Genomic DNA, 54,586 nt, shown 5'->3' with positions numbered 1-54,586 from the left:
CGAGCACCCTCAAATCGGAGATGTCCTACCTGCGCCGCGCGACCGGCGGCGAGATCAGCAGCCGCGTCTACCGCTTCACCACTCCGCTGTCGTGCGACGCCGTCGACGTCCTGCGCGCCCTGGCGGCAGGCGACCTCGACACCGCCGTGCGCCTCTATCACGGTCCGCTGCTCCCCGATTCGGAGACACCCGGGATCAGCGAGTGGCGCGACCACCTCGAGGTGGCGATGCGCGACGCCGTCCTGTCCAGCCCCGACCCGCACCACGCCCTCACCTACGGCGATGCCGCGCCCGACGACATCGCCGTCCACGAACACGCCCTCACCCTGCTCCCCACCCGCGACCCCCGCCGCGCCGTCGCCACCGCCCGCCTGCACACCGCCCACCGAACCTGATCGCCGCCACATCAGTCGGGTTCAACGTTTCATCAACCCTCGCGGCGCATAGTGACAGGCATCACGATTCACCGGAATCAGCGAGGAGACCGTACTCATGATCTACGCCAAGCCGGGCACCGAGGGCAGCATCGTCAGCTACGCGCCGCGGTACGACAACTTCATCGACGGCAAGTGGGTTCCGCCGGTGGAGGGCCGGTACTTCGAGAACACCTCGCCGGTCGACGGTCAGCCGTTCTGCGAGATCGCCCGCTCGACGGCCGCCGATGTGGAGCTCGCTCTCGATGCCGCGCATCGCGCCGCGCCGGCCTGGGGTGAGACCTCCCCGGCCGATCGCGCCAACATCATCAACAAGATCGCCGACCGGATCGAGGCCAATCTCGAGGCCCTCGCCGTCGCCGAGACCTGGGACAACGGCAAACCGGTCCGCGAGACCCTGGCCGCCGACCTGCCGCTGGCGGTGGATCACTTCCGCTACTTCGCCGGCGTGCTGCGCGCGCAGGAGGGTGGGATCAGCGAGGTCGACAAGGACACCATCGCCTACCACTTCCACGAGCCGCTCGGCGTTGTCGCCCAGATCATTCCGTGGAACTTCCCGATCCTGATGGCCACCTGGAAGCTGGCGCCCGCGCTGGCCGCGGGCAACGCGGTGGTGCTCAAGCCCGCCGAGCAGACCCCGGCCTCGATCATGAAGGTCGTCGAGCTCATCGCCGATCTGCTGCCGCCGGGTGTGCTCAACGTGGTCAACGGTTTCGGTGTGGAGGCGGGCAAGCCGCTGGCGTCGAGCCCGCGCGTGGCGAAGGTCGCCTTCACCGGTGAGACCACCACCGGCAGGCTGATCATGCAGTACGCCAGCGAGAACATCATCCCGGTGACCCTGGAGCTGGGTGGCAAGAGCCCCAACATCTTCCTGCCCGATGTCATGGCCGCCGACGACGACTTCCTCGACAAGGCGATCGAGGGTTTCGTGATGTTCGCGCTCAACCAGGGCGAGGTCTGCACCTGTCCCTCGCGCGCGCTGATCGCCTCCTCGATCTACGACGAGTTCATGGCCCGCTGCATCGAGCGCACCAAGGCGATCGTCAGCGGCAACCCGCTCGACGAGGCCACCATGATCGGCGCGCAGGCCAGCAACGACCAGTTCGAGAAGATCCTGTCCTACATCGACATCGGCAAGAAGGAAGGCGCCGAGGTGCTCACCGGCGGCGCGGTGCGCAGCGTCGACGGGCTGGCCGACGGCTTCTACATCGAGCCGACGATCTTCAAGGGCCGCAACGACATGCGCGTGTTCCAGGAGGAGATCTTCGGCCCGGTCGTCGCGGTGACCACCTTCGATTCCACCGACGAAGCGCTGAAGATCGCCAACGACACCCTCTACGGCCTCGGCGCCGGCGTGTGGACGCGCGATATGAACACCGCCTACCGCCTGGGCCGCGGTATCAAGGCGGGCCGGGTGTGGACGAACTGCTACCACGCCTACCCCGCGCACGCGGCGTTCGGTGGTTACAAGAAGTCCGGCATCGGCCGCGAGAACCACAAGATGATGCTCGAGCACTACCAGCAGACCAAGAACCTGCTGGTCAGCTACTCACCGCAGAAGCTCGGCTTCTTCTGATGGGGCGGCGCTGATGGTTCGGCGGGTCGACCTCACCGACCAGGCGGCGACGCTGCTGCGGGAACTGACCGGGCAGCACGGCCCGGTCATGTTCCATCAGTCCGGCGGCTGCTGCGACGGCAGCTCCCCGATGTGCTACCCACGCGGTGAATTCCGCGTGGGGGCCTCGGATGTGCTGCTCGGCTACCTGCCCGGGGAGACGCCGTTCTGGATGAGTGCCGACCAGTACGCGTATTGGAAGCACACGCATCTCACTGTCGACGTGGTGAAGGGCCGCGGCAGCGGGTTCTCGCTCGAGGCACCCGAGGGCGTGCGGTTCCTGATCCGCTCGCGACTGCTCACCGACGAGGAGGTGACCGTACTGGAATCCCAGCCGCCGCCGGCCACCGGCGATACGGTTCCCCAGTGAGGTGAGAACACCGGGAAAGGAGGCGGCACCCGATGACCGTGTACCGCAGTCCCGTCGGCGTCACGACCTACACCTTCGACGGTCTGATCGATCTGCTGGCCAAAGCGACACCCGAACGCAGCGGTGACCAGCTGGCCGGTTGCGCCGCCGCGACCGACGCCGAACGGGCGGCCGCGCAGTGGGCGCTGGCCGAGGTGCCCCTGACCACCTTCCTCACCGAAGTCCTGGTGCCCTACGAGACCGACGAGGTCACCCGGCTGATCATCGACAGTCACGACCGCGCCGCCTTCGCGCCGATCGCGCACCTCACGGTCGGTGGGTTGCGGGACTGGCTGTTGGCGGTCGCGGTGACCGAGGAGGCCGCGACGACACTGGCCGCGGTGTCGCCGGGGCTGACGCCGGAGATGGTGGCGGCAGTCAGCAAGATCATGCGCAACCAGGACCTGATCGCCGTCGCCAAGGCAGCGGTGGTGACCGCCGGTTTCCGCACCACCATCGGCCTGCCCGGCCGTTTGAGCACCCGGCTGCAACCCAATCACCCCACCGACGACCCGCGCGGCATCGCCGCGGCCACCCTCGACGGCCTGCTGCTCGGCTGCGGTGACGCGGTGATCGGGGTCAACCCGGCCACCGATTCCCCGCAGTCCACCGCCGAGCTGCTGCGCCTGCTCGACGAGATGCGCCAGCGCTTCGACATCCCCACCCAGTCGTGCGTGCTCACCCACGTCACCACCACCATCGGACTGATCGAGGCGGGCGCACCGGTGGACCTGGTTTTCCAGTCGGTGGCGGGCACCGAACGCGCCAATACCGGTTTCGGCGTGAACATCTCGCTGCTGCGCGAGGGCAACGAGGCCGGGCGTTCACTCGGGCGCGGCACCGTCGGCGACAATGTGATGTATCTGGAGACCGGGCAGGGTTCGGCATTGAGCGCGAATGCCCATCTGGGCGTGGGTGATCGGCCGGTCGACCAGCAGACCCTGGAAGCCCGCGCCTACGCCGTCGCCCGGGATCTGCGCCCGCTGCTGGTGAACACGGTGGTCGGGTTCATCGGGCCCGAATACCTCTACGACGGCAAGCAGATCATCCGCGCCGGGCTGGAGGACCACTTCTGCGGCAAGCTGCTCGGCCTGCCCATGGGCGTGGACGTCTGCTACACCAACCACGCCGAGGCCGACTCCGACGACATGGACACCCTGCTCACCCTGCTCGGCGCAGCCGGCTGCGCCTTCGTCATCACGGTGCCCGGCGCCGACGACGTCATGCTCGGCTACCAGAGCCTGAGCTTCCACGACGCCCTCTACGCACGCCAGGTGCTCGACCTGCGCCCCGCACCGGAATTCGAGTCATGGCTGTCCGGCCTCGGCATGCTCGACACGAAAGGCCGTGTACGCCACGTGGAACCGCTGTCCTCACCCCTGCGCGCACTGGCGGGCCCCCGATGAACACTCCCCCTCCGCGGCAACCCCGAATGCCTCCGTCCGCCGCCCTCGCCGGACCAGCACCGAATCCCCCCGCGAACGACCGAACCCCAGCATCCGCGCCCTCAACTACCAACACGCCACCGAACGAAGCGACGGCGCGCCCGTCCACCCCATCGCAGGCAAGGCCGGTGCTCGCCGCTACAAGCGATGCCACACCCGAACACGGTGCGGCACAAAAATTCTGGGCCGAACTGCAGCACAGCACCCAGGCCAGGATCGGACTCGGGCGCACCGGCGACGCCCTGCCGACCACCGACGTCTTGACGCTGCGGGCCGCGCACGCCGCCGCCAGGGACGCGGTGCACGTGCCCCTGGAGCTCGACACGTTCACCGCGCGGATCGCGGGTATCGGCCTGGGCACGCCGGTCCCGGTGACCAGCCGCGCCGCCGACCGCCCGGAATACCTGCGCCGCCCCGACCTCGGCCGCCTGCCCGCCGACCTGTCCGGCATCGAGCACAGCGGCGCCGATATCGGTGTCGTCCTCGCCGACGGCCTGTCCCCCCGCGCGCTCACCGATCACGGCGCAGGCCTGCTCGCCGCCCTCGCCGCCGAACTCACCGACCGCTACACCCTCGCCGCACCGGTGATCGCCACCCAGGCCCGCGTCGCCCTGGGCGACCACATCGGCGCGGCCCTCGGCGTCCGCACCGTCCTGGTCCTCATCGGCGAACGCCCCGGCCTCTCGGTCGCCGACAGCCTGGGCATCTACCTCACCCATCTCCCCCGCCCCGGCCGCACCGACGCCGAACGCAACTGCGTCTCCAACATCCACCCACCCGACGGCCTCACCTACTCCGATGCCGCCCGCGTGGTAGCCGGCCTGGTCGCCGGCGCCCACACCCTCGGCCGCTCCGGCGTCGACCTGAAGGACACCTCCCGCACCCTGCCCGGATCCGAAACACGCTCCATCACACCGTCATCGTGAGCTGACCCAGACACTCCGGTGGTGCGATGCCCGTTCGATATGAACCGGGGGCGGTCTGGCAATAGTGTGATCTCATGATCCGCACCGCCGCCCTCGCCCATGTCCGCGACCGCAGGCTGATCCAGACGCGCCCGGAAGGCAAAGACGTCTTCTACATGGCGGGCGGCAAGATCGATCCGGGCGAAACACCGTTAGAGGCGTTACATCGCGAGATCGAGGAAGAACTCGGCGTCGGGCTGTTCGGGGTAGCCGAACTCGGCATCTTCGAGGCGGAGGCGTTCGGCCACGGCCGCAACACCGGCCTGCACATGACCTGTTTCCGGGCCGAACTCACCGGCGAACCCTACGCGACCGGCGAGATCGCCGAGTTCCGCTACTTCACCGTCAGCGAATACGCCGCCATGGAACACGTCGCGCCGGGGTCGATGCTGGTCTTCAAGCACCTGCACGAACTCGACCTGATCGACTGGTAGTTCGCCGGGGCAACGATTCCGCATCGCCCGAAACACTTGATGCGACAACCACGATGGCACTGTCATGGAGATGACCTCGTCGGAGCGGCGGGCTGCGCTACGTCAGCTCGTCGTCCTGTTCGGCTTGATGAACACCATGGTCGAACTGAGCGCGCGGGGTGCGCCGCGCGGGCTCAGCGAGCACGCAACCACCGCGCGCGACCTCGTCGGTGAACTGGTGACCGACTTCGCCCAGGCGGGCTAAGGCGATTTCGGCGGGTCGGAGTTCTCGTTGTCCGCGGGAATCGCGCCGGGTTCGGTGCCGTCGTCGGCCTTCTGGTCCGGTTCCGGATGTTCGGGCTCGAACGTCTCGGGCAAGCCCTTGAGATGCTTGTTCATCGACCGGACCAGCAGCACCGTGCCCGCCAGCAGGACCAGCACGATCAGCAGACCCAGCGGCGAGGCCTTGCCGAACTCGGGGCCGGTGGGGGTGTTCTGCGCGAGAAGAGCCAACATCACCGGTCGGCGTCCTCGATGCCGGCGAACAGGTCGGTCTCCGGGATAGCGGTGGACACTCTGGTCTTGGCCAATTCGAACTCCTCGGTCGGCCAGAGCCGCTGCTGCAATTCCAGCGGGATCGCGAAGAACGCCCCGTTGGGATCGATCTGGGTCGCGTGCGCGCGCAGGGCGTCGTCACGCTGGGGGAAGTATTTCGAGCACTCGATCTGGGTGGTGACCCGCGCCCACGCGTCGTCGCGTTTGTACTGGCGCATCCGGTCCAGCCACTCCTGGAGCGGGAAGGGTTCACCGGTGCGCTCGTACTCGCCGGCGAAGGCTTCCAGCCGCTTCATCGAGAAGCCGTGGTCGTAGTACAGCTTGAGCGGCGCCCACGGCTCGCCCGCGCCGGGAAACCGCGACGCGTCACCGGCCGCCTCGTAGGCCGCCATCGACACCTCGTGGCAGCGGATGTGGTCAGGGTGCGGGTAGCCACCGTTCTCGTCGTAGGTGGTGATCACGTGCGGGCGGAACTCCCGCACGACCTTGACCAGCGCCTCGGTGGACTCCTCGAGCGGCACCAGCGCGAAGCAGCCCTCGGGTAGCGGCGGCAGCGGGTCGCCCTCGGGCAACCCGGAGTCGACGAAGCCGAGCCACTGCTGACGCACACCCAGCGCGTGCGCGGCCGCGGCCATTTCCTCGCGGCGCACCTCTTCGATCCGGTCCAGCACACCGGGGGTGTCCATGGCCGGGTTGAGGATGCTGCCGCGCTCACCACCGGTCAACGTCACGACCAGCACGTCGACGCCCTCGGCGGCGTAGCGTGCCGTGGTCGCGGCGCCCTTGCTCGATTCGTCGTCGGGGTGGGCGTGCACAGCCATGAGGCGAAGGCCACTCACGTCTCGTTCACCATCGCTCTCGCTCGCGGGTGTCAGAACTACGTTCCCTATAGTTCCATCCGACCCCCCGTTTGTTCCGACCACCCCCGGGAGCGAGAAACCGATGAGCGAACCCGCACCGGACTCCGCGGCGAGCTCGGCCGCCGCAGCCGCACGACACGCCGACCGTTACGGCAAGAAGCCACCGGCGCGTCGGCTGTGGCTGATGGTTCTGCTCGGCGTGGGCGTCGTCGTCGCCGGGTTCGCCGTGGCCTATCTGGGCTTCCAGAAGTACGGGCCGAAGGCGATCGAGACCGAGCAGCTCGGCTACGTGGTCGTCGACGACTCGACTCTCGAGGTGCGGATGAAGGTCACCCGCGACGAGCCGCAGCGCGCGGTCGTCTGCTTCGTGCGGGCGATGGATCGCGACGGCGCCGAGGTGGGCAGGCGCGAGGTCCTGGTGCCCGGATCCGGCTCCCCCGCCGTGCAGGTGACCACCACGGTCAAGTCCTCGGCACGGGCCTCGGCGGGCGACATCTACGGCTGCACCGAGGACGTTCCGGCCTATCTGCGACTGCCATAGGACCGCGTCCGCCTAGCCTGACCTGCATATTTATGAGACATGCTAAAATGGCTTGATACACGGTTCCGGGGCTCGGAGCCGTGTTTGCTGCATTGGCGGCCAGCGGTGCTGTTTCCGGGTAACGGGTTCACCCCCCAGGATCGCTCCAGCCGTCGGGCTGGCGCATGTCCTCGCACCGCGAGGCGATCGCGCCGGTTTCAGGGAATCCCGGTCCGCCGGGAACAACTACTAGGGAGTGATCGAGATGACCGAGAATGTGACCTGGCTTACCCAGGAGTCGCACGACAGGCTCAAGGGCGAGCTGGACTCGCTCATTGCCAATCGTCCGGTCATTGCCGCCGAGATCAACGAGCGTCGCGAAGAAGGCGACCTCAAGGAGAACGGCGGCTACCACGCCGCGCGTGAGGAGCAGGGCCAGCAGGAGGCGCGTATCCGCCAGCTGCAGGAGCTGCTGAACAACGCCAAGGTCGGCGTCGCCCCCACCAAATCCGGTGTCGCGCTCCCGGGCTCGGTCGTCACCGTCTACTACGACGGTGACGAAGGCGACACCGAGACCTTCCTCATCGCTACCCGCGAAGAGGGCCTCGGTGCCACCGATCTCGAGACCTACTCGCCCAACTCGCCGCTGGGCGGCGCGCTGATCGACGCCAAGGTCGGCGAGACCCGCGAGTACACGCTGCCCAACGGCAACACCATGAAGGTGACCTTGGTCAGCGCGGAGCCGTACCACAGCTGAGCCCGGACCCACCGAGCCCGCACGGAAAGAACCCGAACGCGAGCGGCCGCATCCGAACATCGGATGCGGCCGCTTCGTCATTGCAGGGAGTCCGTCTCAGCTCAATGCCTGTTCGACATCGGCGAGCAGGTCGCTGATGTCCTCGATGCCGACCGAGAGCCGGACCAGATCCGCAGGCACCTCCAGCGCGGAACCCTCGGTGCTGGCGTGGGTCATCGCGCCCGGGTGCTCGATCAGCGATTCCACGCCGCCGAGGGATTCGGCGAGGGTGAAGATCTCGGTGCGCGAGCAGAACTTCAGCGCCGCTTCCCGGCCGCCGGCCAGGCGCACCGAGATCATGCCGCCGCTGCGGCGCATCTGCTTCTGCGCGATCTCGTAGCCGGGATGGGTGGGCAGGCCCGGGTAGATGACCTGCGAGATGGCCGGGTGGTTGGCCAGGAACTGCGCGATCACCTCGGCGTTGTCGCAGTGCTTCTCCATCCGCACCGCGAGGGTCTTGATGCCGCGCATGGTCAGGAAGGCGTCGAACGGGCCGGGGACCGCGCCCGCGCCGTTCTGCAGGAACGCGAAGGCCTTGTCGAGCTCGGCGTCGCTGGTGATCAGCGCGCCACCGACGACATCGGAGTGACCACCCAGGTACTTGGTGGTGGAGTGCACCACGATGTCGGCGCCCAGCAGCAGCGGCTGCTGCAGGTAGGGGGTGGCGAAGGTGTTGTCGACGACGAGCTTGGCCCCGGCGCCGTGCGCGATGTCGGCCAGCGCGGGGATGTCACCGATGCTCAGCAGCGGGTTGGTCGGGGTCTCGACCCACACCAGCTTGGTGTTGGGGCGGATCGCCGCGCGCACCGCGTCGAGGTCGGCGATGTGGGCGGGCGAGTGCTCGATCCCCCACTGGCTGAAGACCTTGTCGATGAGCCGGAAGGTGCCGCCGTAGGCGTCGTCGGGGATGACGATGTGGTCGCCGGGGCGCAGGGTGGCGCGCAGCGCGCAGTCGGTAGCAGCCATGCCGGAGGCGAAGGCGCGACCGAAGCTGCCCGATTCGAGGGCGGCGAGATTGGCTTCGAGTGCCGTGCGCGTGGGATTGCCGGTGCGCGCGTACTCGTAGCCGCCGCGCATGCCGCCCACGCCGTCCTGGGCGAAGGTCGAGCTCGCGTAGATCGGCACATTGACCGCGCCGGTCTGAGGATCGGGTTCATATCCGGCGTGCACGGCCCTGGTCGAGAATCCCAGCTCACTCATGGCCTCAGACTAGTTGGCCGGTTTCGCCGCGCTGTGCGGGGGTACAGGCGTGCACGAAGTGTCGGATTCGCCCGGCACGCTGCCATTAGGCTGGCCCCATGGTGACTGTCGAGGAACTCTTCGCAATCGATCCGTTGCTCTCGCCGGAGGAGCGCGAAATCCGCGACACGGTCGCGCGATTCGGCGAGCGCAGGCTGCGCCCGCAGATCGCCGACTGGTTCGAGCTCGGCACCTTCCCCGCCCGCGAGATCGCGCCGGAGCTGGGCAAGCTGGGCCTGCTCGGCATGCATCTCGACGGCTACGGCTGCGCGGGCGCCTCGGCCACCGCCTACGGCCTGGCCTGCCAGGAACTCGAGGCCGTCGACTCCGGCGTGCGCAGCATGGTGTCGGTGCAGGGCTCGCTGGCCATGACCGCCATCCACTTCTACGGATCCGAGGAACAGAAGCAGCAGTACCTGCCCTCGATGGCGGCCGGTGAGCTGATCGGCTGCTTCGGGCTGACCGAACCCGACTACGGCTCCAACCCCGGCGGTATGCGGACCAGGGCGCGCCGCGACGGCGACGACTGGGTGCTCAACGGGTCCAAGATGTGGATCACCAACGGCTCGGTCGCCGATGTCGCCGTGGTCTGGGCCTATGCCGAGGAGCCGGGGCAGGACAAGCCGCGAGTGCGCGGTTTCCTGGTGCCCGCAGGCACTCCCGGTTTCACCACCCGGGAACTGCACCGCAAGCTGTCGCTGCGCGCATCACTCACCGCCGCACTGGATTTCGACGATGTGCGGCTGCCCGCCGACGCGGTGCTGCCCGCATCGGGTGGCCTGAGTTCACCACTGGCCTGCCTGAGCGAGGCGCGTTTCGGCATCGTCTTCGGCGCGCTGGGCGCGGCCCGCGACTGCCTGGCCGCGACCATCGACTACGCCCGCACCCGCGAGGTGTTCGACAAGCCGCTGGCCGGCTACCAGCTCACCCAGGCCAAGCTCGCCGACATGGCCCTCGAACTGGGCAAGGGACAGCTGCTCGCGCTGCACCTGGGCCGGTTGAAGGACCGGCACGAGATCACCGGCGAGCAGATCAGCGCGGGCAAACTCAACAGCACCCGCGAGGCCATCGCCATCGCCCGCGAATGCCGGACCATCCTGGGCGCCAACGGGATCACCCTCGACTACCCGGTGCTGCGGCACGCGAACAACCTCGAGTCGGTGCTCACCTACGAGGGCACCGCCGAGGTGCATCAGCTGGTCATCGGCAAGGCGCTCACCGACGCCAACGCCTTCCGGTAGGCCGGCACCTCACCCGCCGACGAGCAGACTCCGGCTCGGCACCGCCACCGGCGCGGGCCGGATCAGGCCGCCGGCGAAGGCGATCGCCAGGACCAGGACCACGACCGTCAGCACGGTCGCGGCGATGGGCACGGTGATCGCTACCGGGATGCCGAGCACTGTCAGCGACGCCAATCCCCCGCAACCCCACACGATGACGGCGACGAACCGGCCCAGCAGCGGGGCATACGGCCAGCCACGCAACGACCGTCCGACCCCCTCGCGCGCCAAATATCCTGCGGCGGCGGGAATCACCGGAGTGAAGCCGAGCAGTTGGATCGCCGGTTCGGTGACGTGCACTGTGGGCCCCTTACACTCGCCGAACATGTTTGCCGAAAGTTGTCTCGAATCGGTTATACCCGCTCAGAATCCATCGCTCAGCCCGTTCGCGCAACTCCGCGACCCACCCCGGGGGCGCCCGCGTGCGCACGCCCTCGCCCGCACCGGGTTCGAGCACAGTTCCCGCCGGGTCGGCGGCAGTCATCATCGCCGGGCCGGCAGCGTCCACATCACGCGACAGTCACCGGCGCCGATGGCCGCGACCTGCGCGATTGATACCATCTGGTGATGTTTGCGCCCGGTCACGCGTTGCTCGAATTCTCGGCACGACGCCATCTGCACCAATTGAACACCGAATTCGGAGCACCCGCCGCCGCGGCTGCCGCGATGCTGCCCGCGCTGGGCGCCGAACTGGACCAGCACGCCGCCGCGATCCGCGACATTCTCGAATTCGGCGTCGAGGATTCCGCGCGGATTCCGGTCAACATCCTGCTCGCCGGCTACGCCCGCGGTCTGCTCGACCACGGCGACGAACCGGTGACACCCCCGCCGACCTGGCACGATGCCGACTGGCTGCCGCTGCGGCTGGCCGCGGTCTGCCGCCACGCCGGGCTCTGAACCAGCGAGCGGCGCCCCGCCACCGAGACGATGACGGTGCGCCGGCGCCGGTTGGTCAGACGGTCTTCTCGGTGTCCACCCATTCCTGTGTGGTGCTCACCCGCTCGCCGGCCCGCGCGGCGTCCTCACGTCCGCGCTGGTAGGCCTCGGCCTGCCCCTTCATCGCGGGCATCTCGGCCTCCAGGCCGCCCAGCCAGCGGTTCCAGCGCTGCTCCATCGGGCGCACCAGGCCACCGCCGACCCCGACGACCAGGATGCCGCCGAGCGTGGCCAGCACCGCAATCAGGATGGGCGTGGTCACCGCGGTCGCGACGCCGATCTGGTTCAGCGCGGCGATGATGCCGATACCCCAGATGAACACCGCGGCGATCCGGCCGAGCATCGGCCCGTAGGACAGCCCGCCGAGCACATTGGAGACCATCTCGCTGACCGCGTGCGCGATCGCCGCCGCGATCACCACGATCACGATCGCCACCGCCGCCCTGGGCAGCCAGGCCACAATGCTGTTCAGCAGATCGCTGACCGGATTCGGCCCGAAGACCGCGAAGCCGATCTGCAGCGCGATCAGCAGAATCGCGTAATAGGCGATCTTGGCGAGAATTCCGGACGCGTCGTATTTACTGCGCGCCATCATCTTCCGCAGGTCACCGCGCTCCACCAGCCGGTCGAAACCGACCCGCTCGAGCACCGCGTGCACGATTTTCGCCACCACCTTCGCGATGATCCAGCCGATGAGCAGAATCGCGACGAAGGCGGCCGCCTTGGGGACGAACTGCGCGACCGAACTCCACGCGTCGGTCAAACCCTGCTGGAAGTCCAGCGCAACGACGGAGGTATCCACGGCCCTTCCTTTCGCTTGTTCCCGACCGCTGCGGCGAAATTGCCGAAGCACTGTCTCACCTGGGAATACCCTGGTTGTTTCGGCCGAATCACCAGGTAGCGAATTATTTGCTCACCGCCAGGTCGGTGTGTGGATCGCCACTGGATCTTGCGCACGGCCCGTTCTCCGGAGGACAGTCTGTAAGTAGTTACTTACTGCGACGGAGGTGATGGTGACGCCCACGACACGCGAGCGGATCATGACCGAGGCACTGCGCCTGTTCGGGGAACAGGGCTTCGCCAAGACCTCGGTCGCCCAGATCGAACAGGCGGCCGGACTCTCCGGCGGGTCGGGTGCGCTGTATCGGCACTTCAAGTCCAAGGACGAACTGCTGGTGCGGGCGGTGGACACGCGCCTGACCGACCGGAGCGGATGGGACCAATTCCTGGCCCCGGAATTCTCCGTCGCCACGGCACTGACCGCGATCACCCCGTCCGGCAGCACCGTCGACAAACTCCTCGCACTGTGCCGGATCGGCCTGGCCCGCCTGGACCACGACCGCGATGTCACCCGAATCCTGCTCCGGGACAACTCGATTCCCGCCTCGCTGCTCGAGGTCTTCCGGCAGCAGGAATACGCGGTGGTGATGACAGCGGTGACCCGCGGCCTGATCGAACTGGCGGGATCTCGTGGGGCCGAACAGGATTGGGACGCGACCGCCGCCGTGCTGGTCGGCGCGCTGGCCCATTTCTGGATCATGGGCGACATCTTCGACGGCGGTCATCCGGCGAACGTCGACACCGAACGCTATCTGCGGGCCACCGCGGAACTGATCGCCGCCCGGATCGACTGGGCGGACACCGAGGGAGAGGACAGCTGATGCGCACACCCATCACCGTCATCGGGGGCGGACTGGCCGGGCTCACGGCGGCGATCGCCGTCGCCGAAACCGGCACGCCGGTCAAGCTTTTCGAGGCACATCAGACACTGGGCGGACGCGGTCGCGCCACCCCACCACCGCATGTCGCGCACGAGGGCGCGCACGTGTTCTATGCCGACGGGCCGCACTACACCTGGCTGAAGGAACGCGGTTTCGTCGCCGGGCTCGGCTGGCCCGCGCTCTCCGGCGGTTTCAAACTCGCCTTCCGTACCGACGGGCGGCTGCGCCGGATCCCACCGGTGGGGATGCTGCGCGCGCAGTCACGCCGGTGGCTCACCGCCCCGGTCGACGTAGACTTCCACAGCTGGGCGGCCGATCGCTGGGGTGAACGCACCGCCACTCAGCTGGCCAACGCGATCAGTGTCGTCACCTACGACGCGAACACCGGGCGCCTGTCCGCCGCGTTCGTCTGGGATCTGTTCCAGCGCGCGCTCGGCCCGCGAGTACCGGGCGTGCGGTGGGTGCGTGGTGGCTGGCAGCGGACCATCGACCGGATGGCCGAGCGCGCGAACGAACTCGGCGTGCTCGTCGAGACCGGCGCGCGCGTCACCGAGCTGCCCACCGACGGTCCCGTCATCATCGCCACCGATCTCGATTCCGCCCGCACCCTGCTCGGCGACGAATCCTTGCGCGGCACCGGTGGTTTCGCCGCTCTGCTCGACCTCGCCGTCACCGCGGATCGCCGCGACCGCCACATCGTCTTCGATCTGGACGAGGCCGGTTTCCACGAGTGCTACACGATGCAGGACGACACCATCGCCCCCGCCGGCGAATCCCTGTATCAACTCCAGATGCCGGTGCGCGACAACGAATCCCGCGACAGCGCCCACCAGCGCCTGGAACGCCTCGCCGACGCCGCCATCCCGGACTGGCGCTCCCGCACCACCTTCCACCGCACCGCCACCGCCAAGAACCGCACCGGCGCCCTCGACCTCCCCGGCACCACCTGGCGCGACCGCCCCGCCATCGACCGCGGCGACAACATCTACCTGGTCGGCGACATGGTGGCGGCCCCCGGCATGCGCGGCGAGATCTCGATCAACAGCGCCCTCACCGCCGCCACGTCCGCAGTCGCGGTCACAGCTCGAACACGTTCCGAACGAACCTGACGAACCTCCCCAGTCGACCACGGTGACAACGTCCTACCAGGCGATATACCATCAGATGCATGGCCCTGTTCGAGATCCGCGCGGAGATCGAGGTAGTCGATTGGTTGCGCACGCTGTCCCCTTCGCAGCTGGCTCGGGTCGACGAGGTGGTCGGGCTACTCGCGGCGGAAGGCACCGGCTTGGGTATGCCGCTGTCCAGGACACTCGGCGATCGAGTCTGGGAACTGCGCATCCATCTGCACCCGGTCGATATGCGGCTCACGTACTGGTTCGCAGCATCTGGCCAGATCGTCATGCTGACTGTCTTCCGCAAAACCCGCGACAACGAACGCCTTCAGGTGATGCGAGCAAAGGAAGCGCAGAAGCTGTGCGCCGCAGGTCACGACTTCGACAAGGTTGTAGGCACGATAGACACCTCATGGGAGGACCGATGAAAAAGGCACACAGCAGCATCGCTGACGACCCCGTACTGGCAGCCAAACGGGACACGGAGGAATACCGCTCTGCAAGGGAGATCGCTCGTGTCGAGATCGCACTCGGGCGAGCGGTCTTCAAGCGGCGCACGGCGCTCGGGATGTCGCAGACCGAGCTGGCCAGGCGCGCGCAGACGACTCAGCCAGCGGTGTCCCGACTCGAGGCCGGCGGCGGGGGCATACCGACGCTGGCCGTTCTCGATCGGCTCGGTCGAGCGCTGGGTGTTCGGTTCGCGCTGAGCGTCGGCGCGGATTCGGACACTGCCGACGAAATCCTCGGACTCACCGCGTGAATTCCCGCGCCCTCGGTGGCACCGGTCGCGGCCGGTTCTTGCTCACACCGAACGCCGCTGGGCCATACGACGCCGCGCATGCTCGGCGTCGACAGCCTCGACTTCGGCCAGCGCCAACGCGCTCCAGTTCAGCGCCTCCCGGGTCATACCTGCTGGACGACCACCCGCGAATCGACCAGTCTGGCGAGGTCGTCGACATCGGAGGTGTACACGGTGACCGCACCCGGCTGAGCATTCGCCACCACCGCGAGCGCCGCGTCGATCGCGTGCTTGTGCCCGTGCAGGCCCGCCGACGCCAGCAATCGCCGGGCGGCTCGCGCCTGTTCCTTACCGAGATCGGGAACCACCAGCCGGGACAGGACCCAATCCCAGCGATGCTCCGAAGTCCGGCCGTCGTGCGCTTCGACCACTGTCATCGGCGAGGTCATCACCACCGCGTCGAGTTCGGCCGCCACGGCGATCCGGGCGATCATCGCGCGATCTCCGCGCACCGCTTTCGACAGGGCCTCCGAGTCGAGTACCTGGAACCGCGGCACTGCGGCTCGCGGCCGCTTCTTGCTCACGCGGAATGTCGCTGCGTGGTCCGGAGCCGCGCGTGCTCGGCGTCCACGGCCGCGAGCTCGGCCAGCGCGGCCGCCCGCTCGGCGTCGGTGACCGGCCCGTGTTCGTCCTGAAGCCACTGGGCCAGCTCGAGCAATCGGTCCCGCTCCAGCTTGGCGCGCAGCGCCTCCGCGATATAGGCGGACAGCCCGCGATCACTCGCCTCCGCCCGGATCTCGTCGAGAAGATCCTCGGGGACCGTAACGGTGATCTTCCTGGTGGCCATATAACCCACCATACTCACCGTATTGCGGGATGGGCCGAAATCTCGCTCAGTGGCCGGTGCTAAGGAAACCCAGGAGGTCGTGGCGGGTGATGACGCCGACCGGCTTGCCGTCTTCGACGACCATGAGGGCGTCGGTGTCGGAGAGGGCCTTGGTGGCGGTGGAGATGGGTTCGCCGGAGCCGATGAGGGGGAACGACGGGCTCATGTGCTGGGCGACGGAGTCGGTGAGGTGGGCGCGGCCTTCGAAGACGGCCGAGAGCAGGTCGCGTTCGGTGACGCTGCCCGCCACCTCACCGGCCATCACCGGGGGTTCGGCGCCGACGACGGGCATCTGGGAGACGCCGTATTCGCGCAGGATCTCGATGGCGTCGCGCAGGGTTTCCGACGGGTGGGTGTGCACCAGGTCGGGCAGTTCGCCGGACTTGCCGCGCAGGACGTCGCCGACGAGCGGTTCCGGGGCGACCTCGAGCGGGGTGCGCAGGAAACCGTAGGAGCTCATCCACTTGTCGTTGAAGATCTTCGACAGGTAGCCGCGGCCACCGTCGGGCAGCAGGACGACGACCACGGCGTCGGGATCGCGGCGAGCGACCTCGATCGCGGCGACCACGGCCATGCCGCAGGAACCGCCGACCAGCAGGCCCTCCTCGCGGGCCAGGCGGCGGGTCATGTCGAAGGAGTCGGCGTCGGAGACGGCGATGATCTCGTCGGGGACCGACGGGTCGTAGGCCGAGGGCCAGAAGTCCTCGCCGACACCCTCGACCAGGTACGGGCGACCGGTGCCGCCGGAGTAGACCGAGCCCTCCGGGTCGGCGCCGACGATCTTGACCTTCCCGCCCGAGATCTCCTTGAGATAGCGGCCGGTGCCGGTGATGGTGCCGCCGGTGCCGACGCCCGCGACGAAGTGGGTGATCTTGCCTTCGGTGTCGGCCCAGATCTCGGGTCCGGTGGTCTCGTAGTGGCTGTCGGGGCCGCCGGGGTTGGCGTACTGGTTGGGCTTCCAGGCGCCCTCGATCTCGCGGACCAGGCGATCGGAGACGTTGTAGTAGCTGTCGGGGTGCTCCGGCGGCACGGCGGTCGGGCAGACCACGACCTCGGCGCCGTAGGCACGCAGGACATTGCGCTTGTCCTCGCTGACCTTGTCCGGGCAGACGAACACGCACTTGTAGCCGCGCTGCTGGGCGACCAGGGCCAGGCCGACACCGGTATTGCCCGAGGTCGGCTCGACGATGGTGCCGCCGGGCTTGAGCAGCCCTTCTTCTTCGGCGGCATCGATCATCTTGACCGCGATGCGGTCCTTGGAGCTGCCGCCGGGATTGAGGTATTCGATCTTGGCCGCCACCAGGCCCGCGTTCGGGCCGACCACCGAGTTCAGCCGCACCAGGGGCGTGTTTCCGATGAGATCGACGACATGATCCGCGATACGCATAGCTGATCCGCCTCTCCGCGATTCTTGCCGTTCCGAGATCGATAATTCCGTCCCGAGCGTAGCCGAGCGCCGGCGACGCCTACCGAGCGGAGTAGCGCCAACCAGGCTGTCTGTGGTCAGCGTCTCCGTCCCGGCCGATTCGCGTCGTAGAATTTCCGGATGTGAGCGCACCTCGAATCGGTTGGCGTGCCGCTGTGGTCACCGGGGCGACGACACTGCTCGCCGGGTCCAGCGCGGGCACGGTCTCCTGGGCCACCTATCGGTTGCTGATGACCCAGGCCGGAGCAGCGCGGGCGGTCATCGGGCGCGACACCTCCAAACCGCCGGAGGCCGACGGCGTCTACGCGCCGGACGCGCAGCGGCCCGAACCGTGGCGCAAGGGCGTACCCAGCGACCTGCACCTGATGATCTTCGGCGACTCCACCGCCGCCGGGCTGGGCTGCCTGAGCGCGGCCGACGTACCGGGCGTGCGGCTCGCGCGTGGCCTGGCCGCGGCGACGGGGCTGCGGATCCGGCTCAGCACCAAAGCCATCTCGGGCGCCACCTCGAAGGGGCTGGCCGGGCAGGTGGACGCGATGTTCGTCGCGGGCCCGCCACCGGACGCGGCGGTGGTGCTGGTCGGCGCCAACGACATCACCAAGAAGCACTCGATCCGGGCCTCGGCGCGCAGGCTGGCCAGCGCGGTGTCGCGGCTGCGCGCCGCCGACGCGCTCGTCGTCGTCGGCACCTGCCCGGATCTGGGCACCGTCACCGCCATCCAGCAACCGCTGCGCACGGTCGTCGCGAACTGGAGTGTGCGGCTGGCCAAGGCCCAGACCGTCGCGACCACGCTGGCCGGGGGAATCGCGGTGCCGATGGGGTCACCGCTGGTCGCCTCCGAGTTCCGCGCCGCCCCGGAGATCCTGTTCGCGACCGACGGATTCCACCCGTCCGCGGCGGGTTACGAACTGGCCGCCGCGCAGCTGCTCCCGGTGCTGATCGAGGCCGTGCGCGAGCGACCTGCTCTTCCCGTGGCGCACAGCGAGACGTAGATTCACGAAGGACCGGTTGGTACACAGCCGTTTCACGCAAGCCATCTGAAAAGGAGTCCTCATGCCCGAGGCCGTCATCGTCTCTACCGCCCGTTCCCCGATCGGCCGTGCCGTCAAGGGTTCTCTGGCGAGTATGCGTCCGGACGACCTGACCGTGCAGATGGTCCAGGCCGCGCTGGCGAAGGTCCCCTCGCTCGACCCGACCCAGATCGACGACATCATCCTGGGCACCGGCTCCCCCGCCGGTGAGGGCGGCTTCGGCATGGGCCGCATGATCGCCATCGAACTGGGACTCGACGTCGTCCCCGGCACCACCGTGCAGCGCTACTGCGCGTCCTCGCTGCAGACCACCCGGATGGCCTTCCACGCCATCAAGGCCGGCGAGGGCGATGTGTTCATCTCCGCCGGTGTGGAGACCGTCTCGCGCTACGCGCGCGGCTCGGCCGACAGCTCGCCCGACACCAGGAACACCCTGTTCGACGACGCCGTGGCCCGCACCGCCAAGACCGCCGAGGGCGGCCAGGGCCCGTGGCACGACCCGCGCCAGGACGGCCTGCTGCCCGACGCCTACATCGCGATGGGCCAGACCGCCGAGAACGTCGCCTCGCTGACCGGCATCACCCGCGAGGACCAGGACCACTGGGGCGTGCGCTCGCAGAACCGCGCCGAAGCGGCCATCAAGGCCGGCTTCTTCGAGCGGGAGATCTCGCCGGTCACCCTGCCCGACGGCACCGTGATCAGCAAGGACGACGGCCCGCGCGCCGGCGTCACCTACGAGGGCGTGAGCGGGCTCAAGCCGGTCTTCCGTCCCGACGGCACCGTCACCGCGGGCAACTGCTGCGCGCTCAACGACGGCGCCGCCGCGCTGGTCATCATGAGCGACACCAAGGCCAAGGAGCTGGGCCTGACCCCGCTCGCGCGCATCGTCTCCACCGGCGTGTCGGGCCTGTCGCCGGAGATCATGGGCCTTGGCCCGGTCGAGGCGGTCAAGAAGGCGCTGGCCTTCGCGGGCAAGTCGGTCTCCGATATCGACCTGTTCGAGATCAACGAGGCCTTCGCGGTGCAGGTGCTCGGCTCGGCCCGCGAGCTGAAGATCGACGAGGACAAGCTCAATGTCTCCGGTGGCGCGATCGCGCTGGGTCACCCGTTCGGTATGACCGGTGCCCGCATCACCGCGACCCTGCTGAACAACCTGCAGACCTACGACAAGCAGTTCGGCGTGGAGACCATGTGCGTCGGCGGCGGGCAAGGAATGGCCCTGGTGATCGAGCGCTTGAGCTAGGACCTCCGACAACACGAAAGCGGCCCCGAGCAGATTCGCTCGGGGCCGCTTCGCTGATCTCGTGAGCACATGGGTAACTCACCGGGTACCGGCTAACCCAACTCCCGCTCCGCCGCCGGCCGCCCAGGCTGCTGAGACGCGCCTAGGTCTGGCCAGAATCGCGGGGAGGCGGGTCAGTCCCGCTGGAAGTAGCTCAGCAGGCGGAGGATCTCGATGTAGAGCCAGACCAGGGTGACGGTCAGGCCGAGGGCGACGCCCCAGGCGGCCTTCTCGGGGGCCTGGGCGCGGATCAGCTGGTCGGCGGCGTCGAAGTCCAGCAGGAAGCTGAACGCGGCGATGGCGATGCAGACCAGGCTGAACACGATCGCCAGGGCGCCACCGTCGCGCAGGCCGAAGCCGCCGTCGGTGAAGAAGCTCGCGATCAGGTTGCCGACCATCAGGACCAGCACACCGACCATCGCGCCCAGCAGCATGCGGGTGAAGCGCGGGGTGACCCGGATGGCGCCGGTCTTGTAGACCACCAGCATGCCGAAGAACACGCCGAAGGTGCCGAGCACCGCCTGGCCGATCAGGGCGCTACCGCCCACGCCGCCGAAGGTGACATCGGTGAACATCAGCGAGATCGCGCCGAGGAACAGGCCCTCGAACGCGGCGTAGGACAAGACGATGGCGGGGTTGTCCATCTTGCGGCCGAAGGTCGCCACCATGACCAGCACGAAGCCGATCAGGCCACCGCCGATGGCGAACAGCGGAGCCAGCGACGGGTTGGCCGTGGACAGGGCGAAGGAGATGATCGCCGTGACCGTGAGCACCGCGAGGGTGATGCCGGTCTTGGTGACCACGTCGTCGATGGTCATGGCACGGGTGGCGGGGGCCTGCTGGAACTGCTGGCCGTACTGCTGCCCGTATTCGCCGTACTGCTGCTGTCCGTACTGCTGATTGCCGAACTGGCCTGCGCCGGCTACGCCCGAACCGAAGTTCGCGTAACCGCCGACACCCTCCTGGCGGGGTAAGTTCTTGAACACCGGATTCGATGAGGTACGCACCGTGCGCCTTTCTTGGAGTTACGAGTTCGCTGTACAGCTCCAACTGCCCTGTTCAACGTGCCACGATCGGACAAAGTTCCCGTCGCCGCGGTCACCGTCTGTTCGGGACAAATCGGACTCTACCGCGTTCGGGGCGCCCTATCGTTGTACGTCACGCAGACCACGGACAGACCGCGTCACCGTGAATTTCTGGTTCCGCCCGATCACATCGGTGCGCCCGACCATCCGCTCGACCACGCCGCGATAGTTCAGGTGCGAGTTGTACACCGTCCACAGCTCCCCGCCGGGCCGCAGCACCCGGCCGGTCTCGGCGAACATCTTGATGGCCGACCCGGTGTGCACCGCGGCGCCGACATGGAACGGCGGATTGCACAGCACCAGGTCGGCGCTGTTGTCGGCGGCCGAGGACATCGCGTCGTCGCGCACCACGGTCACCCGGTCGGCGACGCCGTTGGCGGCCGCGGTGGCCCTGGCCGAGGCGACGGCGGCGGCGGACTGGTCGGTGCCGACGACCCGGATGCGCGGGCGCGACTTGGCCAGCGCGACCGCGAGAATGCCGGTACCGCAGCCGAGGTCGATGGCCTCGCGCGCGTCGGGCTTCATCCGGTCCAGGTGTTCGAGCAGGAAACGGGTGCCGATGTCGAGGCGCGGACCGGAGAAGGCGGCGCCGTGCGCGACGACGTCGCCGTCGATCTCGATGATGTGCTCACGCACCGGGAACCGGCTCGCGCCGACCGGCCGTGGCTCCCCGGCCACCAGCACCCGCGACTTCTGCCGCCCGCGTCCGGCACGCACCTGCGCGAAGGATTCGGCGAGCACGCCGTTCATCGCCGGGGTCAGGTACTTGTCGCGACCGCCGGCGAAGACCTGCACGTCCTCGGCGGCGTAGCGGGCGATGGCCTCGGCGATCTCGGCCAGCCCCGGCAGCATCCGCGGCAGCCGCATCAGGATCACGCGTGCGCCGGTGAGCAGGTCGGCGTCGAGCCCGTGCGCGGTGTAGCGGTCGGTGAGGCCGAGGTTCTTGGCATTGCCCGCCAGTGCGAGTTCGCCGGTCAGCAGGTCCTGGTGCACCCGCAGACCGGTGAGATCGTGGCGGGTGGCCGCGCCGAGGGTGAGCGCGCCGTAGGCGTCACCGATCACCGCAACCTCGCCGCTACCCACCGCCGTCAACGCCTGGTCGGCGGTATCGAGGAGCAACCGGTCCGCGGCGTCGACGGCATAGAGGTTGGGCGCCTCCACGTCGGGAAACCGGCGCAAACGGGCGAATACGTCCTCGACACTGTCCACCCGACAAGTGTGCTAGATCGTTGCCCCACCGTCACATCCGACCCTGATATCAGCCAGTGGGCTTGCTCACAGCGCGCGATGGGACGGGCTGATCCGATGGCCCCGAACGGCTTTCATCGATTTGCGACACCCTTGCAGATCACCGCGAATTGCCGGATTTCACGAATTTCGTTGTTCCCCAATGATTCGCCGTACCAGGATAGACCCCGCACCGCACGACATGTCATCGAACGCAGGACCTGCCGCAACACCCGGGCCGCACCGCCCCGAACCGGCCCGCACGCGGGCGTCCAGCACCCGGATCGGCGACCCGGCCGCACGCTCAGCAAACTCACCGTAGACCGGACACACCCGGCGCCGGTGCGCCCGTCGGCGGGCCGGTCGTGCGTACCATCGGCCCATGCGCAATGTCGGAGTGTTCGTGCTGGCCGCCGCGATCGCGGTGACACTGTCCGGCTGCGGCACCGAGGACACCCCCGCGGCCACCACCGCGTCGCCGACGAGCACCACCAGCACCTTCGTCGACCGCACCGGCGAGGTCCCCACCGACGCGGGCCCCAAATCCGGTGCGGCCTCCCCCGGCGCGGCGCTGACCGTCACCGATATCCGGATCGTCCGTGAACAGGGCTTCGACCGGGTGGTCTACACCCTCGGCGGCAGCGGCACCCCCGGCTGGCAGGTCGGCTACACCGACCGCGCGGTCCAGGACGGCAGCGGCCGGTCCGTCGAGGTGGCGGGTGAGTCGATTCTCGAGGTCCGCATCCTCGGCTCGGCCTACCCGTTCGACTCGGTGGTTCCGCCGTACGCGGGACCCGACCCGGTCACCGATCCGGCCGCGCCCGGTATCACCGGCGTCTACAAATCACTGGTCTACGAGGGCGTGACGCAGTCGTTCATCGGCGTCGGTGCCGCGCGGCCGCCGTTCGCGGTCACCGCGCTGGCCGACCCGCCGCGGGTGGTCGTCGATATCGCCGTCCAGTAGGTCTACCCCTACCGAGTCGGGGTATTTCGGGGACGCCGACGCCGCTGGTTAGACTGGCTACCGTGAACGATCGGCCGCCGCACGCGCGGGCCCCGGGCATCGCCAGGGCCCTCGTTCTGCTGGCCCTGCTGGCCGGGATCGTCGCCATGCATTCGGCCGTGTTCACCACCGCGCACACCGAACACACCGGCGCGCACGTCACCCACACCCAGGATGCCGCCACCGCCCCGCCGGTCGACACCGACTGCGGCGCGGGCGGCTGCGCCGAACACGCGGGCATCCACGGCTGCGTCTTCGTGCTCGCCGCGCTGCTGGCGGCCCTCACCCTGGTGCTGCTCTATCGCCTCGGCGACAGCGCCGTACTGGTCCGCGCGGCACTGCTGGTCTGGCGCAGCACCCGTGAACGTTCCCCGCCGTGGACCGTTCTCACCCTCTCCCAACTGGCGATTCTGCGGATCTGACAGGTCGGCCGCGCACGCGGCCCCGACCTGTTCACCCACACCCGAATCCCCAGGAGGATCACCCATGTCCAACACCCGTACCCGCGGCACCGTGCTCGCCGCCGCCGTCGCCGCCGCCCTGTTCGCCGCGGGCTGTGGCGACGACACCGCCACCACCACCGCCGAGCATCCCGCGAGCACCAGCGCGGCGACCAGCACGACCGGCGTCCGCACCGATTTCAACGACGCCGACGTCACCTTCCTGCAGATGATGTACCCGCACCACGCGCAGGCCGTCGAGATGGCGCAGCTGGTGCCCGACCGCACCCAGAACCCGCAGCTGCGGGCACTGGCCACGCAGGTGGAGCAGGCGCAGGCGCCGGAGATGGCGCAGATCACCACCCTGCTCACCAGCTTCGGCGAGTCGGCGCCGAGCGCGGGCGGACACGGCGGCCACGATATGCCGGGCATGATGACCGAGGCGCAGATGAGCGCGCTCGAGGCCGCCCGCGACGCCGAGTTCGACCGGCAGTGGCTCGAGCTGATGATCGAGCACCATCTCGGCGCGGTCGACATGGCGAAGACCGAGCTCGCCGGTGGCGTCAATGCCGAATCCCGGCAGCTGGCGACGACGATCGTGGCCGATCAGGAGGCTGAGATCGCCACCATGCGCGGCATGCTCGGCCAGTAGTCGAACGAGGCGGCGCCGGGGGCGGACACCCGGCGCCGTGTCTCGGTTGGTCATCGATATCGGCACCGCGAGCTGACGCCGTCCGGGTACAGCCAGTACGGTCGATATGTTCGGCCTTGAGGGAGGAGAAGGACATGCGCGTACTGGAACGAGCAGGCCTGGGCATCGCGCTCGCGGCGACCGTGACCGGAGTGATCTTCATCAGCGCCTGCTCGAAGCAGGTGCAGGGCACGGCGGAGGCCAATGTCACCGAGCTCGCCCAGTACACCTCCGAGGTGGCGGCGTCCTCGGCGGCGGCGTCCTCGTCCAAGGCGGCGCGGATCGAGGCGGCCAACGACACCGCCTGCGATGGTCTGCGCGCGGCCAACAAGAGTTCGGTCACCTCCTTCAACGCCTACATCGACGCCAGCAACAACCGCGCGGCCGATACCGACACCAAGGCCACCGAGGCCGTCACCACGCTGCGCAACAACGCCACAGATCTCGACCGCAAGCTCACCAGCGATGTGATCTCGGATCTGTCGGTGCCGCTGGCCGACTATCGCGACAAGACCAACACCTTGGCCGACACCCTCGATCGCCGCGCCCCCACCGACGAACTGAACGACGTGATCGATACGTTCAACGCGTCCAAGGACACCGCGATCGAGGTCTGCAAGCTCTACGGCAGCTGAGGTCCGTAACAAGAACGTGATCGTTCACGATTCCCACCCGAGACATCACCGGGAGGGTGGACGTGAACGCGTATCTGAAACATGCTGTGGCAGCGGCGATTACCGCCCTGACCCTCGCCTCTGGCGCGGTACTGCCCGGCGCCGCCGGCGCCGAGCCCGCCGCCACCGAGCAGTGCGAGGTCAGCTCGGGGCGCACCCCACAGGCCGCGACACCGGCCCAGGTCGGCCTGGATCCCGGCGGCGTCGCCACCGCGATGGAGCTGGCCGTGGACCCCACGCGCTTCAATATCCAGCTCTACCGCAACGACTGCCTGATCGCCACCGGGCCACGCAACGCCGAATCCGGTGGGGTGCCGTGGAATCTGTGGAGCGGGACCAAGAGCGTGGTCGCGCTGGTCGCCGGCGCCGCCGTCGACGCCGGCCTGCTGCGGATCGACGACCCGATCGACCGCTACCTGCCCGCCGGTCTCGGCGACGCCGAGCATCGCGCGATCACCGTGCGCAACCTGCTCACCGAGTCCTCCGGCATGGAGGTGGCGGTGGCCGCCGAGGGCGCGACGGGGCTGGCCCAGCTGGACCCCAATGTGGTCGCCCAAGCGCTGGCCATGCCGATCGAACGTCCGCAGGGCACCATGTTCCGCTACAGCCAGCGCGCGGTCGACCTGCTGGTATTCGTGATCCAGCAGGCCGTCGGCGAGGATTTCCAGACCTTCGCCCAGCGAAAGCTGTTCGACCCGTTGGGTATAGCCCGGTCGGACTACTACTGGGCCCGTGATCGCGCGGGCAACACCTATGGGCACGCGCACCTGATGTTGCCGCCGGACGATTTCGCCAAACTCGGACTGCTGGTGGGCAACCGGGGCAGCTGGAACGAGGTGCAGGTGATCTCGGCCGAGTACATGCACCAGGCGCTCTCCCCGTCGGCGAGCATGCCCTGCTACGGCTTCCTGTTCGTCATCAACGGCGAACCATGCCGGCTCGAGTTCCCCGGCCTGCCGTTGGACGCGGTGAAGATGTCGGGCATGCTGCGCAACGACAGCTACATCGTGCCCAGCCTCGACCTGGTGCTCAACTGGACCGGCCTGGCGACGTTCGGCGCGTCCTCGACCTACACCCACGATGTGATGCGGGCGCTGGTGCTGTCGTTCCGCGATCCGGTGCTTCCCGATCCCGGCGAGTACCAGCAACGCCCGGATGTCAGCGTGACCGATCCGATGATCGCGCGCCCAGACCCGTTCTTCGGCACCCTCGGCATCGGCCCCTACGCCTACCCTGGCTGCAACATGATCGAATGTCTGGGCGAGACGCCCAAGGCACCCTTCGCCGACGCGCCGCCCGGCTGTCTCGTGCTGGGCTGCGTCGGCACCGATCCGCGCACGCCAGGTATCCGCTGACGGTCACCGCGTATTCGCCCTGGGCGCGCGGACGCGGGTCGCGTATTCTGAACCGACCGGACATGACCAGTTAGGACCGGTTCGCCGATCGGGGAAGGAGCCGCCCCCATGCCCGCACCGCTGCGCGACAGCGCAGTGCCCAAGCACGAACAACTGCGCGCGATCCTGCTGCAGAAGTGCACGCGCGAGCTGCAGCCGGGCGATCTGATGACCAGCGAGCGCAACCTGATGCAGGACTACGGCGTCAGCCGGATCACGGTGCGCGAGGCGATCGGTCAGCTCGTCAACGAGGGGTATCTGGTCCGGGTGCGCGGCAAGGGCACCTTCGTGGCGCACCGGCCGGTGCAGTCGCGGTTGCATCTGGCCTCGTTCACCGAGGAGATGCGCGCGCTCGGTCATCACCCGACGACGCTGGTGCTGCTCGCCGAGGAGGCCGTCGCACCCGAGGCCACCGCCCGCGCGCTGCGCCTGCCCCAGGGCGCGCGCGCCTATCACGTGCGGCGGTTGCGCCTGGCCGACGAGGAACCGGTGAGCGTGGACGACGCCTGGTTCAATCCCGAACTCGTGCCCGGCCTGATCTCGCACGACCTGACCGGCTCGATCTACCGGACCACCGCCGAGGGCTACGGCAGGCCGATCGAGCGGGCGGTGCAGACGGTGGATGCCCAGGGCGCCGATTCCGGGGTCTCCGCGCTGCTCGGCGTCAAGAAGGGTTCCCCCGTGCTGCATTTCGACCGGGTGTCGTTCAGCGCGGAGGTACCGATCGAGCACACGCACAGCTGGTACCGGTCGGATCGCTATCAGGTACAGATGGAAGTGGGGCAGCGCGCACAGGTCACGGCCTGAACCTACCGGTCCGAACTGGTGTGAAATTCAGTTATTTCAGTTACCGTCTGGGTGCTATCACAGCGAAGTGCTCGGAGGTATCACCCGTGTCCGTATCCACATCCATCACCCGCGCCGGTCTGCTGACCACGCTCGCAGCGGCCGCGCTGGTCGCCACGGGCGGCACCGCCAACGCCATCGGCGGCGCCGACTGGGACCTGTTCCCCTCCGGCTCGGTCGAACTCGGCCCGCCGACCGGCAGCGCGGGCTCGGTCGACGCCGACCTGGGCAGCGGCACCGGATCCTTCGACGCCGACCCCGGCTCGAGCGCGCCCGGCACCGGCTCGGGCCTGCTCCCCTGGTTCGTCCCGCCGATTCCCGGCTCGGCGGGCTGATTCGCTGGCGCGCGCACCGGATTCCGGCTGCGCGCGCCAACGATCACACCCGCCACAGTCCAGTCGGTCAGATCACCGTGCCCACGTCGGTGCGGACCAGGTTGTCCAGCGCGCGCTCGGCGAGGGCGGCGATCGTCATCGACGGATTGCAGGCCGCGGTGTTGCCCGGCATGAGCGCACCGTCGATCACGTAGAGACCGCGCTGCCCGAGGACCCGTCCGTCCACATCGCACACCGTGCCCATGTTCGCGCCGCCGAGCGGATGCCAGGTCGACGGGAACGCCAGATTGGTGTCGAGCAGCATGCTGCCCGGGCCCGCGATCCGCTCGACCGTGGGGGCGATGGAGCCCTCCTGGATGACCCGGTCGCCGTCGCCCGGCCAGCGCAGCGTCGCCTGGTCCGCCCCGGCGTCGTAGACGAATTCGCCGCGACCCTGGCTCACGCCGTAGCCGACGAGCATGGTCGAACCGGGATCGACGGCCAGTGGCGGCAGCGACGCCTGGATGACGGTGTGCGCGCGCTGCGGGTCGTCCCAGTTCAGGCTGCCGTAGACGACCGGGCCGCCCTGCTCGGCCCCGAACCCGGCAGTCGGGTTGTTCCACACGTAGATCCGGTCGGCGTTGCTGCCCCAGCCGCGCCCGAGCTCGTCGGGCAGGTCGGCGATCTGCCCCTTCGCCGCGGCCCGCACCAGCAGCTTGGTGGTGTTGAGGCTGCCGGCGGCCATGACCAGCGTCGGGGTGGTGATGATCTTGGTTTCCTGGACGGTGCCGGTGGTGTCGACCCGGTCGACGTGCACCACCCAGCGGCCGTCGGCGGCGCGCTCGATCTCCATGACCTCGTGCAGGGTCTGCACGTCGACCAAGCCGGTCGCCTCGGCGGCGGCCACGTAGGTGACATCGACGGTGTGCTTGCCGCCGTTGTTGACACCCATCGCGCCGTCACCGTTGGTGTAGGACGGCGCCATCTCCCCGCGCAGTTCGGCCAGCGCGTAGTTCCAGTCGATGGGCATCGGGATCTTCGACAGCGGCAGGCCAGCGGCCCGCACCCGGTCGGCGAAAACCCGGGCCGCGGCGTAGTTCTCGTGCGCGATGAGTTCGTCGGGGGCGGTGGCCAGCCCGAGCATGCGCGCCACCCGCGGGTAGTGCACGCGGTCCAGCCGCGTCCAGTCGAGCTCGGCCGGGAAGTGCGCTTCGAACACCTCGCGGGTGGGCTGCAGCGACATGCCCTGGTAGATCAGCGATCCGCCGCCGAGCCCCGCCGCGCACAGCGCGGTCATGCCGGTGCCCGGCACCGCTTCCACCAGGCCGGTGTAGGGCTCGAAGATCATCGGCCTGCCGAACAGCGCCTTCTCCGAGCGGTGCCAGAGGATGCGCTTGTCGGGGTTGTTGGCGTGCGGGAAGGTCTGCGCGTTCGGGCCGGTTTCCCAGCGCTTGCCGCGTTCGAGCAGCAGCACCGGCACGCCCGCCTGGGCCAGCCGCAGCGCGGTCACGCCACCGCCGAAGCCGGAACCGATCACCACCACCCGGCGGTCCTCGCGGGTGAGCGGCACTCCCCCGGTGCGCGCGGCGATACCGGGATGGGCACCGGCAGTGCGGGTCGCGGCGAGGGTCAGGCCCATCGCGGCGGCGCCGGTCAGCAGTGACCGGCGGGAGATCTTCGACATTCCACAACCTTCAGCTAGCTGGGACGCGCTGGCGCCCAGGGATTTTCGATCTTCAGCTCGCGCGTTGCGCGAGCAACATGCCGAGCAGCCCGACCTCGCGGCCCTGGCCGGTGATCATGTCGCGGGCGGCCCGCTTCACCTCACCGCTCGACAGGATTTCCTCGGCCGCGGCGGCCATCTGGATGCCGCCGTAGTGGTGCCGCTGCATGAGCCGCAGGAACAGCACCTCGGCCTGCACGCCCCGTGCTGCGGCGAGCTCGTCGAGCTCGGCGGTGCTCGCCATTCCCGGCATCACCGAATCGGTGTGCGCGGCAAGGGCATCGGAGTGATGCCGGGCGCCGACCGTCCACCCCATCGGCTCGGCGTTGGTGACCGGCGCGCCGGCCAGGCGCAGCCAGCCCAGCAACATGCCCAGCTCGGTGCGCTGGGCATCGGCGATCTGCCCGGCCAGCGCGAGCACGCCGGGTCCAGCGCCCGGGTCGAGCCGCTGCACCAGGATCAGGGCCTGACTGTGGTGGGCCACCATGTCCTGGACGAAACCGATCTCGGTCGCGGTCAGCACCGGTGCGGCTGTCTGCTCGTCGGAGGAGATCAGCGGCCGCATCGCCGCGCCCATGGTGAGCAGCAGGACCGCGAGGCCGGCCGGGGCGAGTACGCGCATCGCGCGGTGGGCGATCATGATCCGGTCGTCGATCGCTGTCCGGGCGGTGGCGTGTACACCGCGGGCGAGAGTTCCAGCGCCAGGAATCCATTGTCGGCGCAGGCCGTCCACAGCTGGTTGCCGCGCCACTCCGGCGGCGCGAAACACCAGTCGGTGGACAGATCGCCGAATGCCAGTGTCCCGGTACGGGAACTGAGCGCCTGGGCGGGATCGAACTGTCCTTGCAGCATCGCCTGGGCCAGCGACGGCGCGGCCAGCAGCGGCGGGCCGATGATCGAGGCCAGCGCGTGCGGGGAGTTCCACAGTTCGGCGTTCTGGCCGGTCCTGGCTGGCGGGTTGAAGTAGGCGATCTCGCGGATGGCGCCGGGGTCGCGCACGTCGAAGACCCGGATGCCCGAGGAGGTCCAGCTACAGGCCAGCGCGGTGGGGTCGGCCGGGCGGTCGGCGGCGCAGTAGTGCGCGTCGTAGGCGAACAGCGAACCGCCCGAGGCCGAGGCGACCATGCTGTCCTGGTTCTCGGGCAGATTGATCGCGAGCTTGATCGACTGCACCTGCCGGGGCGCGCGATCATCGCTGACATCGATGAGCTTGACCCCGCCCGAGCCCGCCTCGTCGACCGCGAACACATACGGCTTGCCGCCGTAGCTGACCGGCAGGATGTGCTGGGTCGCCCAGCCGTCGGTCCACGGCATGTCGGCGAGTTCGCGCACGGCAGGCGCGCTGTCGCGGCGCTGCACCGCGCTGACGTCGAGGACCTTCATCCCGCCCATATTGTTGGCCAGGTACATCCGGTTGCCGTCCGGCGAGAAGCCGAAACCGTGCATGGAGAAACCGGGCAGGCCCTGCCAGATCACCTTCGGTTGCGCCGGATCGCTGATGTCCACGGCGCTGACCAGCCCGGGAGCGGTTCCCGAACTCCAGTAGGTGTTGCCGTCCGGGGAGAAGCCGCCTTCGTGCGCGGTGATCGGCAGCGGCAGCGAGAGATCGGTTCCCGGCCCCGGATTGAGCAGTCGCGGGTGGGCGCAGTCGGAGATGTCGTAGATCGACATCAAGCCTGCGCCGGTCAGGAACGGGACACCGGCGCCGATCAGGAGCTTGCGCCCGGCGTGCACCTTGAGGCTCTCCCAGGTACCCGCCAGCATGGCCGGTTCGGTGAGCGTGGTGGTGTGCACGGGCGCGGTCGGGTCGCTGACGTCGATGACGCGCACGCCCATCGCCTCGCCGAGCAGATTGCCGGGGAAGAAGGTGCCGATGTAGGCGCAGTGATCGAAGGTCACCGAGGTGATGCCGCCGCCGCGGCCGGGCGAGCTGCCGAGCTGGCGGATATTGCAGCGGTAGCCGTCGCGGCTGCGGCCGCTGTCGCGTTCGGCGGCGGGCACGTCACCCTGCAGGCCGGCCTCGGGGATCGAGCCGGGCTGACAGTCGGCGGCGCCGGCGGACTGCGGCGGCGGTGCGCCCGCCGAGGGCACGGTCGCGACGACCGGCAGCACCAGGACCGCGGCGGCGAGGGTGCCCCAGCGCCGGGCTGTGCGGAAGAACGAGGAGGTCATGGCGTTGCCGTCGACCCGTATCGGGTCGCCTTTCGATAGTCACTACGCGGTGGTAACCGGGTTACCAGGGCGCGACGCTACCATTCACGGGTGGGTAAGGGACCAGATTCGGAAGCTTCCGCCAAGATCGTCGCGGCGGTCCTGGATCTACTGACCTCGCAGGGCTACGAGGCGGTCCAGCTCCGCGCCGTCGCCGCGCACGCGCACGTCTCGCTGGCCAAGATCTACAAGCTGTTCCCCACCAGGGACGAACTGATCATCGCCGCGCTGGAACAGTGGATGGAGGTCAACACCTACGCCGAGGTGACCGTGCCCGGCCCGGCGGAATCCATCCGCGACAGCGTCAATCGCATGCTGCGCACCGTCTTCGAGCCCTGGGAACGCAACCCCAGGATGCTCGAGGCCTACCACTACGCGCGCACCGGCCCCGGCGGCGAACGCCTCGACAGCCAGGGCCTGGCGGCGGTGCTGCCCGCCGCCGAGGTGGCGATGCGCGATCTGGACCCCGGCTATCTGCACGATGTCGGCCTGGTGCTGGGCAATATGGTGCTGGCCCTGATCGGCCGCTTCGCCACCGGTTCGCTGCCGATCACCGAGATCCTGCCGACCCTGGAACGCACCGTCTACCGGCTCACCGCCGACAACGCCGCCGAGGCGCGCGGCGAGTCACCGGGCTAGCGCCACAACACATTTGCCGAAACCGCCATTTCCGGCATACCGACCGGCCGGAATTACGGCCCTCAATGATTCTGCGCACGCGCCCGGATCACATCGGCGAGCCGGTCCAGCGATTCCTGATTCCGCGCCGCGAAAACCAGATCTTGCGCCGGCCCCGGCACCCACCGCGCCGGCCCGCGCACGGCCCGTTCGATCATCCGGATCCTGGTGTGCCCGGCATCCGTCGCGGTCAGGGTGAGCCGGATCGAGGCCGCGCCCACCGACCACAGCCGCGCCTCCAGTTCGAGCCGGTGCGGCGCGTCGACCGCCCGAACCACCGTGGTATCGCTGATCAGCACCGGCCACAACCCGAACCGGTAGTGGATCCGGCTGCCGACCGCGGGCCAGCCGGGATCCACCGCGCCGATATGCGACGCGCCGACCACCCAGCTCGCGTAGAGCCAGCCGTCGGCCAGCGGCGCGAACGCCTGCTCCGGCGGGACCGGCACGGTCACCTCGGCTGTCAGCACGTCTGATTTCCACCCTCCGTCGCGGGAATCCGGCCTCTCCAGCGTAATTCGTGCGCGCCGGGCACCGCTGCGCGACTTTCCCCGCCGCGAGCGGCACGGCACGCCGAATCGCGAAGATGCGGGAAAATTGCTGTACACCGTTTCGGCGTGGGATCGTTTTCCTCATGTCCCCGGAAGAAACCCCGCTCGGCGACCAGCCCGACGCGGCTGCCGAACGCACCCTGTTCGGGCATCCCATCGGATTGACCAATCTCTTCGGTGTCGAGCTGTGGGAGCGATTCTCCTTCTACGGCATGCTCACGATCCTGGGCTACTACCTCTACTACTCCGCCACCGACGGCGGCCTCGGCCTCGACCAGAGCACCGCGCTGGGCATCGTCGGCGCCTACGGCGGCCTGGTGTATCTGTCCACCGTGCTGGGCGGCTGGATTGCCGACCGGGTGCTGGGCATGGAGCGCACCGTCTTCTACGGCGGCGTCGTGGTGATGGCGGGTCATATCGCGCTCGCGATCCTGCCCGGGCTGACCGGCGTCGGTGTCGGTCTGGTGCTGGTCGCGCTCGGCAGCGGCGCGCTCAAGGCCAACGCGTCCTCGCTGCTCGGCACGCTCTACGCGCCCTCGGACGCCCGCGTGGACGGCGGCTTCACGCTGTTCTATCTCGGCATCAATATCGGCGCGTTCACCGGGCCGCTGCTCACCGGCCTGCTCCAGCGCGAGTGGGGTTTCCACGCCGGTTTCGGCGCCGCCGCGGTCGGCATGGCGCTCGGCCTGACCCAGTACGTGATCTTCCGGCGCAATCTGGGCACGCACGGGCGCGTCGTGGCCAACCCGCTGACCCGCCCCGAGCTCACGCCGGTGCTGATCGGCGTCGCTGTCGCCGCCGTGGTGGTGGTGCTCGCCATCGTGACCGGGCTGGTCACCCTCGACAATCTCTCCGACGTGACCACCGGTGTCATCGTGGTGGCCTCGATCGCCTATTTCGCGGTGCTGCTGACCAGCGCCAAGGTGACCCCGGTCGAACGCACCAGGGTGCGCGCGTTCATTCCGCTGTTCATCGCCAATGCGGTGTTCTGGTCGCTGTTCCAGCAGATGTTCACCATGCTCGCGGTGTATTCCGACGAACGCATCGACTGGCGCATCTTCGGCTGGGAGGCGCCGGCGAGCTGGATCGGTTCGGTCGAGCCGGTGTGGATCATCGCGCTATCGCCGCTGTTCGCGCTGATGTGGACGAGATTGGGCAACCGGGCGCCGAGTACGCCGATCAAGTTCGCGTTCGGCGTGATCGGCATGGGCATCGCCTTCTGGTTGTTCGCGCTGCTCAGCGGGTTCGAGGGCAAGACGGTGCCGGTGCTGGCGGTCTTCGCCATTCTCGGCGGTTTCGCGATCTCGGAGTTGCTGCTCTCGCCGATCGGCCTGGCCGTCACCACGCATCTCGCGCCTGAGGCGTTTCGGTCCCAGATGATGGCGCTGTACTTCTTCTCGGTCGGTATCGGCACCTCGATGGCGGGCACGCTGGCCCGCTTCTACAGCCCCGACAGCGAGACCGCCTACTTCGGGTTCAGCGGCGCGGCGGCCATCGCCGCCGGTCTGGTCGTGATGGCGATCTCGCCCTGGATCAAGCGACACATGCAAGGCGTGCACTGACCCGCCCCGGGTAATCCACGAAGACGTTCGAAGCAGTAAGGAGAAGGACCGTGGCGACACCCGAAACCACCCCGGGGGCGAGCCGTTCAGCCGGCCGCGCGAACGGATTGTTCCGCACCAAATCAGTCGAGCAATCGATTCTCGACACCGACGAACCGGATTCCCGGCTACGCAAGGACCTGACTGCCTGGGACCTCACGATCTTCGGTGTCGCCGTGGTCGTCGGCGCGGGCATCTTCACCCTCACCGCGCGCACCGCGGGCAATGTCGCTGGGCCGTCGGTATCGCTGGCCTTCGTCTTCGCCGCGATCGCGTGCGGGCTCACCGCGGTCTGCTATGCCGAATTCGCCTCGACCGTGCCGGTCGCGGGGAGCGCCTACACCTATTCCTATGCCACCTTCGGCGAATTGGTGGCCTGGATCATCGGCTGGGACCTCATCCTGGAATTCGCGCTCGCCGCGTCGGTGGTCGCCAAGGGCTGGTCGCAATATCTGGGCACGGTCTTCGGGTTCGAATCCGCGACGGTGCACTGGGGCTCGGTGACCTTCGACTGGGGTGCGGTGACGTTGCTCGCCGTGCTCGGCGTGCTGCTGGCGGTCGGCACCAAAGTGTCCTCGCGGGTGTCGGCGATCGCGGTGGCGATCAAACTCGGCGTGATCGCGCTGGTGATCGTCGTCGGCCTCATGTACTTCAACGCCGACAATCTGAGCCCTTACATCCCGCCCTCGGAGCCCGCGCAGGACTCCGCCAGTGGCCTGCACCAGACACTGTTCGCCTTCCTCACCGGCGCCGGTAACACCGACTTCGGCTGGTACGGACTGCTCGCCGCGGCCAGCCTGGTGTTCTTCGCGTTCATCGGTTTCGACGTGGTCGCCACCGCCGCCGAGGAGACCAAGAACCCACAGAAGGCGGTGCCGCGCGGCATCCTCGGCTCGCTGCTCATCGTCACTGTGCTCTATGTCGCGGTCACGCTGGTGCTCACCGGCATGGTGCCCTACACCGATCTGGCCGGCGACAACGCCACGCTGGCGACCGCGTTCGCGATCCACGGCGTCGACTGGGCCGAGACTGTCATCTCCATCGGCGCGCTGGCCGGCCTGACCACCGTGGTGATGGTGTTGTTCCTCGGCCAGACCCGGGTGCTGTTCGCGATGGCGCGCGACGGCCTGCTGCCGCGCTGGCTGGCCCATACAGGTTCGCGCGGCACGCCGGTGCGGCTGACCGTCATCGTCGGCGTGATCTGCTGTGTGCTGGCCGGTTTCGTCGACTTCGGCACCCTGGAGGAAATGGTCAATATCGGCACGCTGTTCGCGTTCGTGCTGGTCTCGGTGGGTGTCGTGGTGCTGCGCCGCACCCGCCCCGACCTGCCACGCGGCTTCCGCGTCCCGCTGGTGCCCTATCTGCCCATCCTGGCGGTGGTGTCGTGCCTGTGGCTGATGGTCAACCTGTCGGTCGAGACTTGGTTACGTTTCATCATATGGATGGCACTGGGCTTCGTGGTCTACTTCGCCTACGGCCGCCGCAACTCCGTCCTCGGCCGGAAGACCACCAATACCGACTGACCAGCACTTTTCGACAGCCCGGTCGGCCCGGCGTGCTGCTACGCGACACGCCGTGCCGACCGAGTCCACCGACACGATTCCGGTACACCCGTACGAGTCGCTAGGCTGTCCGAGACGGCCCCTATAGCCCAATTGGCAGAGGCAGCGGACTTAAAATCCGCGCAGTCTGGGTTCGAGTCCCAGTGGGGGCACTTCATCGGTGCTGGTAGGCACGCTGCGCCGCAGGTCGCGGGCGGTTGCGCGACAGTCGTGCCGTCCCTCGGAGGTGGGTCGCACCTCTACTGGCCATCGTCACTTGCGAGGTGCCGCAAGATAACTGAGACAGTGCGGACCGGCGGGCACGCTGCCCGCCGGAGTTCCTGGCCTACTCGCTCGGGGCAGGCAGGTCGCAGTTGTCGACCTTCGGGTTTGCTCCCATGTAGTTGAGGGGGCCTGCGATCGTGGTCACCGCGAGGGTGCCCAGGGTCGCGCAGGTCTGCTCGCGGTCGGTGAAATAGCCGCGCTGAGCTGCGGCGATGACACCGATGAGCAGCCAGACCAGCACGATGATCGACAGGATGCGGGTGATGTTGACCGGCATGATGTCCTCCTACCTGGCCGGGTCGGGCCGCGAGTCAGTAGTAGTGCCTGCGGCCACCGACCGGACGGCCGAGGGAACCGGCGAGGAACAGGACGACGCCGATCACCAGGAGCACCACGCCGATGGTGCTGAGCAGCGAAATGCCGAAGACGACTCCGGCGATGAGCAGTATTGCGCCGAGAACAATCATGGAACTCACCTGTTCGGTAACAACCGTCGCGACGCGGGTAGCGCCCCGTGTGGGGCGTATGCCCGGTCGCGCCGATCACAAACAGGTCCGCCGAGAAGGTGACCGGCGCCGGGCTCGCACTATCCGGCGGTCAGGCCCTTGGCGATGTGGGTGACCTGGATTTCGTTGCTGCCCGCGTAGATCATCAGCGACTTGGCGTCGCGCGCGAGCTGCTCGACCTTGTACTCGGCCATGTAGCCGTTGCCGCCGAAGAGCTGCACGGCCTCCATCGCGACCTCGGTGGCGGCGCGCGAGGAGTAGAGCTTCATCGCCGACGCCTCGGCGAGGGTCACCTTGTCGCCGGCGGCGGTGCGTTCGATGGCGTTGAAGACCATGTTCTGCACATTGATTCGCGCGATCTCCATCTCGGCCAGTTTGAGCTGGATGAGCTGGAACTGGGCGATCTCCTTGCCCCACAGCTTGCGTGACTTGGCGTAATCGATGCACAGGCGGTGACATTCGTTGATGATGCCCAGCGCCAGCGAGGCGATGCCGATCCGTTCGGCGGCGAACGACTCCTTGGCGCTGTCCTTTCCGTCGCCCTTGGCCGGGTTCTCGGTCTCGCCGAGGAGGCGGTCGGGGGTGATGCGGACGTTCTCGAAGAACAGTTCGCCGGTGGGCGAGGAGTTCATGCCCATCTTCTTGAACGGCGGGCTCTGCACGAAGCCGGGCATGTCCTTGTCGAGCACGAACGCCAGCACCTTGCGGTCGCGACGATCGGTGCCGTCCTGCTCGTCGAGCTTGGCGTAGACGACGGTGACATCGGCGTACGGACCGTTGGTGATGAAGGTCTTGCGGCCGTTGAGAATGTAGTCCGCGCCGTCGCGACGGACATAGGACTTCATCCCGCCGAAGGCGTCGGATCCCGAATCCGGTTCGGTGATGGCCCAGGCGCCGACCTTTTCCATGGTGACCAGCTCGGGCAGCCACCGCTTCTTCTGGGCGAGGGTGCCGCGGCTGCGGATGGTCCCCGCGGTGAGTCCGAGGCTCACCCCCATCGAGGCGACCAGCCCCAGGCTCACCCCCGCCAGCTCACTGTTGAGGATCACCCCCATGCTGCCCGCCCCGCTGAACCCGCTCGACTTCCCCGAGCCGCTGGTTCCCGCTTCTTCCCTGGCCAGCGCCTTGGCCAGCCCGTCGCGCGCCATCTCGTCCAGCCCGAAGGTGGCATACAGCTTGCGGATGATGTCGAACGGCGGCAGCGCCCCACTCTCCAGCTGGTCGACATGCGGACTGATCTCCTTGGCGATGAACCCACGCACAGCGTCACGGAACATCAGGTCTTCGTCGGACCATTGGTACATCTCTGGACTCCCTGAGGGATCGCCGGAACAACTCCCCCTGAATATAGAACACGTTCTAGTTCGTGTCGGTCCGCGGCGGGTCCACACAGTGCATCGAAGAGCCACCCGTGCGCATGACCGACGGTGGCCGTGCCGCCGAAGAGCTGAGCCGTCAACGTCCAGTACCGGTGGATGCGCTGGTCGGTATCGGTAGCGCCGACCAGCAGCTCGGCCCGGAATCGGGGCGAGTCGCGCTCGGCCCGCGCGCCGGCGTGGACGTCGACGAAGCGATCGAGTTGCACGCCTGCATCGGGCCTCGTGCCGGTCGCCACCAACGGCAGCACGTCCACCAGCACTTCCCCGACACCCAGGAACAGGGCACGGCGATCCCGGATCGCCTCGGGGCGGGTGCGCCACAACTGCCGCCCGACGGCGCCGTACAGCGTGGCGTCGCCGACGAGAGCGGCGAGTTCGGCATAGGCGACGACATCGGACACCGACGGGTCGGCGGGCAGCTCCGGGATGTTTCCGCAGACGAAAGTATCGAGGTCGCGTGGCGTCAGCGGGCTGAGCATCCGTCGCCAGAACTGGACCACACAGTCGCGCACCGCATGTCCGTCCTGGGCGGCGGCGAGCAAGCCCAGGCGCGCCTCGCGTTCGGCCGGCGTGGCCGCCTCGACCGCGCGCAGCGATGCCCGCCGCCACGCCAAGGTCCGGAGTTCGAGATCGAGCCGGACGGATTCGGCGGCAACAGCTTCCGCGATCGAACGTTGGCCGCGCAGCACCTCGACGATCGCCTCGAGACCGAGACCGAGCGCGCGCAACCGCCGGACCAGCACGAGCTGGCGCGTCGCGCTCTCGGCATCGAACACCCGATGCCCGCCCGCGCTGCGCTGTGCCTGCACGATGCCCTCGTCGCAGTAGTACCTGATCGTCCGCACGGGGACACCGGTGGCGCGCGCCAGTTCCCCGATGCTCACCATCGCGCTGCCCGATCCGCCGTCCAGCACCGCCACCTCCGCCCCGATGAGATTTCCAGGCTACGGCGTAAAGGTCCGGGGATCGGCTCGTGGCGGCGTTTTCGCAGGTCGGTACTACCGTGGAGAGATGAGCAGTAAGGGAGTGCCCGGCGGGGTGGTGCACGAGTTGCCCGATGATCTGCGGACGGCATTGCTCGGCAACGCGGTGGCGTTGGCGGCGTGGCGCGACATCACGCCGCTGGCGCGCAACGAGTTCATCTGCTGGGTGACCGACGCCAAGCAGGCGACCACCCGGGAACGGCGGATCCGGCGGACACAGGAGGAGCTGGCAGACGGGCAGCGGCGGCCTTGTTGCTGGCCGGGGTGTGCGCACCGCGAGCGCACCGGGCGGTCGTGAGAGTCAGGGCTGGTGGGCCCGGGTGAGGACGGGGGCGACGAATTCCTCGAGCATGAGGCGTTCATCGGTGGCGTCGCGGCCGGGCGTGGTGAGCAGCGAGACGATGACGCGGGTCAGCCACCGGGACAGGCGGCTGCGTTCGGGGTCGCTCAGGTCGGTGTCGGCGAACATCGAGGCGGCCAGCGACTCGATGACATCGGAATCCTGACTGATGCTGCCCGCGGGGCCCGCGTCACCACGGAACCAGGCGATGAGCAGCGGGTCGGCGCGGACCTGGCCGACCGCGCCGAGCATGGCGGCGATGATGCGCTCGGCGGGGTCGGCGATCTCGCGGACCTGCTCGTCGAGGCGGGCGACGATGCGGCGGGTCTCGCGGTGCACGAAAGCGACGCGCACGGCATGGCGGTTGTCGAAGTACCGGTAGAGGGTGGCGCGCGAGCAACCGGCCGCCTTGGCGATATCGCCCATGCCGACCGCGGTCACGCCCTGTTCGGCGAACAGTTCGGCGGCCGCGTCGAGAATGCGCTCAGCGGCCAGATCGGCCCGATCGGTGGCCAGCCAGTCACCACTCATCCCAGGTCCTCCCGACCGACACTCGCTCGACCGGCACACGGGTGCGGCCGCGCCACGTTGCCTCCCGCGGCGTGGCGACGCGCGGGAGACACCAGGTACCGACCGATCATGCCGCACCGTCGGCACGGAACGGGACCGAGACCGGCCAGCGCACATAGTTGCCGTGCGACCACTGCACGGCGTCGAGGTCGACGGTGAAGCCGGGGCAGCGGGCGAGCAGTTCCTCGAGCGCGACGCGGGCTTGCATGCGGGCGGCCGCGGCGCCGAGGCAGTGGTGGTGGCCGTGACTGAACGACAGAATGCGCTTGGGGTTGCGGCGGATGTCGAGTTCGGCTGCGGTGGGGCCGAATTCGCGTTCGTCGCGGTTGGCCGAACCGTAGAGCAGCAGGACGCGGCGACCGGCGGGGATGGTGGTGCCGTGCAGGGTGATGTCGCGGGTGGCGGTGCGGGCCAGGCCCTGCACCGGTGAGGTCATCCGCAGGAATTCCTCGACCGAATCGGGGATGAGGGACGGGTCCTCGATGAGCAGTCTGCGCTGGTCCGGGTGTGCGGTGAGGAGCTGGACCGCACCGCCGAGGTTGCCGGTGGTGGTGTCGTTGCCGCCGGTGATCATGGTGAACGCGAAACCGAGGATCGCGATCAGGCCCTCGTCGCCGTCGTCGCCGAGGCCGGAGGCGAGCAGGTGGGAGATGGTGTCGTCGCCCGGCTCGACCCGGCGCCGCGCGATCAGTTCGGTGAAGTAGCCGACCAGTTCCCCGACCGCGGTGAAGGCGTGCTGATCACCGGCGGCCAGCCCGGCACCGGCGACCGCGCCGCCGACGATGTTCTCGGTCCACTCGTCGAATTTGCCATGATCCTGTTCCGGCACACCGAGATAGTGCGCGACCACCATGGTCGGCAGCGGTTTGAGCAGCTCGGCGATGATGTCGCCCTCCCCTGCCGCGCGCAACCGCTCGATCCGGTCGACGATGAACCTGCGCACCGCAGGTTCCACCGAATTCACCTGGCGCGGTGTGAATCCCGGCGCGACCCGGCGACGGAATCCGGTGTGCTCCGGAGGATCCATGAAGACGAGCGGCTTGACGCCACCGAAGCCGGCGGCGGCCAGATCGACGTAGTCCACGGTCAGTCCCTCGGCAGAGGAGAAGTCCTCCGGATTGCGGGCCGCCGCCCACACATCGGCGTGCCGGGACAGCACGTAGAAGTCGTGGTCTTCGCGTCCGTCCGGGACCACCCGGTGTACGGGGTCGTGCTCGCGCAGTGCCGCGTACATGGACCAGGGGTCGCGCCAGGTTTCCCCGGAGCGCAGTTCGAACCCCACCGAACGAGACATCGTTGTGCTCATGCCTCCACGATAAGACAAACAGCCGTATCTGTCTAACGTTTAATCGGTTGCCCGCGCCGACCACGCTGTGGCCTCCTGGAACACGATGAAAAGACAACGCCCGGGGAACGCCCGGTCCATCGGCAACGGCCTGAAACTGCACCGGCACGAGGTGCGGTCGGTACCCGGCGTCCGGACGGCGATCACGCCCCGGCCGGGTACGCACGCACGCTTCAGCACCAATCGATTCCACGAGACCTGGCACATCCTCAGCGACGACCACGGCGCCCAGCTGCTCGCGCGGCTGCTGTGGGGGTTGTCGTATCAGGCCCGCCCCGGCACGGTCATGGTGATCGGCCGCGAATTCCTGCTACCGACACCCTTCGACGCGGACCCCGCCGACCCGATCGTGCTGGTCCCCGGCTGGTGCACCTCCTTCGACGACCACACCGCTGCCCAACTGAAACGCCGTTTGCCACTGAGTAATTCGGCCGGCACCGTCCGCTGGCAGACCTTCGGCCTCGACCCGGCCACCGCGCCCGAGGCCATCGAGCGCCGCTACGCCACCGGATACCGCAGCGTGCGCGGTGACATCGCCCGCCGCCGCGGCCTGCTCGTGCTCACCCCCGCCACACCCGAGGACTGCCGCACCTGGGCCCTGGATGCCGCCCGCCTGGATTCGGCCCGCCGCGGCACCGATTACGCCTACCTCGACGATTGGAACCGCGGCCACGACGGCGAGATCCAGATCTTCCGCCACTTCCGCACCATGGTCGCCGTCGCCGGACAGGCACGCGCGCAAGTACTCTCACGCGAGGACGACTGGACCCCGGACGAGTTGCGCTACGCGGTGTGGCACGAGGCCGAACACGTCCGCGGCGATGCCCACCTGCGGGTGCGGCAGTGGTCCGGGCGCGAGCACGTACTCGGCGACCACGCCGCCCCCATGCTCGCGGCCGCCGAGGTGCACTCCCTCGACGACCTCGCCGCCCTCGGCGCGGTCGAGACCTACCGCCGGTTGCGCGCGGCAGGCACGAAAGGCCTGAAACTGGACATGCTCTGGGCGATGGAGGGCGCGCTCACCTACCTCGACCGCCGGATGATCCCCTCGGACCGCCGCCGCGCCATGCTCACCGAGCTCGGCGAACCACTGGCCACACCCCCCACCCCCCGCCGCCGCCACCGAGCCCCCATCCGCCCGCTCCCCCGCTGACTCACTGGACGATTGATCACCAGGCCACCAGGGAGACATCGCCCGAGAGCCGAAATCCGCTGTGGCCTGGTGATCAATTGTCCAGGTCAGGCGTCACGCAGGATCGACATCGCGATGCCGTCGAGGATGTCGTGTTCGCTGACGACGAGTTCGGTGACGCCCGCGCGGGTGGCCAGTTCGTCGGCCAGGACCTCGGTGATGACGGCACCGCCACCGATGACGTCGACCCGGCCGGGGTGCATCGGGCCGAGGGCTGCGCGCTGGTCGTGGTTCATGCCGATGAGGCGATCGCAGACATCGTGCACCTCGGCCAGGCTGAGGCGGGTCAGATGCACCCGCTCGGAATCGTATTCGGGCAGGTCGAGGGCGACGGCGGTGATGGTGGTCATGGTGCCTGCCACGCCGACCCAGGTGCGGACCTGCTCGACGGGGACCTTGGTGAAGGCTTCGTCGAGCTTGCTTTGCGCGAATTCCCGTGCGGCGGCGACCTCGTCGGCCGTCGGCGGATTGCCCGGCAGGCAGCGTTCGGTGACCCGCACACAGCCGATATCGGCGGAATAGGCGGCCTGGACACCGGACTCGTCACCGACGACCAGTTCGGTGGAGCCACCACCCAGGTCGACCACGACGAAAGGGCCCGCGTCGGCGGCCAATTCGCCGACGGCGCCGGCGAAGGACAGCCGCGCCTCCTCGTCGCCGGTGATCACCTCGGCGACCGCGCCCGGCACGACCTGGCCCAGCTCGACCCGGGTCATCTCGAAGAAGTCGTCGCGATTGGCGGCGTCGCGGGTGGCGGAGGTGGCGACCATCCGCACCCGGGTCACCCCGGTCGCGGTCATCACGTCGACGTAGTCGGCCAGCGCGGCCCGCGTCCGTTCGATCGCCTCGGGGGCCAGCCGGCCGGTGGCGTCCACACCCTGGCCGAGCCGGACGATGCGCATCTCCCGGTGCACGTCGGTCAGGCCACCGTCGGCACCGACCTCGGCGACCAGCAGACGGATCGAGTTGGTTCCGCAGTCGACTGCGGCGATGCGCTCACCCATGAGTTCCTCCAGATCTCCGGCCCGTACCGGTCGCTGCCCGCGATTATGCCTGCCCGGGCCCGGGACCACTCTGTCCGATGGAACCCGGCGTAATCGTGCAATCGGCCGCGCTCCAGTCAGTTTTCTGACTCACGACGCGCGAAATGCACGAAAATGCCGCTAGTGAGAGGGGTTGGAGGTGGGCCAGTCGGTGGGGATGGCGGTGCCGCGCAGGCCGGCGTCGGCGGCCAAGGCGACCGCCTCGTCGCCGAACGGGTTGAGGCCGGGGCCCTTGGCCAGGGAGTGAGCGATCAGCACGTGCAGGCACTTCACCCGGTCGGGCATGCCGCCGCCGGTGAAATCGGTGCCGAGCGACTCGATCTCGTTGCGTTCGGCCAGGTAGGACTCGTGGGCGGCGCGGTAGGCGGCGGCCAGCTCGGGGTCGGCGGCCAGGCGTTCGGTCATCTCGCGCATGACACCGGCCGATTCCTGCCTGCTCGCCTCGGCGGTGAGCCGCGGGTCGGTGAGGTAGTACAGGGTGGGGAACGGGGTGCCGTCGGGCAGTCGCGGCGCGGTCTTGACCACCGCGGGCAGACCGTCGGGGGTGCGGTAGGCGACGGCGAGAACGCCGCGCGGCTCGCGGCCCAGCTGCTGGGCGATGATCTCGAGGTCGCGCTCGTTCGGTGCGGTCACCGTGGTCCTTCCGGGGCTGGTTCGGAGATACTGCGCCACAGGTCGGTGTACCAGGGGTCGGGCGCCGTCTGTCGGGTGCTCATCGGCGGCGGCGCCGGTGCTTCGATGCCGGGAACCTGCACGATGTAGGGGGTTTCGCCGGGCATCACCAGGCGCAATCGGTCGCGGGCCTCGGAGCGGATGTAGGCCGGGTCCTGCTGCTGGGCCCGGCGGTCCCGCAGGGCGGCCAGGTCGGCGTCGAGTTCCGCGCGCTGCTGAGCCAGCGCCGCCGCTTCGGCCCGCTGACTGAAATAGGTGCGGGTCGGCACGGCCAGGGTCAGCGCGAGTCCGCACAGCACGGCAGCGAGGATCACCGCCTTGCCGGTCGAGAGACCGAGGATGGTGTGTTCGCTGCGTTCGAGCTTGCCACCGGACTTGCGATTGGCGCCTGCCGCGGACTCGGGACGACGCCGGGTGGTGCGTTTGGCCGCGGCGGGGCGGCCGGGGGCATCCTGATGGCTGGGGCGGGAGCGCGCGGCCCGCGACGTGCGGCGGTCGCCACGTCCACCCGGACTGGTCCCACGCGCACGTCGCTCGGTCATTCGCTCCCTACCCCGTCATCCGATCAGAATTCGCCGGTGAACCGCGGGAAGGCCACGTCGCCGGCATAGCGCGCCGAGTCACCGAGGGCGTCCTCGATGCGCAGCAGCTGGTTGTACTTGGCGACCCGCTCGGAACGGGCGGGGGCGCCGGTCTTGATCTGGCCCGAGCCCACCGCGACCGCGAGGTCGGCGATGGTGGTGTCCTCGGTCTCGCCCGAACGGTGCGACATCATGGTCTTGTAGCCGTTGCGGTGCGCGAGCTCGACGGCGTCGAGGGTCTCGGTCAGGGTGCCGATCTGGTTGACCTTCACCAGCAGCGCGTTGGCGGCGCCCTTGGCGATGCCCTCTTCCAGGCGCTCCGGGTTGGTGACGAACAGGTCGTCGCCGACCAGCTGCACCTTGTCGCCGATGGCGTCGGTGAGTGCGACCCAGCCGTCCCAGTCGTCTTCCGACAGCGGGTCCTCGATGGAGACCAGCGGGTACCGGGTGAGCAGGTCGGCGTAGAACTCGCCCATCTCGGCGGCGGTGCGGACCTTGCCCTCGAACTTGTAGCCCGTGCCGGGGGTGTAGAACTCGGTGGCGGCCACGTCGAGTGCCAGCGCGACATCGGTGCCGAGCTTGTAGCCCGCGCGCTCGATGGCGACGCTGATCAGGTCGAGCGCCTCCACGGTGCCCGCGACGTCGGGGGCGAAGCCGCCCTCGTCACCGAGACCGGTCGACAGTCCCTTCTCCTTCAGCACGGCCTTGAGCGAGTGGTACACCTCGGTACCCCAGCGCAGCGCCTCGCGGAAGGTGGGCGCGCCGATCGGGGCGACCATGAATTCCTGCACGTCGACGCCGGTATCGGCGTGCGCGCCGCCGTTGAGGATGTTCATCATCGGCACCGGCAGCACGTGGGCGTTCGGGCCGCCCAGGTAGCGGAACAGCTCCAGCCCCGAGGACTCGGCCGCGCCGCGGGCCACCGCCAGCGAGACGCCGAGCAGGGCGTTCGCGCCGAGGCGGGACTTGTCGGGGGTGCCGTCCAGATCCAGCAGGACCTGGTCGACGGTGCGCTGCTCGACGGCGTCGAGGCCGATGATGGCGGGCGCGATCTCGTCGAGGACACCCTCGACGGCCTTGGTGACACCCTTGCCGTTGTAGCGGTCGCCACCGTCACGCAGCTCCACGGCCTCGTGCTCACCGGTGGACGCGCCGGACGGGACATCCGCCCTGGTCAGGGTGCCGTCGTCGAGGGCGATCTCGACCTCGACAGTGGGATTGCCACGCGAATCCAGAATCTCGCGCGCTCCGACCTGTTCGATGATGGCCACGAAAACGACTCCTTACGACTTGAAGGCACGGTAGGTCTCACGGGATGGGCCGTGCGGTTGCGAGCCTATCGCTTCGACGTGACGCGCAGTAACCGGCACTCCGGGGCCGTGGCGAACTACACGCGACGTCCGATGCTGTATGTCGCGGCCCGGTCGCGCACCACGCGCATGTACTTGTTGGACTGGTTGTAGGCGAACAGCGCGCGCTGCCAGCCGTCGGCGGAGGTCAGATCGCCACCGCGGATACACAGGTAACGGGCGGCGGTGAGGGCGGCGTCGTCGATGTTCTGCGGGTCGAGGACGCCGTCGCCGTTGGCGTCGACCGCCCAGCGCTGCCAGGTCTCGGGGATGAACTGCAGCGGGCCGACGGCGCGGTCGTAGGTGGTGTCGCCGTCGAGGCTGCCGCCGTCGGTGTCGCGGATGACGGCATTGCCCTTGGTGCCGTCGAGGGCGACGCCGATGATCGCCGGGCGCACGGTGCCGTCCGCGTCGACTCCGGCGCCGCGATGGGTGCCGTGCCCGCTCTCCACACTGGCGATGCCGGCCAGGGTGGTCCAGGCGATCCCGCATTCGGGCCGCGACTGGGCCAGCACCGCGGCCGCGTAGCCGTAGGCCTCCAGGGCGATCGGTTCGATGCCGACCGCCTCGGACTGTTCGCCTGCCCAGCCGCTCAGTTGTTCGGCGGCCCGGCCGGGCGCGTTCACATCGATCGCGGGCAGCGCGGCCCCCGGGCCCGGCGGCATGTCCCCGGGAATCGACGCGAGCGAACTACACCCCGCGAGCAGCGCGGTCACCGCCACGGCGGCGAGCACGCCGACCTTGTTTCCAGTCACTCGATCCATCATCCAGATCCGAGGCGTTCTCGGCACGTCCGCCACGGCTGTTCGCCGGATTCAGCCGAGGCGACCGGCGGCTGGGCACAGCGAATTCGTTGCGGAACAACCGAATGCGTCGTATCGGACACTCGAAACCGGATGGTCTTGTCGCGCCTGACCGTCGGGGTGGGGCCGGGTGAGCGCGTAGGTGATCAGCCCGGCGGCGATCGCGACGACCAGCGCCAACAGTGGCGCCAGCCAGTACACCAGCCGCCAGCCGTCGCGCCGATTCGACAGCGGTCCCATCGGTAGCGGGGGTGTCGGGCGTCGGCGTGGCGGGCGGGATCGAAGCGGTGTCTGATGCACCATCGAGACGTGATCTCCTGAAATCGCTTGGGGGGCAACCCGATGACATCGACCACGCGGCCCGGCGCGTTAACACCGGACACGGCGATTCGCCGCGATGGAAGTGAGCTCCGTCTCGACCGCGACCGAACCGCAGTGGGACACACCGCACCCCACACTCCGCATGTCCCAGGTCCTGCGGTAAAAATGGTGTTATATGGATTGGCTATTTCACGATACTCGCATTAGGTAAGTCTTGCCTAACGACATGCCAAGCATTACCTTCGCACATCGAGTCTCCAATCACCCGCGTTCGACCGATGCGAAGAAGGGAAGGCCGGTGAAACGCGTTCTCTCCGAACGTCTGACGATTCACCTGCACGACATCGAACATCGCGAGTTGCCGCCCGACGCCGCCACGGCCGTCCGCGCGCTCGCCGCCGATATTCGTCACCATTTGGGTGATTCACCACACACCACCACATTGCATACGCCCGCGCTACTCGCCCAGATCGAGCAACGCGCCGGCGAACTGCCCGATGCGGTGCGTGATGCGGTGCGACCGCCCGCCACCGCGGCCGGCGCGACCGTCGTCCGCGGATTACCGGTCGACGACAGCGAATTCGGTCCGACACCGGCGCACTGGCAGGCCGCCGCCGAGTCCGCCGCCGACCCCGCGCACCACGGCTCGCTCGAACTCGACATCGCGATGCTGCTGCTGGCGCGTTGCGCCGGTGAGCCGTTCGGCTGGCAAGGCCAGCAGAACGGGCGGCTGGTCAACAACATCGTGCCCGCCGCAGGCCACGAGGACGAACAGTCCGGCGCGAGCAGTTCCACCCTGCTCAGCCCGCACACCGAGGACGCCTTCCACGCCCGGCGCGCGCACCTGCTGATGCTGGTCTGCCTGCGCAATCCGGACCGGGTCGCCACCACGGTGTCCTCGGTGCGTCAGGCGCGCCTGAGCGCCGAGGACCTGCGCGCGCTGCGCGTACCGACGGTGCCGATCCTGCCCGACGTGTCCTACGGCACCGGCTTCGACCAGGCCGCCGCCCCGCTGCCCACCGTCTGGCTCGACGAAACCGGCGGCGCCACACTGCGTTACGATCCCGCCTACACCCCGCTCGACGACGCCGATCCGGCGTTCCGGGCGGCCTATGCCCGGCTCACCGCCGAACTCGCCAGGGTCTGCCATGCCCCCGCCCTGGCGCCCGGCGAGATCCTGCTGGTCGACAACGATGTCGCCGTGCACGGCCGGGTGCCGTTCCGCGCTCGCTACGACGGCACCGACCGCTGGCTCAAACGCGTCAACATCCGGCTGCCCGAACGCCGTCGCCGCCCGCAGGAGAAGTCCGAGAATGGGTATGGGCAACACGTGCTCGCACCGTTGTGGGCGAGCACGGATCGGACAGCAGAGCGGGGCAGCACAGATGAACGAGGATCCGTTGAACATCCGTGACCGGAGCGTCCCCCTGCGGGTGCTCTCGCGCAGCGACCTGGCCGATGTGCCGATCACCCCCGCCGAGGTGGTGCGCGCCGTCGAGGACGCCTATCTCGCCTTCGCCGCAGGCGAATCCGACAATCCGCGCAAGCTGAGCGTCGCCGATCCCGGCGGTTCCTCGGTGTCCTACGCGATGCTCGGGCGCGACGGCAGGCGCCGCGTGGTGGCCATGAAGACCTCCTACAAGTTCGACCCGGGCCACGACCGCAGCACCAAGCGCTACTACACCACCATCACCCTCTACGACGACACCACCGGCGCGCCGATCGCGATGATGGACTGTGCCAGGGTGGGCGCCTTACGCACACCGGCGGTCTCGGCGCTGCTGGTGCGCGAGACCGCGCGGCGCGGTGCGGAGAGCGCGCTGCTCATCGGTACCGGCACCCAGGGCCGCAACGCGCTGCCGCATCTGCTGGCGGCGAATCCGCAGCTGCGCAAGCTGATGGTCTACGGCACCCATCCCGAAGGCCTGGCGGCGGTGCACTCGCACCTGGCCGAGGCGGCGCCGCACGCGCTGCTCGAGGTGGTCGACGATCCGTACGCGGCGGCGAGCGGCGCCGATGTGGTGCTGGCGACCGCAGGGCCCGGCACCGAGGTCGCACTCGAATCCAGCCATCTGGCACCGGGTTCGGTGGCAGTGCTGGTCGGCTACGGGCTGGCGCCCTCGACGCTGGTCGACGCCGACCGGGTGGTCGCCACCAGCGCCGCCCAGATGGCGCTGACCGGCACCGACATGGCCGGCCCCGACGGCACCCTGCGCTCCGTCGACGCCGAACTCCCCCAGGTGCTGACCCGCGCCGCCCGTGCCCGCCGCAGCGAGGACGAGAAGATCTTCGTCTACAACAGCGGCCTGGTGCTGACCGATATCGCGGTCGCGCACGCCCTGGCCACCCGCGCGATCGCGGAGGGCCGAGGTACCGAGGTACCGCTGTGGGATTAGCGGACGCACGGCGCGGCACCGACCATCGCTCCCTTACTCCCGGCACGGCGGAAACGATGTCCGGCACCAGCGACGCCGGCACCGACACGCGGGAACCTGTCAGCGTCGACGATGCGTTGCGACTCGGCGGCGGTCAGCCCGGCGCGGCAGCTGCCGGACTCGCGCGCGACCACAGCAGGTCCGTCGACCGGATGGGGGTCGACGCGGCGCCTGTCGGCTCGTCCTGCGCGCCGCCGATGCCCGCGCATCCCGAGGCGACGCAGGCGCGGTTGCTCGATGATCCGCTGCTGCTCGGTGAGATCGCCGAGGCGGTCGGCGGGCCGTTCCATGTGCTGGTGCCGGAGCGGGTCACCGTGAATGTCACCGCTTTTCAGGACGCGCTCGCCACCGCCGGGGTCGACGGATTCGTGTATTTCGGCAAGAAGGCGAACAAGGCGGCGGCCGTGGCGCGCGCGTGCGCCGAAGCCGGGGCCGGTGTGGATGTCGCCAGCACCGGGGAGCTGGTCGCGGCGCTGGCGCAGGGGGTGCGGGGCGAGGATCTGATGGTCACCGGGCCCGCCAAGTCCGGTGAACTGCTGTGGCTGGCGGCCCGGCATCGCGCCGTGATCGCGATCGACGCGCTCGACGAGCTGGACCGGTTGCGCGCGCTCGAGGTCCCGGCGCGGATTCTGCTGCGCGTCCTCCCCGATGGCTCTACCAGCAGGTTCGGGCTCGATCGTGCCGAACTGTCGGCCGCCATCGACACGATCGAGGCGCCGATCACGCTGTCGGGCTTCAGTTTCCATCTCGGCGGCTACGACGCCACCGCCCGCGCCGAGCAGGCCGCCGCGCTGGTCGAGCACTGTTTGCACGCGCGCACGTGTGGCCATCAGGCCGAGATGATCTCGATCGGCGGCGGTTTCGGTGTGGACTACCTGCCCGCCTCGGCGTGGTCCGAGTTTCAGAAGACGCTGAGCAACAACTGGTTTCATTCGCGACCACCGGGCGACTACTACCCGTACCACTTTCCCGTGCCCGGCCCGGCCATGCTCACCGCGATCCTGTCCCACGGCGATCTGGCTGTGCGGCTGCGGCGCAACGGGATCCGGCTGGCCGTCGAACCGGGCCGGGCGCTGCTGGACCGCGCGGGCAGTTCGGTGTTCCGGGTGCAAGGGGTGAAAACCCGGACAGCGCAAGGCAACCCATACGACATCCTCACCGTCGACGGCACCAGCCTGAGCCTGTCCGAGCAGTGGTTCGACAGCGAGTACCTGCCCGATCCCGTACTGTGGCCCGCGCGTGCCGGCGCGCACACCCCCACCTGCGTCGGCGCGGCGACCTGTCTGGAATCCGACCTGGTGAGCAGGCGGCGCATCCCGCTGCCCCGGCGCGCCCGGGTCGGCGACCTGCTCGTCTACCCGAACACCGCCGGATACCAGATGGACTCCAACGAGTCACCGTTCCACGAACTCCCGTTGCCGCCCAAGGTGCTGCTGCGCACCGAGGGCGACCGGCTGCGCTGGACCCTGGACGCGACGGCCCGCTGATCTTCCCCTGAGCTCTCGATCCTGATGGAGGAACACCCCATGGCTCTCGTCACGCGCGTGACGGACCTGATCGGCCGCACGCCCCTGTTCGAACTCGCCGTCACCGACTCCGGTACCCGGCTGCTGCTCAAGCTCGAGCAGTTCAACCCGACCGGCGCCGCCAAGATCCGGATGGCCAGGTCGATGGTGCTCGACGCGGAGCGGCGGGGTTTGCTGCGCGATGGCGGGCATATCATCGAGTCGACGTCCGGCAACACCGGACTCGGCCTGGCGGTGGTCGCGGCCGAACGTGGCTACCGATTCACCGCCGTGGTCGACAACCACGCCTGTAAGGACAAACTGCGCGCGATGCGGGCCATGGGCACCGACCTGGTGTTCGTCGCCGACGACGGTGACGACGAGCTGGCCACCTCGGCACGGGAGGACCTCGCCGAGGCGATGGCCGCCGCCCGCGCCGACGCCTACTTCACCGAACAGCACAACAACGACGCCAATGCCGTCGGCTACTACGCGGTGGCCGAGGAGTTGCTGGCCGAGGTCGAGCGGGTCGACATCCTGCTCTCGGCGGTCGGCACCGGCGGGTCGCTGTTCGGGACCGCCACCCGGCTGCGCGAGCTCGGCAAACCCGCCAGGGTGATCGGGGTCGAACCGGTCGGTTCCATCGCCTTCGGCGGCGAGGGCGGGCCGTACTGGCAGTCCGGCACCGGCACCCCGCCCGGCGCGACCATCGGCACCGCGGTCGACTACACCCAGCTCGACGAGGGCGTGAAGGTCAGCGATGTCGACGCCTTCGCCACCACGCGCGCCGTGGCCAGGACACACGGGCTGCTGATCGGCGGGTCGGCGGGCGGTTCGGTGCACAATGCCTTGACGCGGCTCGCAGAGTTCCCGGCCGGGTCGACGGTGGTGACCATCGTGTGCGACGGCGGCGAGAAGTATCTCGACACCGTCTTCGACGACGACTGGATGACCGCCCGCGACCTGCTCGACGCCACCGCTGAAGCCGAGGTCACCACCCTGCTGCGCCGCTACTCGCCGCTGCGGCGCCACGACGAATTGATGGAGGTCAGGTGAGCGCGAACGCGCGCCGCACGACGAACCGCCCCGGAGAGACCGGGTGAGCGGGTCCCGCACCGACAGCAACGCGCTGGCCAGACTGGCCACGCCGATCGCGCTGACCCAGCTCGCGCAGATCGCGGTGTCGACCACCAACCTCGCCCTGATGGGCACCCTCGGCGTGCGCGAGGTGGCGGCGGGTGGGCTGGCGCTGGTGCTGTTCAACCAGATCCGGACCATGTGCGTCGGGTTGATCACCGGCACCGGTAACCAGATCGCCGGGGCACTCGGCGCGGCCGCCAAACGCGGCGACTCCGCCGACGACGAGGTGCGCGCGGTGGTCAGGGCCGCCTTCGTCATCGCCACCCTGGCCGGGCTGCTGGGTGGCGCGCTGCTGATCGGGCTCGGCTGGGTGCTGCCCTGGCTCGGCCAGGACGCGGCCGTGCTGGAGCTGGCGCGGCCGATGATGATCGCGCTCGCGCCCGGTCTGCTGCCGTGCCTGTGGTTCCAGGTGCTGCGCCAGTACACCGTCGGCATGCAACGGCCCCAGGCGTTGCTGCTGGTCACGCTCGGTTCGGTGGCGCTGAACCTGGTGCTCGCACTGGCCCTCATTCACGGCTGGGCCGGTCTCCCCGCCTGCGGGCTGACCGGCGTCGGTATCGCCACCTCGCTGGTCTTCCTGATCACCTGCGGGGTGTTCTGGGCGATGGTGCGCCGCGACGACCGCCTCGGCCCCACCCTGCCGTCGACACCGTGGCCGGTGCGCTGGACGACCGTGCGCGAGGAACTGCGGCTCGGCACCCCCATCGCGCTGACCTACGGCTCGGAAGCGGGCATGTTCTCGGTGCTCGCGCTGGTCATGGGCAGTTTCGGCCCGGCCGCGCTGGCCGCGCACAATGTGGTCTACCAGATCATCTACATCGTGTTCCAGGTCGCGATCGGCCTCTCGCACGGCGCGTCGATCCTGGTCAGCCACAGCGTGGCCCGCGACGAGTACGGCCAGGCCCGCCATGTCGCCTGGCTGGCCCTGCGCCACGCCGCGGTCCTGGCCGGCGTCACCGGCCTGGTCTACGTCGTGGCCCCCGACCTGGTGCTCGCCCCGTTCCTGGCCCCCGGCGACACCGAGACCATCGCCATCGCCCACACCCTGCTGCTGATCGGCATCGTCCTGCAGTTCTTCGACGCCGCCCAGAACATCGGCACCGGCCTGCTCCGCGGCCTCAAAGAAACCTCAGCAGGCTTCCGCCTCTCCCTGGTCGGCTACTGGGCAGTCGGCCTCCCCGCCGCCCTCCTGCTCGCCTTCCCCCTGCATCTGGGCGCGGCCGGCGTCTGGTGGGGCCTCACGGCAGGCCTGGCAACCACCGCCGTCCTGATGCTGCGCAAATACTTCACCCTGCTCGACCAGGCCGCGACAATCCAACCGACCAACGTCCCCGCCACCACGCAGACAACACGAGCCGCCTGACCGCACTCCCAGCCACACCTCACCACCAAAGACCGCAGGCTCCCGCCTTACCAGCCACACACCACACCGCCAAAGTCCGCAGCCTCCCGCACTCCCCGCCCCGCACATCCCGACCTCGAGGAGGGATCGCCGCGAAGCGGCGGTCGCGGCCGGGTCGCCGGTTAGGCGCCGTTTCGTACGCGACGAAGGAGCAAGAAACGGTGCCTAACCGGCGGCCCTCAGGGGCCGCGACCTCGAGCGCGCCAGCGCTCCAAAAACTCAGATGTTGACGCCGTAGTCTCGGGCGATGCCGGCCAGGCCGGAGGCGTAGCCCTGGCCGATGGCGCGGAACTTCCACTCGTTGTTGTGCCGGTACAGCTCGCCGAAGACCATGGCGGTCTCGGTGGAGGCGTCCTCGGACAGGTCGTAGCGGGCCAGTTCGACGCCGGTGTTGGCCTCGGTGACGCGGATGTAGGCGTTGCGGATCTGGCCGAAGGACTGGCCGCGGGCCTGCGCGTCGTGGATCGACACCGGGAAGAAGATGTTGGTGATCGTCGGCGGGGTGGCGGCCAGGTCGACATTGATGACCTCGTCGTCGCCCTCGCCCTCGCCGGTGAGGTTGTCACCGGTGTGCTCGATGGTGCCCTCGGGCGAGCGCAGGTTGTTGTAGAAGACGAAGTGCTGATCGGAGAGCACCTTCAGGTTCGCCCCGGTGGCCAGCGCGCTGGCGTCCAGGTCGTGGTCGGCGCCCGTCGTGGTACGCACGTCCCAGCCCAGGCCCACCGACACCTTGGTGAGATTGTCGGTCTGCTTCGACAGCGAGACATTGCCGCCCTTGGCGAGTGTGACGCTCATGGAAACCCTTCTGTCCAGATGGTGTGCTGTGGAGGAAATTACGCCGTACGGCCGGGTCAGTGCTGGTCGTCCACCCAGGACCGCAGAGTCTCGACCCGGCTCTCCAGCGCGCGCAGCTCGGTGTCGTCGAGCACGGTGCGCTGGATGCCACGGTCGACCGCGAAGGCCGACTGCCGGTGGTCGTCGATGACCTCGACGTCGAGCTGCACGGCCGTGTAGTCGGCCGCCGACGGCATCTGCTCGGCGAGCACGGTGGCCCGTCCGCGCGCACACAGCGCGACATTGCCGCCGCCG

General features: G+C 68.9%; 62 protein-coding genes and 1 tRNA gene (2 of these 63 running past the window's edge). 35 read left to right on the top strand and 28 right to left on the bottom strand.

The features are described 5' to 3' along the window. The 7 genes from ACFXK0_RS11585 to ACFXK0_RS11555 all read left to right on the top strand — a co-directional run. Positions 1-395, top strand: partial view of a GAF domain-containing protein gene (locus tag ACFXK0_RS11585; protein ID WP_379410025.1) — the 3' end only. The gene continues 817 nt to the left of window position 1, outside the view; 395 of the gene's 1,212 nt are visible here — the last part of the coding sequence; its start codon lies off the left edge, out of view; its stop codon occupies positions 393-395. 97 nt (positions 396-492) lie between these two features. Further along, positions 493-2,010: an aldehyde dehydrogenase gene (adh, locus tag ACFXK0_RS11580; protein ID WP_379410023.1), complete on the top strand. Its 1,518-nt coding sequence runs from the start codon at positions 493-495 to the stop codon at positions 2,008-2,010. Positions 2,011-2,023: 13 nt separating this feature from the next. Continuing rightward, complete coding sequence (locus ACFXK0_RS11575) at positions 2,024-2,419, top strand: DUF779 domain-containing protein (protein ID WP_379410021.1); 396 nt, start codon at positions 2,024-2,026, stop codon at positions 2,417-2,419. Between the two features lie 32 nt (positions 2,420-2,451). Next, positions 2,452-3,864, top strand: a complete 1,413-nt coding sequence (locus ACFXK0_RS11570; RefSeq protein WP_379410019.1) for an ethanolamine ammonia-lyase subunit EutB — start codon at positions 2,452-2,454, stop codon at positions 3,862-3,864. Positions 3,865-4,031: 167 nt separating this feature from the next. Further along, positions 4,032-4,829, top strand: coding sequence for an ethanolamine ammonia-lyase subunit EutC (eutC, locus tag ACFXK0_RS11565; RefSeq protein WP_379410018.1), 798 nt, complete (start codon positions 4,032-4,034; stop codon positions 4,827-4,829). A 74-nt stretch (positions 4,830-4,903) separates the two neighbouring features. Next, on the top strand, positions 4,904-5,302 hold the full coding sequence (locus tag ACFXK0_RS11560; RefSeq protein ID WP_379410017.1) for an NUDIX domain-containing protein: 399 nt from the start codon (positions 4,904-4,906) through the stop codon (positions 5,300-5,302). Positions 5,303-5,372: 70 nt separating this feature from the next. After that, positions 5,373-5,546: a hypothetical protein gene (locus ACFXK0_RS11555; protein ID WP_379410016.1), complete on the top strand. Its 174-nt coding sequence runs from the start codon at positions 5,373-5,375 to the stop codon at positions 5,544-5,546. Here the strand turns inward: ACFXK0_RS11555 and ACFXK0_RS11550 are convergent. Together ACFXK0_RS11550 and mca are read right to left on the bottom strand one after the other, a co-directional pair. Next, entirely contained in the window at positions 5,543-5,797 is a 255-nt protein-coding gene (locus tag ACFXK0_RS11550; protein WP_379410159.1) for a hypothetical protein, read from the bottom strand. The two genes, ACFXK0_RS11555 and ACFXK0_RS11550, sit on opposite strands and share 4 nt — an antisense overlap. After that, the gene (mca, locus tag ACFXK0_RS11545) at positions 5,797-6,657 is read right to left on the bottom strand and encodes a mycothiol conjugate amidase Mca (protein WP_379410015.1); all 861 of its coding nucleotides are present in this window, start codon (positions 6,655-6,657) and stop codon (positions 5,797-5,799) included. Before mca ends, ACFXK0_RS11550 begins: the two co-directional genes overlap by 1 nt. 121 nt (positions 6,658-6,778) lie before the next feature. Here mca and ACFXK0_RS11540 point away from each other — a divergent pair, with 121 nt between their 5' ends. Together ACFXK0_RS11540 and greA are read left to right on the top strand one after the other, a co-directional pair. Next, a complete protein-coding gene (locus ACFXK0_RS11540; protein WP_379410014.1) occupies positions 6,779-7,237 on the top strand; it encodes a DUF4307 domain-containing protein in 459 nt (152 codons plus the stop codon). A gap of 244 nt (positions 7,238-7,481) precedes the next feature. Further along, positions 7,482-7,973, top strand: coding sequence for a transcription elongation factor GreA (greA, locus tag ACFXK0_RS11535; RefSeq protein WP_379410013.1), 492 nt, complete (start codon positions 7,482-7,484; stop codon positions 7,971-7,973). Positions 7,974-8,069: 96 nt separating this feature from the next. Here greA and ACFXK0_RS11530 read toward each other — a convergent pair whose 3' ends face one another. Continuing rightward, positions 8,070-9,212 carry a cystathionine gamma-synthase gene (locus ACFXK0_RS11530; protein ID WP_379410012.1) on the bottom strand — a complete coding sequence of 381 codons (1,143 nt, stop codon included), beginning with the start codon at positions 9,210-9,212 and terminating at the stop codon, positions 8,070-8,072. Between the two features lie 98 nt (positions 9,213-9,310). On the opposite strand from ACFXK0_RS11530, the gene ACFXK0_RS11525 reads away from it, so the two are divergent. After that, positions 9,311-10,492, top strand: coding sequence for an acyl-CoA dehydrogenase family protein (locus ACFXK0_RS11525; RefSeq protein WP_379410011.1), 1,182 nt, complete (start codon positions 9,311-9,313; stop codon positions 10,490-10,492). Between the two features lie 9 nt (positions 10,493-10,501). On the opposite strand, the gene ACFXK0_RS11520 is transcribed toward ACFXK0_RS11525, so the two are convergent. Then, on the bottom strand, positions 10,502-10,831 hold the full coding sequence (locus tag ACFXK0_RS11520; protein WP_379410010.1) for a hypothetical protein: 330 nt from the start codon (positions 10,829-10,831) through the stop codon (positions 10,502-10,504). 267 nt (positions 10,832-11,098) lie between these two features. Between ACFXK0_RS11520 and ACFXK0_RS11515 the strand changes: the two genes are divergently transcribed. Beyond that, positions 11,099-11,428 carry a DUF6401 family natural product biosynthesis protein gene (locus tag ACFXK0_RS11515; RefSeq protein ID WP_379410009.1) on the top strand — a complete coding sequence of 110 codons (330 nt, stop codon included), beginning with the start codon at positions 11,099-11,101 and terminating at the stop codon, positions 11,426-11,428. 55 nt (positions 11,429-11,483) lie between these two features. On the opposite strand, the gene ACFXK0_RS11510 is transcribed toward ACFXK0_RS11515, so the two are convergent. Further along, complete coding sequence (locus ACFXK0_RS11510) at positions 11,484-12,269, bottom strand: hypothetical protein (protein WP_379410008.1); 786 nt, start codon at positions 12,267-12,269, stop codon at positions 11,484-11,486. Positions 12,270-12,480: 211 nt separating this feature from the next. Between ACFXK0_RS11510 and ACFXK0_RS11505 the strand changes: the two genes are divergently transcribed. The 4 genes from ACFXK0_RS11505 to ACFXK0_RS11490 are packed head-to-tail and all read left to right on the top strand — an operon-like array spanning position 12,481 to position 15,063. Next, positions 12,481-13,128 carry a TetR/AcrR family transcriptional regulator gene (locus tag ACFXK0_RS11505; RefSeq protein ID WP_379410007.1) on the top strand — a complete coding sequence of 216 codons (648 nt, stop codon included), beginning with the start codon at positions 12,481-12,483 and terminating at the stop codon, positions 13,126-13,128. Then, a complete protein-coding gene (locus ACFXK0_RS11500; protein WP_379410006.1) occupies positions 13,128-14,297 on the top strand; it encodes an FAD-dependent oxidoreductase in 1,170 nt (389 codons plus the stop codon). Before ACFXK0_RS11505 ends, ACFXK0_RS11500 begins: the two co-directional genes overlap by 1 nt. A gap of 59 nt (positions 14,298-14,356) precedes the next feature. Next, entirely contained in the window at positions 14,357-14,731 is a 375-nt protein-coding gene (locus ACFXK0_RS11495; RefSeq protein ID WP_379410005.1) for a type II toxin-antitoxin system RelE/ParE family toxin, read from the top strand. Next, a complete protein-coding gene (locus tag ACFXK0_RS11490; RefSeq protein ID WP_379410003.1) occupies positions 14,728-15,063 on the top strand; it encodes a helix-turn-helix domain-containing protein in 336 nt (111 codons plus the stop codon). The genes ACFXK0_RS11495 and ACFXK0_RS11490 overlap by 4 nt, the downstream gene beginning before the upstream one ends. Before the next feature lie 143 nt (positions 15,064-15,206). On the opposite strand, the gene ACFXK0_RS11485 is transcribed toward ACFXK0_RS11490, so the two are convergent. The 3 genes from ACFXK0_RS11485 to ACFXK0_RS11475 are packed head-to-tail and all read right to left on the bottom strand — an operon-like array spanning position 15,207 to position 17,315. Then, complete coding sequence (locus ACFXK0_RS11485) at positions 15,207-15,626, bottom strand: DNA-binding protein (protein ID WP_379410002.1); 420 nt, start codon at positions 15,624-15,626, stop codon at positions 15,207-15,209. Next, positions 15,623-15,889 carry a ribbon-helix-helix domain-containing protein gene (locus ACFXK0_RS11480; RefSeq protein WP_379410001.1) on the bottom strand — a complete coding sequence of 89 codons (267 nt, stop codon included), beginning with the start codon at positions 15,887-15,889 and terminating at the stop codon, positions 15,623-15,625. Before ACFXK0_RS11480 ends, ACFXK0_RS11485 begins: the two co-directional genes overlap by 4 nt. A gap of 46 nt (positions 15,890-15,935) precedes the next feature. Next, positions 15,936-17,315 (bottom strand): cystathionine beta-synthase, encoded by a 1,380-nt coding sequence (locus ACFXK0_RS11475; protein ID WP_379410000.1) that lies wholly within the window; start codon positions 17,313-17,315, stop codon positions 15,936-15,938. 161 nt (positions 17,316-17,476) lie between these two features. Between ACFXK0_RS11475 and ACFXK0_RS11470 the strand changes: the two genes are divergently transcribed. Together ACFXK0_RS11470 and ACFXK0_RS11465 are read left to right on the top strand one after the other, a co-directional pair. Next, a complete protein-coding gene (locus tag ACFXK0_RS11470; protein ID WP_379409999.1) occupies positions 17,477-18,346 on the top strand; it encodes an SGNH/GDSL hydrolase family protein in 870 nt (289 codons plus the stop codon). 61 nt (positions 18,347-18,407) lie between these two features. Beyond that, a complete protein-coding gene (locus ACFXK0_RS11465; protein ID WP_379409998.1) occupies positions 18,408-19,628 on the top strand; it encodes an acetyl-CoA C-acetyltransferase in 1,221 nt (406 codons plus the stop codon). Positions 19,629-19,801: 173 nt separating this feature from the next. Here ACFXK0_RS11465 and ACFXK0_RS11460 read toward each other — a convergent pair whose 3' ends face one another. Both ACFXK0_RS11460 and ACFXK0_RS11455 read right to left on the bottom strand, forming a co-directional pair. Further along, positions 19,802-20,674: a Bax inhibitor-1/YccA family protein gene (locus ACFXK0_RS11460; RefSeq protein WP_379409997.1), complete on the bottom strand. Its 873-nt coding sequence runs from the start codon at positions 20,672-20,674 to the stop codon at positions 19,802-19,804. 138 nt (positions 20,675-20,812) lie between these two features. Then, positions 20,813-21,961 carry a class I SAM-dependent methyltransferase gene (locus ACFXK0_RS11455; RefSeq protein WP_379409996.1) on the bottom strand — a complete coding sequence of 383 codons (1,149 nt, stop codon included), beginning with the start codon at positions 21,959-21,961 and terminating at the stop codon, positions 20,813-20,815. Between the two features lie 400 nt (positions 21,962-22,361). Here ACFXK0_RS11455 and ACFXK0_RS11450 point away from each other — a divergent pair, with 400 nt between their 5' ends. From ACFXK0_RS11450 to ACFXK0_RS11420, 7 genes are all read left to right on the top strand, one after another. After that, positions 22,362-22,943 (top strand): hypothetical protein, encoded by a 582-nt coding sequence (locus ACFXK0_RS11450; RefSeq protein ID WP_379409995.1) that lies wholly within the window; start codon positions 22,362-22,364, stop codon positions 22,941-22,943. Positions 22,944-23,005: 62 nt separating this feature from the next. After that, on the top strand, positions 23,006-23,404 hold the full coding sequence (locus ACFXK0_RS11445) for a DUF6153 family protein (RefSeq protein WP_379409994.1): 399 nt from the start codon (positions 23,006-23,008) through the stop codon (positions 23,402-23,404). Between the two features lie 64 nt (positions 23,405-23,468). Next, positions 23,469-24,074, top strand: a complete 606-nt coding sequence (locus ACFXK0_RS11440) for a DUF305 domain-containing protein (RefSeq protein WP_379409993.1) — start codon at positions 23,469-23,471, stop codon at positions 24,072-24,074. 134 nt (positions 24,075-24,208) lie between these two features. Further along, a complete protein-coding gene (locus ACFXK0_RS11435) occupies positions 24,209-24,748 on the top strand; it encodes a hypothetical protein (RefSeq protein ID WP_379409992.1) in 540 nt (179 codons plus the stop codon). A gap of 86 nt (positions 24,749-24,834) precedes the next feature. Further along, positions 24,835-26,142 carry a serine hydrolase domain-containing protein gene (locus tag ACFXK0_RS11430; RefSeq protein WP_379409990.1) on the top strand — a complete coding sequence of 436 codons (1,308 nt, stop codon included), beginning with the start codon at positions 24,835-24,837 and terminating at the stop codon, positions 26,140-26,142. Between the two features lie 108 nt (positions 26,143-26,250). Continuing rightward, a complete protein-coding gene (locus ACFXK0_RS11425) occupies positions 26,251-26,988 on the top strand; it encodes a GntR family transcriptional regulator (protein WP_379409989.1) in 738 nt (245 codons plus the stop codon). A gap of 86 nt (positions 26,989-27,074) precedes the next feature. After that, positions 27,075-27,362, top strand: a complete 288-nt coding sequence (locus ACFXK0_RS11420) for a hypothetical protein (protein WP_379409988.1) — start codon at positions 27,075-27,077, stop codon at positions 27,360-27,362. Positions 27,363-27,429: 67 nt separating this feature from the next. On the opposite strand, the gene ACFXK0_RS11415 is transcribed toward ACFXK0_RS11420, so the two are convergent. From ACFXK0_RS11415 to ACFXK0_RS11405, 3 genes are read right to left on the bottom strand one after another with little or no spacing between them, the layout of a single operon-like run. Further along, positions 27,430-29,025: a GMC oxidoreductase gene (locus ACFXK0_RS11415; protein WP_379409987.1), complete on the bottom strand. Its 1,596-nt coding sequence runs from the start codon at positions 29,023-29,025 to the stop codon at positions 27,430-27,432. A 52-nt stretch (positions 29,026-29,077) separates the two neighbouring features. Beyond that, positions 29,078-29,704: a DUF305 domain-containing protein gene (locus ACFXK0_RS11410; protein ID WP_379409986.1), complete on the bottom strand. Its 627-nt coding sequence runs from the start codon at positions 29,702-29,704 to the stop codon at positions 29,078-29,080. Continuing rightward, positions 29,701-31,236, bottom strand: coding sequence for an LVIVD repeat-containing protein (locus tag ACFXK0_RS11405; RefSeq protein ID WP_379409985.1), 1,536 nt, complete (start codon positions 31,234-31,236; stop codon positions 29,701-29,703). Before ACFXK0_RS11405 ends, ACFXK0_RS11410 begins: the two co-directional genes overlap by 4 nt. Positions 31,237-31,326: 90 nt before the next feature. Between ACFXK0_RS11405 and ACFXK0_RS11400 the strand changes: the two genes are divergently transcribed. Then, the gene (locus ACFXK0_RS11400; protein WP_379409984.1) at positions 31,327-31,914 is read left to right on the top strand and encodes a TetR/AcrR family transcriptional regulator; all 588 of its coding nucleotides are present in this window, start codon (positions 31,327-31,329) and stop codon (positions 31,912-31,914) included. A 62-nt stretch (positions 31,915-31,976) separates the two neighbouring features. On the opposite strand, the gene ACFXK0_RS11395 is transcribed toward ACFXK0_RS11400, so the two are convergent. Continuing rightward, positions 31,977-32,423 (bottom strand): SRPBCC family protein, encoded by a 447-nt coding sequence (locus ACFXK0_RS11395; RefSeq protein WP_379409983.1) that lies wholly within the window; start codon positions 32,421-32,423, stop codon positions 31,977-31,979. A gap of 164 nt (positions 32,424-32,587) precedes the next feature. On the opposite strand from ACFXK0_RS11395, the gene ACFXK0_RS11390 reads away from it, so the two are divergent. The 3 genes from ACFXK0_RS11390 to ACFXK0_RS11380 all read left to right on the top strand — a co-directional run bounded on the left by ACFXK0_RS11390 (position 32,588) and on the right by ACFXK0_RS11380 (position 35,819). After that, positions 32,588-34,066, top strand: coding sequence for a peptide MFS transporter (locus tag ACFXK0_RS11390; protein ID WP_379409982.1), 1,479 nt, complete (start codon positions 32,588-32,590; stop codon positions 34,064-34,066). Positions 34,067-34,116: 50 nt separating this feature from the next. After that, the gene (locus ACFXK0_RS11385) at positions 34,117-35,628 is read left to right on the top strand and encodes an APC family permease (RefSeq protein WP_379409981.1); all 1,512 of its coding nucleotides are present in this window, start codon (positions 34,117-34,119) and stop codon (positions 35,626-35,628) included. 117 nt (positions 35,629-35,745) lie between these two features. Continuing rightward, positions 35,746-35,819 (top strand) — tRNA-Leu (locus ACFXK0_RS11380). A 173-nt stretch (positions 35,820-35,992) separates the two neighbouring features. Here ACFXK0_RS11380 and ACFXK0_RS11375 read toward each other — a convergent pair. The 4 genes from ACFXK0_RS11375 to ACFXK0_RS11360 all read right to left on the bottom strand — a co-directional run bounded on the left by ACFXK0_RS11375 (position 35,993) and on the right by ACFXK0_RS11360 (position 38,730). Further along, positions 35,993-36,208, bottom strand: coding sequence for a hypothetical protein (locus tag ACFXK0_RS11375; protein WP_379409979.1), 216 nt, complete (start codon positions 36,206-36,208; stop codon positions 35,993-35,995). Between the two features lie 34 nt (positions 36,209-36,242). Then, positions 36,243-36,398 carry a DUF6131 family protein gene (locus ACFXK0_RS11370; protein ID WP_379409978.1) on the bottom strand — a complete coding sequence of 52 codons (156 nt, stop codon included), beginning with the start codon at positions 36,396-36,398 and terminating at the stop codon, positions 36,243-36,245. 119 nt (positions 36,399-36,517) lie between these two features. Then, positions 36,518-37,741: an acyl-CoA dehydrogenase family protein gene (locus ACFXK0_RS11365; RefSeq protein ID WP_379409977.1), complete on the bottom strand. Its 1,224-nt coding sequence runs from the start codon at positions 37,739-37,741 to the stop codon at positions 36,518-36,520. Next, positions 37,714-38,730, bottom strand: a complete 1,017-nt coding sequence (locus ACFXK0_RS11360; protein WP_379409976.1) for a MerR family transcriptional regulator — start codon at positions 38,728-38,730, stop codon at positions 37,714-37,716. The genes ACFXK0_RS11365 and ACFXK0_RS11360 overlap by 28 nt, the downstream gene beginning before the upstream one ends. Before the next feature lie 97 nt (positions 38,731-38,827). Here ACFXK0_RS11360 and ACFXK0_RS11355 point away from each other — a divergent pair, with 97 nt between their 5' ends. Then, positions 38,828-39,097: a YdeI/OmpD-associated family protein gene (locus tag ACFXK0_RS11355; protein WP_379409975.1), complete on the top strand. Its 270-nt coding sequence runs from the start codon at positions 38,828-38,830 to the stop codon at positions 39,095-39,097. 3 nt (positions 39,098-39,100) lie between these two features. Here ACFXK0_RS11355 and ACFXK0_RS11350 read toward each other — a convergent pair whose 3' ends face one another. Beyond that, positions 39,101-39,670: a TetR/AcrR family transcriptional regulator gene (locus tag ACFXK0_RS11350; RefSeq protein ID WP_379409974.1), complete on the bottom strand. Its 570-nt coding sequence runs from the start codon at positions 39,668-39,670 to the stop codon at positions 39,101-39,103. A 106-nt stretch (positions 39,671-39,776) separates the two neighbouring features. Next, a complete protein-coding gene (locus ACFXK0_RS11345; protein ID WP_379409973.1) occupies positions 39,777-41,015 on the bottom strand; it encodes a cytochrome P450 in 1,239 nt (412 codons plus the stop codon). An 85-nt stretch (positions 41,016-41,100) separates the two neighbouring features. Here ACFXK0_RS11345 and ACFXK0_RS11340 point away from each other — a divergent pair, with 85 nt between their 5' ends. Next, positions 41,101-42,207, top strand: a complete 1,107-nt coding sequence (locus ACFXK0_RS11340; protein WP_379409972.1) for a TfoX/Sxy family DNA transformation protein — start codon at positions 41,101-41,103, stop codon at positions 42,205-42,207. Positions 42,208-42,293: 86 nt separating this feature from the next. On the opposite strand, the gene ACFXK0_RS11335 is transcribed toward ACFXK0_RS11340, so the two are convergent. The 6 genes from ACFXK0_RS11335 to ACFXK0_RS11310 all read right to left on the bottom strand — a co-directional run bounded on the left by ACFXK0_RS11335 (position 42,294) and on the right by ACFXK0_RS11310 (position 46,934). Further along, positions 42,294-43,250: an exopolyphosphatase gene (locus ACFXK0_RS11335; RefSeq protein WP_379409971.1), complete on the bottom strand. Its 957-nt coding sequence runs from the start codon at positions 43,248-43,250 to the stop codon at positions 42,294-42,296. Between the two features lie 159 nt (positions 43,251-43,409). Next, positions 43,410-43,922 carry a DUF501 domain-containing protein gene (locus ACFXK0_RS11330; protein WP_379409970.1) on the bottom strand — a complete coding sequence of 171 codons (513 nt, stop codon included), beginning with the start codon at positions 43,920-43,922 and terminating at the stop codon, positions 43,410-43,412. Further along, entirely contained in the window at positions 43,919-44,503 is a 585-nt protein-coding gene (locus ACFXK0_RS11325) for a septum formation initiator family protein (RefSeq protein ID WP_379409969.1), read from the bottom strand. The genes ACFXK0_RS11330 and ACFXK0_RS11325 overlap by 4 nt, the downstream gene beginning before the upstream one ends. Before the next feature lie 23 nt (positions 44,504-44,526). After that, positions 44,527-45,813, bottom strand: a complete 1,287-nt coding sequence (gene eno / locus ACFXK0_RS11320; RefSeq protein WP_379409968.1) for a phosphopyruvate hydratase — start codon at positions 45,811-45,813, stop codon at positions 44,527-44,529. Between the two features lie 116 nt (positions 45,814-45,929). After that, positions 45,930-46,655: a lytic transglycosylase domain-containing protein gene (locus ACFXK0_RS11315; RefSeq protein ID WP_379409967.1), complete on the bottom strand. Its 726-nt coding sequence runs from the start codon at positions 46,653-46,655 to the stop codon at positions 45,930-45,932. A 51-nt stretch (positions 46,656-46,706) separates the two neighbouring features. After that, positions 46,707-46,934, bottom strand: coding sequence for a hypothetical protein (locus ACFXK0_RS11310; RefSeq protein ID WP_379409966.1), 228 nt, complete (start codon positions 46,932-46,934; stop codon positions 46,707-46,709). A gap of 379 nt (positions 46,935-47,313) precedes the next feature. On the opposite strand from ACFXK0_RS11310, the gene ACFXK0_RS11305 reads away from it, so the two are divergent. The 5 genes from ACFXK0_RS11305 to ACFXK0_RS11285 are packed head-to-tail and all read left to right on the top strand — an operon-like array spanning position 47,314 to position 53,458. Further along, a complete protein-coding gene (locus ACFXK0_RS11305; protein WP_379409965.1) occupies positions 47,314-48,429 on the top strand; it encodes a TauD/TfdA family dioxygenase in 1,116 nt (371 codons plus the stop codon). After that, positions 48,401-49,411, top strand: coding sequence for an ornithine cyclodeaminase family protein (locus ACFXK0_RS11300; protein ID WP_379409964.1), 1,011 nt, complete (start codon positions 48,401-48,403; stop codon positions 49,409-49,411). Before ACFXK0_RS11305 ends, ACFXK0_RS11300 begins: the two co-directional genes overlap by 29 nt. A 56-nt stretch (positions 49,412-49,467) precedes the next feature. Then, positions 49,468-50,937, top strand: a complete 1,470-nt coding sequence (locus tag ACFXK0_RS11295) for a Y4yA family PLP-dependent enzyme (RefSeq protein ID WP_379409962.1) — start codon at positions 49,468-49,470, stop codon at positions 50,935-50,937. 39 nt (positions 50,938-50,976) lie between these two features. Then, complete coding sequence (locus ACFXK0_RS11290) at positions 50,977-52,011, top strand: PLP-dependent cysteine synthase family protein (RefSeq protein ID WP_379409961.1); 1,035 nt, start codon at positions 50,977-50,979, stop codon at positions 52,009-52,011. Positions 52,012-52,054: 43 nt separating this feature from the next. Continuing rightward, the gene (locus tag ACFXK0_RS11285; protein ID WP_379409960.1) at positions 52,055-53,458 is read left to right on the top strand and encodes an MATE family efflux transporter; all 1,404 of its coding nucleotides are present in this window, start codon (positions 52,055-52,057) and stop codon (positions 53,456-53,458) included. A gap of 258 nt (positions 53,459-53,716) precedes the next feature. Here the strand turns inward: ACFXK0_RS11285 and ACFXK0_RS11280 are convergent, their stop codons facing one another. Together ACFXK0_RS11280 and ACFXK0_RS11275 are read right to left on the bottom strand one after the other, a co-directional pair. Next, positions 53,717-54,292, bottom strand: coding sequence for a TerD family protein (locus tag ACFXK0_RS11280; protein ID WP_379409958.1), 576 nt, complete (start codon positions 54,290-54,292; stop codon positions 53,717-53,719). A 56-nt stretch (positions 54,293-54,348) separates the two neighbouring features. Then, on the bottom strand, positions 54,349-54,586 hold the final stretch of the coding sequence (locus tag ACFXK0_RS11275) for a hypothetical protein (RefSeq protein ID WP_379409957.1). The gene runs 242 nt beyond the window's last position; 238 of the gene's 480 nt are visible here — the last part of the coding sequence; the start codon falls outside the window, past its right edge — the gene reads right to left on this strand; the stop codon is at positions 54,349-54,351.

Source organism: Nocardia sp. NPDC059177 (genome assembly GCF_042755165.1).
GTDB lineage: Bacteria > Actinomycetota > Actinomycetes > Mycobacteriales > Mycobacteriaceae > Nocardia.
Note: the sequence above shows the minus strand (reverse complement) of the source record. Positions and strands in the feature narration are given on the sequence as shown.

What these genes read in the sequence shown, in the direction of transcription:
- adh (WP_379410023.1), top strand. Translation starts at nt 493, where the DNA reads ATGATCTACGCCAAGCCGGGCACCGAGGGCAGCATCGTCAGCTACGCG.
- ACFXK0_RS11575 (WP_379410021.1), top strand. Translation starts at nt 2,024, where the DNA reads ATGGTTCGGCGGGTCGACCTCACCGACCAGGCGGCGACGCTGCTGCGG.
- ACFXK0_RS11570 (WP_379410019.1), top strand. Translation starts at nt 2,452, where the DNA reads ATGACCGTGTACCGCAGTCCCGTCGGCGTCACGACCTACACCTTCGAC.
- ACFXK0_RS11560 (WP_379410017.1), top strand. Translation starts at nt 4,904, where the DNA reads ATGATCCGCACCGCCGCCCTCGCCCATGTCCGCGACCGCAGGCTGATC.
- ACFXK0_RS11555 (WP_379410016.1), top strand. Translation starts at nt 5,373, where the DNA reads ATGACCTCGTCGGAGCGGCGGGCTGCGCTACGTCAGCTCGTCGTCCTG.
- ACFXK0_RS11550 (WP_379410159.1), bottom strand. Translation starts at nt 5,797, where the DNA reads ATGTTGGCTCTTCTCGCGCAGAACACCCCCACCGGCCCCGAGTTCGGC.
- mca (WP_379410015.1), bottom strand. Translation starts at nt 6,657, where the DNA reads ATGGCTGTGCACGCCCACCCCGACGACGAATCGAGCAAGGGCGCCGCG.
- ACFXK0_RS11540 (WP_379410014.1), top strand. Translation starts at nt 6,779, where the DNA reads ATGAGCGAACCCGCACCGGACTCCGCGGCGAGCTCGGCCGCCGCAGCC.
- greA (WP_379410013.1), top strand. Translation starts at nt 7,482, where the DNA reads ATGACCGAGAATGTGACCTGGCTTACCCAGGAGTCGCACGACAGGCTC.
- ACFXK0_RS11530 (WP_379410012.1), bottom strand. Translation starts at nt 9,212, where the DNA reads ATGAGTGAGCTGGGATTCTCGACCAGGGCCGTGCACGCCGGATATGAA.
- ACFXK0_RS11525 (WP_379410011.1), top strand. Translation starts at nt 9,311, where the DNA reads ATGGTGACTGTCGAGGAACTCTTCGCAATCGATCCGTTGCTCTCGCCG.
- ACFXK0_RS11515 (WP_379410009.1), top strand. Translation starts at nt 11,099, where the DNA reads ATGTTTGCGCCCGGTCACGCGTTGCTCGAATTCTCGGCACGACGCCAT.
- ACFXK0_RS11500 (WP_379410006.1), top strand. Translation starts at nt 13,128, where the DNA reads ATGCGCACACCCATCACCGTCATCGGGGGCGGACTGGCCGGGCTCACG.
- ACFXK0_RS11495 (WP_379410005.1), top strand. Translation starts at nt 14,357, where the DNA reads ATGGCCCTGTTCGAGATCCGCGCGGAGATCGAGGTAGTCGATTGGTTG.
- ACFXK0_RS11490 (WP_379410003.1), top strand. Translation starts at nt 14,728, where the DNA reads ATGAAAAAGGCACACAGCAGCATCGCTGACGACCCCGTACTGGCAGCC.
- ACFXK0_RS11480 (WP_379410001.1), bottom strand. Translation starts at nt 15,889, where the DNA reads ATGGCCACCAGGAAGATCACCGTTACGGTCCCCGAGGATCTTCTCGAC.
- ACFXK0_RS11475 (WP_379410000.1), bottom strand. Translation starts at nt 17,315, where the DNA reads ATGCGTATCGCGGATCATGTCGTCGATCTCATCGGAAACACGCCCCTG.
- ACFXK0_RS11465 (WP_379409998.1), top strand. Translation starts at nt 18,408, where the DNA reads ATGCCCGAGGCCGTCATCGTCTCTACCGCCCGTTCCCCGATCGGCCGT.
- ACFXK0_RS11450 (WP_379409995.1), top strand. Translation starts at nt 22,362, where the DNA reads ATGCGCAATGTCGGAGTGTTCGTGCTGGCCGCCGCGATCGCGGTGACA.
- ACFXK0_RS11440 (WP_379409993.1), top strand. Translation starts at nt 23,469, where the DNA reads ATGTCCAACACCCGTACCCGCGGCACCGTGCTCGCCGCCGCCGTCGCC.
- ACFXK0_RS11435 (WP_379409992.1), top strand. Translation starts at nt 24,209, where the DNA reads ATGCGCGTACTGGAACGAGCAGGCCTGGGCATCGCGCTCGCGGCGACC.
- ACFXK0_RS11425 (WP_379409989.1), top strand. Translation starts at nt 26,251, where the DNA reads ATGCCCGCACCGCTGCGCGACAGCGCAGTGCCCAAGCACGAACAACTG.
- ACFXK0_RS11415 (WP_379409987.1), bottom strand. Translation starts at nt 29,025, where the DNA reads ATGTCGAAGATCTCCCGCCGGTCACTGCTGACCGGCGCCGCCGCGATG.
- ACFXK0_RS11410 (WP_379409986.1), bottom strand. Translation starts at nt 29,704, where the DNA reads ATGATCGCCCACCGCGCGATGCGCGTACTCGCCCCGGCCGGCCTCGCG.
- ACFXK0_RS11405 (WP_379409985.1), bottom strand. Translation starts at nt 31,236, where the DNA reads ATGACCTCCTCGTTCTTCCGCACAGCCCGGCGCTGGGGCACCCTCGCC.
- ACFXK0_RS11390 (WP_379409982.1), top strand. Translation starts at nt 32,588, where the DNA reads ATGTCCCCGGAAGAAACCCCGCTCGGCGACCAGCCCGACGCGGCTGCC.
- ACFXK0_RS11375 (WP_379409979.1), bottom strand. Translation starts at nt 36,208, where the DNA reads ATGCCGGTCAACATCACCCGCATCCTGTCGATCATCGTGCTGGTCTGG.
- ACFXK0_RS11370 (WP_379409978.1), bottom strand. Translation starts at nt 36,398, where the DNA reads ATGATTGTTCTCGGCGCAATACTGCTCATCGCCGGAGTCGTCTTCGGC.
- ACFXK0_RS11365 (WP_379409977.1), bottom strand. Translation starts at nt 37,741, where the DNA reads ATGTACCAATGGTCCGACGAAGACCTGATGTTCCGTGACGCTGTGCGT.
- ACFXK0_RS11355 (WP_379409975.1), top strand. Translation starts at nt 38,828, where the DNA reads ATGAGCAGTAAGGGAGTGCCCGGCGGGGTGGTGCACGAGTTGCCCGAT.
- ACFXK0_RS11350 (WP_379409974.1), bottom strand. Translation starts at nt 39,670, where the DNA reads ATGAGTGGTGACTGGCTGGCCACCGATCGGGCCGATCTGGCCGCTGAG.
- ACFXK0_RS11345 (WP_379409973.1), bottom strand. Translation starts at nt 41,015, where the DNA reads ATGAGCACAACGATGTCTCGTTCGGTGGGGTTCGAACTGCGCTCCGGG.
- ACFXK0_RS11340 (WP_379409972.1), top strand. Translation starts at nt 41,101, where the DNA reads ATGAAAAGACAACGCCCGGGGAACGCCCGGTCCATCGGCAACGGCCTG.
- ACFXK0_RS11335 (WP_379409971.1), bottom strand. Translation starts at nt 43,250, where the DNA reads ATGGGTGAGCGCATCGCCGCAGTCGACTGCGGAACCAACTCGATCCGT.
- ACFXK0_RS11325 (WP_379409969.1), bottom strand. Translation starts at nt 44,503, where the DNA reads ATGACCGAGCGACGTGCGCGTGGGACCAGTCCGGGTGGACGTGGCGAC.
- ACFXK0_RS11315 (WP_379409967.1), bottom strand. Translation starts at nt 46,655, where the DNA reads ATGGATCGAGTGACTGGAAACAAGGTCGGCGTGCTCGCCGCCGTGGCG.
- ACFXK0_RS11310 (WP_379409966.1), bottom strand. Translation starts at nt 46,934, where the DNA reads ATGGGACCGCTGTCGAATCGGCGCGACGGCTGGCGGCTGGTGTACTGG.
- ACFXK0_RS11300 (WP_379409964.1), top strand. Translation starts at nt 48,401, where the DNA reads ATGAACGAGGATCCGTTGAACATCCGTGACCGGAGCGTCCCCCTGCGG.
- ACFXK0_RS11295 (WP_379409962.1), top strand. Translation starts at nt 49,468, where the DNA reads ATGTCCGGCACCAGCGACGCCGGCACCGACACGCGGGAACCTGTCAGC.
- ACFXK0_RS11290 (WP_379409961.1), top strand. Translation starts at nt 50,977, where the DNA reads ATGGCTCTCGTCACGCGCGTGACGGACCTGATCGGCCGCACGCCCCTG.
- ACFXK0_RS11280 (WP_379409958.1), bottom strand. Translation starts at nt 54,292, where the DNA reads ATGAGCGTCACACTCGCCAAGGGCGGCAATGTCTCGCTGTCGAAGCAG.